The organism is Streptomyces sp. NPDC029296, assembly GCF_055569255.1.
In genome coordinates, this window is sequence record NZ_JBVHXT010000025.1 from 1 (window position 1) to 57,501 (window position 57,501).

Here is a 57,501-nt window from a genome sequence, read left to right on the forward strand (position 1 = left end):
CGCATCGAGACCGGTCCTGCGGATCGTCTCGACCAGCAGCACCGTGCCGGCCTGCGAGACGACTCCGCGACCGCTGCCCTCGACGCGGACACGCGGATAGGACCCGATACGCTTCTTCACCTGGGAAGTGCCTCCGACGGTGGCGGGAACAAGGACCTCAGCAATCCTCATTCTCGCTGGTCAGAGGCACTTTCCGCTTTCCTGATCACCAGTCGGACAGCCCACCTCGTGAAAGCGCGAGGTTAGTCAGACGTGCGGACGGTCGAAACGGTCCGGGCTTCGGGAAATCGACTACCCGTCGTACGCGCGCGGGTGATGATGCTGGAAACGGGCGATCAGGGCGGTGGCCACGCGGGTACGGTGATGTCGCCTGCCTGGATGGACTTGGGGGGACTCATGACGTTCGAGGAAGAATGGGCCGAACTGCGCGCGGCGGCGGCCGAGCGGACGGCCATGCGGCTCAACAGCGTGCCGGCCGACGGTGGCGGAGGCGGTGGTGGAAGCGATCTGGTGGTCAGTCGGGACGACCTCGGCGCCATCGGCAATGACGCGTACGACCTGCTGGGCCGGCTGTCGAAGGAGGGCGACATCGCCCGTGCCTCCACGTTCGACGCGGCGACGGCGCTGACCAACGGGAACTTCGCGAGCGGTTCGGCCGTGCTGAAGGTGCACGACCTCTGGCAGACACATCTGAAGACGCTGCTGGACGCCTGCGCGCAGATCTCGAATCACCTCGATTACAGCAAGGCGCAGCACGCCAAGGACGAGGCGAAGGTCGAGGGAGACCTGAAGCGGATATCCGTGCTCACGGAATACATGAAGTAGGGCTCGGGGAGCGCGCGACATGCTGAAGTACGAGGACATCATCGACGCCCCGGTGGCGAAGCTGAAGGCCGCCGCCGACGACTGGTCGCAGATGGCGGGAAAGCTGGACAAGCTCGCCACGGACGCCGCCGACGGAATGAAGGCGAAGGCGGACAGAGCGGCCTGGGAGGGCGTCAACGCAGGGGTCACCAGAGCGTTCATCGGCAAGACGGTCAAGGAGTTCGCGGATGCCGTGGCCGAGGCCAGGGGTGTGCAGCGGATCCTGGAAGAGGGTTACGCGGCGATCAAGAAGGCCAAGGACGACCTGATCGACATCCGGGACCACGAGGGGCCCGCGGCCGGTATCCGCGTGGACGGCACCGGCAAGGTCACGGCGCGGAATCCGTTGTCCGAGAACCGCGCGGCGCAACACGACCCGGACTACAGCGGGCTTCTGCGGGAGGAGAGGCGGAACATCGAGTCGTGGCAGAAGAGGATCGACCTCATCGTCGACAACTGCAACGACACCGACCTCGCCCTCAAGAACACCCTCGAGGCCAACGTCACCGACCGCAAGGACTTCAGCGCTCCGACGTACACGAAGCTGGACCAGGAGGAGGCCGCCCGCGCCGCCGCTCTGGCGGCCAAGGGCCGGGACATCACACACGCCGAACTCCAGCAGCTCAACGAACTGCTGAAGGACAACAGCTCGTCGCCGGAGTTCTCCAAGGACTTCTACGAGAAGCTCGGCCCCGAGAAAACGCTCGCGTTCTTCGGGCAGCTCTCCACGGACACGTACGAGTACGGCAAGGTCGACGCGGAGCGCCTCAAGGACGTCCAGGAACTCCAGAAGAACCTCGGCCTCAACCTGGCCACCGCCTCCCACGACAGGGAATTCACCGACAAGTGGGGACCGGAACTCCGCAAGTTGGGTACCGAGCGCGTCCCGCTGTCCAAGCACGACTACGGTGGGCCGTTCGGATACCAGCTGCTCGGCGGGATCATGCGGTACGGGAACTACGACGCGAAGTTCCTCAACCCGATCGCCGAACACGTCGCGCAACTCCACCAGAAGAACCCGTACATGTTCGCCGAGACCAAGGTGGTCAACAGCCCGTTCAAGAACCCGTACAACCCCTCCGGCGTCAACGGGGCCGGCTACGACCCGGCCACCGCCATGCTGGAAGCACTCGGCAACAGTCCGGAGGCGGCGAAGAAGTTCTTCACCGATCCCCCGACCGCGTACAACGAGGACGGCACGGTCCACCACGGTGCCACGGCCGACCTCGGGAAGAACAAGGACGGCGAGGCGATCGACAACTACTTCGACTTCTTCGGCAACGAGGAATGGGAGTCCTTCCCCGACGTCAACTCGCTCGACCCGAAGGAGAACAAGGCGTCGCTCGACCAGATGCCCGACGCCCTCGGCCATGCCCTGGAGGCGGCGACCCTCGGCTACCCGGCCGGACACCCGGACGCCGGTGTGGTGCGGGACGCGGACAACGCCGCGGTCATGCAGAAGGTCATGGAGAAATACGGCGACGACCCGGCTCTGCTCAAGGAGCACCACGAGGCGATGGCCGACAGCCTGGGCGTCATGGGTGCCGGCTACATCGACGACATCAACTGGGCGTTGGCCAAGAACGATCCGGACAGCGTGTTCGCACCGGGCAAGAACCCGGAGGGGCACGTCAACTTCGCGGACACCGTGGACGGAAACGGGCGCAGCGTCGTCCGGGGCTTCCTCAGCACCCTGGGGCAGCACCCGGACGCCTACGCGACGGTCTCGACCGCGGAGCAGGTCTACACCCGCAGCGTGCTGGAAGGAGCGGTGGGCCCGGACGGGAAGATCGACGACGAGGTCGCTGCCAGGGCCAGGGCGACCGTGCGCGTGGGCGCCGAGGTCCAGGGCATGCTCGACCAGTCCCGGGCCGACCAGGTGGAGGCGACGAACCTCAAGATCCACGAGGACTACGAGAAGGCCGTCGCCAAGCGGGCGGGCTGGGTCGAGTTCGGGGCCACGGCCGGCGTGGCGGCGGGCGTCGCCTTCCTGCCGGCGACCGCGGCCGTGGGCACGGCCGCGGTGCTCATCCCGCTGGCGACCGATACCGCCAGTGGCGCTGCCGAACAGGTCATCGGCCAGATGATCGGCAACTTTTCCGACAACTCGGTGGATGAGCACAAGGAGAAGGTGGAGGACCTCATCGACGAGGAGAAGGACAAGATCTACTCCGCCGGTGAGAGCATGGCCGAGGCTCCGATGAGGGAGTTTTTACAGCATTACGGTATAGGCAAGGACAGCGTGTTCAGGCAGGACCTGTCCGAATCGATGCTGATCGGCTACGGGGTCGGCAACGATCGGGAGAACCAGCAGGGCAACGACCCGGAGACCGGCTGAAGCCGGCGGACGGCCGAGGACACGTAAGGATGCGAACAGTGATCAGTCGTAGGGTACGTGGGGGATCCCTTGCCGCGGCCATGGCCGGCTCGTTGATTCTCGGGGCCACCGGTTGTGGAGGGGGCGGGGACGAGGACGGATTGCCGAAGGACTACAAAGTCGTCGCGGGGACACAGCTCTGCGGTGGCGGTGCCGTGTCCGGCGGCGCGGCCAAGGCACTGAAGGTGATCACGGGGTCGTCGCGGTTCGAGGCGTCGGCGAAGGAGTACACGGTTGCGCAGGCCGCGGCGGACCTTGGTGCCGGGTTCTCGGATCACGGGGACCTCTGCCGTGTCTTCGCGCCCATCGGCACGCCGAGTTTTCAGCTCAGAGTCACCTGGGAGCTGGAATACGGTGCCCCGAAGGGGACCCCCGCCCCGAAGTTCACCGTGTTGAAGATGGGGGAGCGGACCGTGGCGGCGGCGGACAAGGCGTACGTCTATTTCGCATGTCGGAGCGCCAGGTTGTCCGAATCGTCGAGTGCGACCCATCTCTTCATCGGCGTGGAACGCTGGGGCATGCCCAAGCCGCCCGAGGGTGACATCAAGGCGTTGAAGGACGCCTACGCGACCGTGGCCCACTCCTTCGCGCTGGCCATGGCCAAGGAGTTGCGCTGCGAGAAGAACGGCGGGCTTCCGGCGAAGCCCGTGCTGGAGCCCGCGTAGGCGCCGGCGTACGCGGATACGAGCGTGATCGGGGTCCCTTCCCGCCCGGGGGAGGGGCCCTCCGCTTGTTGATCGCGCGGCCGTCCGACGCGGGGCGAGTGGCCGAATGTTTCGGTGGTGCAGGCGACCGTGCGAGAGGTATTGACGTTGTTCCCCGGTTCCCTATCCTTCAGTTGGCCGATATTGCGGCTGACGTTCGGTATTTCGAACCAATAGGGGCTGGTGCATGTCATGGACTTGCCAATCCAGCTTTCGTCGCCGCGTGTCGGCAACCGGAACCGCTTACTCAAAGTTGAGGAAGTCCCCATGCACAGAGGAAGTTTCAGCCGCAGGCATACGTCTGCGGTGCTCGCCGCGGTGGTCGCGGCGCTGGCCGCGTTGGCGGCGATGCTCGTGGCCACTCCGGCTCAGGCGGCTGCCAGCGGCGCCCTGCGCGGTGTGGGTTCGAACCGGTGTCTCGACGTGGTGGGTGCCGGGCAGACCGACGGCACGGCCCTGCAGCTCTACGACTGCTGGAGCGGCGGGACCAACCAGCAGTGGACGCTGACGGACGGCAATCAGCTGACCGTGTACGGCAACAAGTGCCTGGATGTTCCGGGTCACGCCACCACGTCAGGCACCCGGGTGCAGATCTGGAGCTGCAACAGCGGTGCGAACCAGCAGTGGCGGGTGAAGTCCGACGGCACGGTCGTCGGCGCGGAGTCCGGGCTGTGCCTGGAGGCCGCCGGCGCCGGTACGGCCAACGGCACGGCGGTGCAGATCGGTACGTGCAACGGCGGCAGCAACCAGAAGTGGACCGGTCTGACCGGGACGCCGCCCACGGACGGCTCGTGTGCTCTTCCGTCGACGTACCGGTGGTCCTCCACGGGTGCCCTGGCGCAGCCGGCGAACGGCTGGGCCGCGGTGAAGGACTTCACCAACGTGACGTACAACGGCAAGCACCTGGTCTACGCGTCGAGCGTGTCGGGATCGTCGTACGGCTCGATGATGTTCAGCCCCTTCACGAACTGGTCGGACATGGCGTCGGCCGGCCAGACCGGGATGAGCCAGTCCGCGGTCGCGCCCACGCTGTTCTACTTCGCGCCCAAGAACATCTGGGTGCTGGCGTACCAGTGGGGTGCCTGGCCCTTCATCTACCGCACCTCCAGCGACCCGACCAACCCCAACGGCTGGTCCGCTCCGCAGCCGCTGTTCACCGGGAGCCTTCCCGACTCCGGCACCGGTCCGATCGACCAGACCCTGATCGCCGACGGCCAGAACATGTACCTGTTCTTCGCCGGTGACAACGGCAAGATCTACCGGGCGAGCATGCCGATCGGCAATTTCCCGGGCAACTTCGGCTCGTCGTACACGACGGTGATGAGCGACACCACGAAGAACCTGTTCGAGGCGCCGCAGGTCTACAAGGTCAAGGGCCAGAACCAGTACCTCATGATCGTCGAGGCCCGGGGCGCGAACGAGCAGCGCTACTTCCGCTCCTTCACGGCCTCCAGCCTGAGCGGGTCGTGGACCCCGCAGGCCGCGAGTGAGAGCAACCCCTTCGCGGGCAAGGCCAACAGCGGTGCCTCCTGGACCAACGACATCAGCCACGGTGACCTGGTCCGCGACAACCCCGACCAGACCATGACCATCGACCCCTGCAACCTGCAGCTCCTCTACCAGGGCAAGTCCCCGAGCGCGAGCGGTCCCTACGACCAGCTGCCGTGGCGCCCGGGCGTCCTCACCCTGCAGCGCTGACCCTCTCGGCGTTGACACGACGGTGCCTGGCGAAGGCGGCGGCGGTCGCTGTCGCCAAGGTGCCGGTCGCGGCGGTCCAGAACGCCAGCTTGGCGTTCGGACCGTTGACCGTTCGCAGTTCCCCGTCCGCGTGGAGGCAGAACGAGTCGGGCGGGAGATACCGCGAGACGGGCATGGTGTGCGTGCCGTGGCAGGGCGACGTGTCGGGGAACAGGCGTGGCTGCGCACGCTGCGAGAGGACCCATCCGGTGCACACGGTCAGCCATCCGGCCACCAAGAACACGATCAGCAGCCGGCCGGGGACCCTCGCTCGCCGCCCCAGCACCCACAGCAGGGAGGTGGGCAGGACGAACACGGCACACGCCGCGCCCAGCAGGATCAGGGCCTTCACGTAGTGATCCGGGCGCGGCTGCTGCGATCGTCGTTCTCCGGGGTGCGCTCGCGGTCCTTCCGCTTGGGGGCGGCGAGTTCCGTCTCCTGGTGGTTGTAGATGCCGATGGGCTTCGGCGCCAGCTTCTGCTTGTTCTCGGTCACCTTCGCGCGGGTGCGCACCACGGCGTAGAGGGCGGAGTCCGTGGCCGCTCCCGTCTTGTACTGCTCGTACTGCTCGGGCGTGAGGTACTTGGCCTTGAAGACCTGGAGCACCGCCTCCGCGCCGAGCCCGCCCTTCACCACGACCTCCTGGGACGCCTTGGCGAAGTTCTCCGCGCTGCCGCCGCTGTCGCCGAAGACGGCCGCGAGCTGCTCGGGGTCGGTCGTGTCGTAGACCCTGCCCTCCACGACCCTGGCTCCCTCGGGCAGCTTCACCTTGGCGATGCGTGACTCGTTCTCCGCGGCCCACGCCGCGGCCGTCTTGAGGCTGCGGGTGAAGGACACCCAGGACGACTTGACCTTCGCCCTGCTGCCGGCGCGGATGTGATCCGCGGCGGACTTGGTGACATCGTGGCCGACCGGCGGGCGCAGGCCGTTGCGCAGGGGCAGTTCCTCGGGGCGGAGCGTGCGGTAGAAGACGTTCGGGTCCTCGCTCTCCGACTCGCCCTCGGATTCCGGGTGGACGTCGCGGTAGCGGGGCATGATGGCGCGCAGCGCCTGCTCGGACAGGCTGTCCCGCTCGTCGGGGTGCGCGGCGCGCAGGCGGTCCAGCTCCTTGGTCTTCTTGGCCCGCAGCAACTGGGTCGCGAGCACGACGCGCTGCTCGGGGGAGAGGCCGCCGGTCTCCACGGACTGCTTGGAGCGCGGGTCGGTCACCGCCACCCGCTGCACCACGGGGGCGAGGGCCCGGACCACCGCGGCGTTGCCGGCGGTGCGCTGGAGGTGGAGCAGCGTCCCGGAGGCCGGCGCCTGCGTGCCCGGACGCGGTGCGTGCGCGGGCGCCCGCCCCACCTCGTCCTGCGCACTCCGTCGCGCTCGATGTCCCTGGGCGTACATACACCGCTCCTTTGCCGGGTCAGCTCCCGCGCAGCGTATCGCGCCTCCTCGCCGCGGCCGGGGGCACGTCGCGGTGCCGTCGCCGTCATGTCACGAACGTCTCTTGAGCGCGTGCGAGAGGCAACGGGGGCAACCCACCGGCCATCAAAGAGGGCAGAAAGCCACACGGGTGAACAGTCGCCCGGATCGCTCGCCAACAGAGGACGGACCCAGCATGCGCACTCGGAAGATCCCGGCACTGACCATCACCGCCGTGGCCCTCGGCCTGGCACTGACGGCGTGCAGCGACGACGGCGCCGCCGACACGTCCCCTTCCGCTTCCGCGAGCAGTTCGTCGGCCACGGCCACGGCCACGAGCGCCCCGCAGCCCGGCACGGCGAAGGGCGAGCCGTCGGGCGCGCCCGGCACGTCGTCGGGCGCGCCCGCCAAGTCCGCCCCCGCGGCGGGCACAGCGTCGGGCGCGCCCACCAAGGCCGCCATGAAGTGCACGGACCGGATCGACTACGCGGGCGACCCGCGTTCCAACGCCGAGATCAACTCCATCGGCGCGGAGACGGGGACATGTCCGCCGGTGCAGAAGCCGGCGTCCGACGACAAGAAGTGCACCGACCAGCTCGACTACGCGGGCGACGTGCGTTCCAACGCCGAGATCAACTCCATCGGCGCGGAAACGGGCACGTGCCCGCCGGTCAAGCGGAAGTAGCGCACCCCTTCGGCTACCTCTTACGGCGGCACGCCAGCCACAGCACGAGTGCCGTGCCGCCGGCGAGCAGCAGTGTGCGGTTGTTGCGGGTCCAGCGGGCGGTTCCGGCGGTGGTGCGGCGCACCGGCTCGGGTGCCTTCTCCTGCCACAGCCGGCCCGCCTGGGCGGCCTTGTCACGGGTCTGGCCGGCCACGCGGCTCGCCTTGTCCTTGAGGAGCGGCTGTGCCTGGTGTGCGAGGTCGCCGGCCTTGTCCTTCAGCCGCGCGGCCTTCACGGCGGCTTGTTCCTTCACGTCGGCGGCCTTCACGGCGGCCTGTTCCCTGACGTCGGCGGCCTTCGCCGCGGCCTGTTCCTTCACCTCCGCGGCCTTCTCCTGGGCGCGGGCCTTGACGTCGGTCTTCGCCGCGAGTGCCTCGACCGTCTCGCCCAGCTCGTGGCGGGTCTGCTCGACCTGCTCGCGCAGTTCCTCGGGGCTCGCGGCGGTGGGCTCGTCGTGGGGCGGCTGGGTCATCGGTGCGCACTCTCCTTGATCTCGGCCACGTCGGCCTTCACGTTCTCGATCGTCTGCTGCGGTGCGGGCGGCGCGGCCTCGGCGATCTGCTTCTTTCCGGTCAACGCCATCACCCCGGCGATCACGCCGAGCACGGCGGTGACGATCAGGGCCGCGGCCCACACCGGCAGCGCCACGGCCAGAGCCGCGATCACGGTGGCGACCAGGGCCTGGAGCATCAGGAACCCGACCAGCCCGGCGCCGCCGAACAGTCCGCCGCCCTTGCCGTAGCGCTTGCCTTTTTCCTTCATTTCCGCCTGCGCCAGGCGCAGCTCGCCCCGCACCAGATCGGTCAGCTGCTGCGAGGCCCGCTGGACCAGCTCACCCACCGGTTCGGCCCCGTGCGCCCGATGGCCTGCCTCGTAGTGGGGCTGCGTACTGGACACGGTGATCACCTTCCCGATGTGCTGTGCATGGCATGCGGTACTTCCGTCTCGCAGACGCGGGTACCCAGGTCCCGGCGGTTCACCGGCCCGGCATCGGTGGCCGGCCCGGGAGGGCCGCGTCCAGCTCGGCCCACACCGTCTTGCCGGACGGCGGGTACGGCGCGGTGTCCCAGCGGTCGGCGAGCGCGGCGACGAGGAGCAGACCGCGGCCCGACTCCGCCTCCTCGGGCGGGACCGCCGCAGCGGGTGCGGGGAGCCGGTCGCCCCTCGCGTCACTGACCGCGATGCGGAGGGTCCCGGCGGTGACATCGAGGACGAGCGCGAGCCGGAAGCTCCGCCCTCGCACCCGGCCGTGCAGGGCCGCGTTCGCGGCGAGTTCGGCGACGATGTGCTCCGCGCGGTCGATGACGGTCGGTGACACTCCCCAGGCGTGCAGCTCTCCGATGGCGAGCAGCCTGGCCAGGCGGGCGCCCCGGCGAGTGGAGGACAGCAGCTGGGAGAACGATTGTGCGGCAGCGCTGGGGAGTTGGGGGGTTGTGGGGTTCATGGGGCCAACCGTGGCGGGCGCACGCGGCGTTGATCCAGAGGCGTACCTCGTACGCTCTGTCAGCGTACGGGCACATTCGGTAGACAGTACGCAATCTCTGCCGTCACTCTGGGTGCCGTCGAGTGCGGGGGCTCAGCACGGTAGGTACGCACCTGGAGGTGGCCGCGGATGACAGACGGCGGCGCGAGTGAGAACGATGACGACCTGACGGTCTGCGAAGCGGAGCGGGAGCCCGATCCCTCCGACAGTCTGCGGACGTTCGGGGCGGTCGTCCAGGCCCTGCGCGAGCACGCGGGGTTGAGCAGGGCCGAGTTCGGGCGGCTGGTCCGGTTCTCCAAACACACCGTGGAGTCGGTGGAGTTGGGAAGGCGAATGCCCGACGAGTCCTTCGTGGAGCGGGCGGAGGAGGTGTTGGGGAACACGGGGGCGCTCCGCCGGGCCGCGAAGTTCCTGACGCGGGGGGAGGCGGGGCTCGCCGCTTGGTTCCGGCGCTGGGCCAAGCTGGAGAAGGTCGCGGTGAGTCTGTGCACGTACGAGTGCCGGTTGGTGCCGGGCCTTTTGCAGTCGGAGGGGTACGCGAGGGCGCTGTTCGAGAATCGGATTCCCCTGCTGACCGACGATCAACTGGAGGCACAGGTCGCGGCGCGCTTGGACCGCCAGAGAATGCTGCACGAGCGGCCGACCGTGCCGTTTCACTTCATCGTAGAGGAGCACGTCTTCCGGCGGAGGTTGGGCGGTGTCGACGTGCTGCGCGGCCAACTGGACCACGTGCTGGACTACACGGCGCCCCGTAACGTGACGCTGCAGATCATGCCATCCGATTCCGAGTGCCACTCTTGCATGGACGGTCCTCTGCGGTTGCTGGAGACCTCTCAGGGGCGGCGTATGGCGTACTCGGAGGGTCAGGAGAACGGCCGATTGATCGCCGACTCGAAAGGCGTGAGGCTTCTCTACCAGCGCTATGACACACTGCGGTCGCAGGCCCTGAACCCCACACTCTCACGGGGTCTGTTGGAGCGACTGCGAGGAGAGCTATGAGCACGACCGAACTCGCCTGGTTCAAGTCCAGCTATAGCGGCAGCTCGGGTGATGACTGCGTCGAGGTCGCCGTCACCGCGCAGGCCGTGCACGTGCGCGACTCCAAGGACGTCACGCGTCCGGACTTCTCCGTCGGCCGGGAGGGCTGGACTCGGTTCGTGCGGTACGCGGTCGGAGAACTATGAGCACGACCGAACTCGCCTGGTTCAAGTCCAGCTACAGCGGCACCCAGGGTGACAGCTGCGTTGAAGTCGCCGTCACCGCGCAGGCCGTGCACGTGCGCGACTCCAAGGACGTCACGCGTCCGGACTTCGCCGTCGGTCAGGACGGCTGGACGCGGTTCGTGCGGTTCGCGGCCGGAAGCTGAGGCGCACGGGAGGCGTGCCGTCCGGACGGCACGCCTGCACCGCTCACTTCAGGTGCGTGGCGAGCGGGAGGTTCTGGCGGCGGACGTCGGCCGCTACCAGGCCCGCGATCCGCTGGGCGCCGTACGTCTCGAAGTGGGTGTGGTCGTCGCAGAAGAAGGCGCCCAGGGGGCCCGAGCCGTAGTCGCCGTTGTTCGGGCAGAAGCGCAGGCTGTTGTAGAGCGAGACGCTGAGCGACTGTAGGTCGACGACCGGCGCCCCGGTGGCGGTACCTGCCGAGAACGTCTCCGTCACATAGCCGCGGTTCTTCGTCGCCGTACTGCCAGAGCAGGTGATCGCGGCGACCGGGGTGAGCAGCACCGGGTGCGCGCCCCGGGCCAGGGCGGCTCGCGCCATCATGGTCATCAACTGCTGGTAGCGGGCCGTGCCGACGTGCCGGGGACAGGTGCGGGAGGAGTCGTTGATGCCGAACTGGAGGAAGAGGTAGTCGCCCGCCTTCATTCCGGTGGTCGCGTCCAGCATCGACTGCCAACGCGGTGCGTATGTCGTGGAGTTGAGGACGCACTCGCCGTCGGAGCCCATGGTGCCGCTCACGTTCGACTCGTACAGCCAGGTCTGGACGGAGCGGCCGGCCACGGCCTGGTTCCTGACGGTCACCTCGCCGTCGAACAGGGCGCCGAACTGGCTGCCCCAGCCGACCGGGCAACGGCCGCTGGGATGGGCCATGGTGGAGTCGCCGGCCAGCCAGACCGTGATCGGTGAGGCCGCGGCCGTGGTGCGGGGGGCGCTCGCACACTCAGGCCCGGCGCTGTCGGTCGCCGAGGCGAAGCCGGTGCCCAGGCTCGACAGCGCCAGCATCAGAACGGTCGTGATGAGGATCCGTAATTTCTTCATCGGGGTTCTCCTGGAGGCCGGTCGGCACGGAGGTCGCTGAAAGTGCCGTGTCCCTCGGTCACGCCTGGGTGAAGCCGTCCATGACGGCCGTGGGCCGCCGCGGGGGCGCGACCCGAAAGGGCTGTGTGAACGCTCCCGGAAGGTGGGGGGCGGGGGCGGGTGAGCGGGGTGCGGGCCGGTGTACGGGAGTCCGGGTGCCGCGCTGCGGACCGGCGGGGATCGCCCCGCGAGAATCCCCGGCGTCTCACGCAGTTTCCCGACGGCCCTCCTGACTGTCAATCAGGAGGCGGGAGAAAGGCACGGATCCCAACATTGCCGAACACGAACCCTGACAGAATCCTTGACCGGGCATCGGGGGCCTCCCTAACCTCACACGCCGTGGGAGCGTTCCCATCGCCACCCCTCGGAGGTCAGCGTGACCGACGCACACCCGCTCGCCCGCACTCCACGGCGGCCCCGCGGCCCGGGGCACCGGCTGACCGTCGGCCTGTCCGCCGCCGCACTGGCCGTCACCGCGCTCGCCGGACTGCCGCAGACCGCGCACGCGGCGACCGCCCGGCAGGTGGAACGCCTCGACCGGGGCCTGACCAGCGTCCACACCAGCAGCGGCAACCTGGTGTCCTGGCGCTGGCTCGCCACCGATCCGAACGACGTGGCGTTCAACGTCTACCGCGGCGGCACCAAGCTCAACTCCTCGCCCGTGACCGCCTCGACGAACTACTTCGACTCCGGCGCCCCCGACTCGGCCGACTACACGGTGCGCGCGGTGGTGGGCGGCACCGAGCAGCCCGCCTCGGAGCACGCGCTCCAGTTCCGGCCCGGCTATCTCGACGTACCGATCTCCCCCCCGGCCGGCGGCACCACCCCGGACGGAGTGGCGTACACCTACGAGGCCAACGACGCCAGTGCCGGTGACCTCGACGGCGACGGCCGGCTCGACCTGGTCCTGAAGTGGCAGCCGACCAACGCCAAGGACAACTCGCAGTCCGGCTACACCGGCAACACCTACGTCGACGGCATACGTCTGGACGGCACCCGCCTGTGGCGCGTCGACCTGGGCCGCAACATCCGCTCCGGCGCCCACTACACGCAGTTCCAGGTGTACGACTACGACGGTGACGGCAAGGCCGAGGTGGCGATGAAGACCGCCGACGGCACCCGGGACGGCACCGGCGCGGTCATCGGCGACGCCTCGGCCGACCACCGCAACTCCAGCGGCTACGTCCTGTCCGGCCCCGAGTACCTGACCATGTTCGACGGGCAGACCGGCAAGGCGATGCAGAGCGTCGACTACGTCCCGGCCCGCGGCACGGTCTCCTCCTGGGGCGACTCCTACGGCAACCGCGTCGACCGCTTCCTCGCCGGCACCGCCTACCTGGACGGCGCCCGCCCCTCCCTGATCATGGCGCGCGGCTATTACACCCGTACCGTCATCGCCGCCTGGGACTGGCGGGGCGGCCGGTTCACCCGCCGCTGGACCTTCGACACCAACTCCTCCACCAACTCCGGCAAGGGGTACGACGGTCAGGGCAACCACGCCCTGTCCGTTGCGGACGTGGACGGCGACGGCAAGGACGAGATCGTCTACGGCGCGATGACCGTGGACGACGACGGCGCCGGCCTGTGGACCACCCGGACGGGTCACGGCGACGCGGCGCACCTCGGCGACCTCGATCCCTCCCGGCCGGGCCTGGAGTACTTCAAGGTGGACGAGGAGTCGGGCAAGCCGGGCTCCTGGATGGCCGACGCGCGCACCGGGCAGATCCTCTGGCAGACCGCCTCGGGCTCCGACAACGGGCGGGGCGTCGCCGGTGACATCTACGCCGGCAGTCCGGGCGCCGAGGCGTGGTCGGCCTCCGACACCACCCTGCGCTCCGCGACCGGCGCCTCCCTGGGCCGGGAACCGTCCAGCGTCAACTTCCTGTCGTGGTGGGACGGCGACACCGTCCGCGAACTGCTCGACGGCACCCACATCGACAAGTACGGCACCTCCGGCGACACCCGCCTGCTGACCGGCTCCGGGGTCTCCTCGAACAACGGCACCAAGTCCACTCCCGCGCTGTCCGGGGACCTCCTCGGCGACTGGCGCGAGGAGGTCGTCTGGCGGACCGCCGACAACCGGGCCCTGCGGATCTACTCGACGCCGCACCAGACCGGCACCAGGATCACCACCCTGCTCCACGACACCCAGTACCGTACGGCCCTGGCCTGGCAGAACACCGCCTACAACCAGCCGCCGCACCCGAGCTTCTTCCTCGGCGCCAACATGCCCACCGCGCCCCGGCCCACCGTTTACACGCCCTGAGCGACGAGCGCGGGCGGGCCCGTCGGGGGGACACGGGCCCGCCCGCGGCGCGGCGGGGGTCAGCCGGTGGCGGGGGCGGCGGCGTACTCCTCGTCGGTGACGGGGTCAGCCGGTGCACGACGGCGTGATCGGTGTCGCTCTCGTTGAGGACGAGGTGCACCATCAGGCGGTTCGGCGCGGCGCCGTGCCAGTGCTCCTCGCCGGCCTCGAACAGGACGCGGTCGCCGGGCCGGATGACCTCGACGGGACCGCCGCGCCGCTGGCACAGGCCGACGCCCTCGGTGACGAAGACGGTCTGGCCGAGCGGGTGGCGGTGCCAGTGGGTGCGTGCGCCGGGCATGAAGTGCACCAGGTTGGCGCTGAGCCGGGACGGGGCGGGCGCGGCGGCGACGGTGTCGATGTGGACGTCGCCGGTGAACCACTCGGCGGGGCCCTTGACGGTGTCGATCGAGCTACGGGTGATCTGCAAGACGGGGTCTTTCCGGGCGGTGACGGTCGGTGTGGGGTGACGGTCCGCGGCGGGATGGTCCCGGGGCCGGGGCCGGCCGGGGCCTGTCAGGGCTTGAGGAGGGCCTTGACGGCGCGGCGCTCGTCCATGGCCCGGTAGCCCTCGGCGACCTGCTCCAGGGGGAGGGTCAGGTCGAAGACCTTGCCGGGGTCGATGCGGCCGCTCAGGACGAGGTCGATCAGGTCGGGCAGGTAGCGGCGCACGGGGGCGGGGCCGCCGCGCAGGCCGACGTGGGAGAAGAACAGCTCCTGGCCGTCGATCGCCACCTCGTGGGGGACGCCGACGAAGCCGACGTTACCGCCGGGGCGGGCCGAGCGCAGGGCCTGCCGCATGGCCTCGGCGGTGCCGACGCACTCCAGGACCGCGTCGGCGCCGATGCCGCCGGTGAGGTCCTTGACACGGGCGACGCCCTCCTCGCCACGCTCGGTGACGATGTCGGTGGCGCCGAACTCCCGGGCGAGCCGCTGCCGGGGCTCGTGGCGGCTCATGGCGATGATCCGGTCCGCGCCCAGCTCCTTGGCGGCGATGACTCCGCACAGGCCGACCGCGCCGTCACCGACCACCACGGCGGTCGAGCCGTGCCGGACCTCGGCGGCCAGCGCGGCGTACCAGCCGGTACCCATCACGTCGGACACGGCCAGCAGGCCGGGCCAGAACTCCTCGTCCGGCACGTCCCGGGTGGCGACCAGGGTGCCGTCGGCGTGCGGGATGCGGACGTACTCGGCCTGGCAGGTGCTCATGAACTCGCGGTGCAGGCAGTTGGACTGCCAGCCGTTGCGGCAGTTGGCGCAGGTGTTGTCCGAGGTGGCGAACGACCCGACGACGAACTGGCCCGGCTCGACGGAGGCGACCTCGCTGCCGACCTCCTCGACGAAGCCGACGTACTCGTGGCCCATCGGGTGCGGCTCGCCGAGCGGCTCCAGGCCCCGGTACGGCCACAGGTCGGAGCCGCACACACAGGTGACGGCCGTGCGGATCACCGCGTCCGTCGGCTTCAGGATCCTCGGTGCGTCGAGGTTCTCGAGGCGTATGTCGCGGGGGGCGTGGATCACTGTTCCGCGCATGGGGTGAAGTCCTCACGTGCTGGTGGGGCGGGTCGCCGAGGCGGCGCGGGGACGCCGCCGGGGCCGGCCCGTGTGCTTTTTGCCCGGCGTGCTGTTCGCCCGGCCGGGCGCGCGACGCCGACGCCGGTGTCCTCGGCGGGCTGTCCGGCGGGGCACACCCGGGGGCGCCGCGGGGCGCGTGCCGGCATGTGCCACGTCTTCCAGGTAACCGGCTTTTTGGCCGGGCAGCGAGTTGCTGTTCGCCGACACGGCGGTGGCCATCCTGCGCACCGAGGCGGGGCGGGATCCGTACGACAAGGATCTGCACGATCTCGTGGGCGAGCTGTCGGCCCGCAGCGAGGAGTTCCGCACCCGCTGGGGCGCCCACGACGTCCGCCGGCACGGCACGGGGTCAAGCGGTTCCACCATCCCGCCGTCGGCCCGCTCACCTTCGCCTTCGAGGGGCTGGAGACGGCCGCCGAACCCGGCTCACCCGCCGAGGAGGACCTGCGCCTACTGGCCCCCTTGGCGGCGACGGAGGAGACGGCCGGGACCGTGTTCCGCTCCGCCGGGTGAGGCGGGGGTGGTGGCTGGGGTGGGGTCGGCGTGGGCGTTCGCGGGGACGGCTGACGCGGGGGTCCGGGTGTGTGTCCGTACGGTCGGCTGAGGCGAGGGGCCGGCGTGGGCGTTCGCAGGGTCGGCTGACGCGGAGGCCGACGCGTGTCCATACGGCCGGCTGAGGCGTGGGCGGGCGTGGGCATCCGTTACGGGCGGCCGGTGGTCTGTGCCGCTGCCGTGTTCCTCGGCTCCGGTGGTGATCGTGCGCGTGTCCTCCGGCTGTTCCCGGCGGGAAGCGGGCAGCCGCCGTCGGCAGCGGGGGTTCGGTCTTCGTCCCGTGTCCGCCGCGCGGTGTGGCGGACGCCCGCCGGTGTGGCGTGGGGGTGTCCGCCGGGTGGGGGTGGCCTACATGTTGATCAGGAGACCTGTCAGCGCGGTGACCTGTGATGATGGGGGTGAGTTGGCCGCTGACCAGCGCGAATGGTCTTTCAGTTGTCTCGTGCTCGTGCCGGTTGATGAACCCGGGAATCCCAGAAGAATCCCAGGCATGCGCGGGGGCCATGTCGCGCAGAGGGGAGTGGTTGGGGTCGGTGCTGGGACCACCCCCGCATGCGCGGGGATCACAGATTCGGTCCACCTCAGGATGGATGCTCTCGGGGACCACCCCCGCACAAGGCGAGGACGCGCGCACAGCCTGCTCGGCGTCATCGTGGGCCAGCATGTGCAGGAGGCACTGTATCCGTCATGGTCCGGCTGTCGCTGGCGCTCCCTTCCTGCCGCACGCGGGCGCACGGGCAGCGAAGCGATCGATGCCGGCTCCGCCTCCCTGTCTGACCCACCTCATCGCGGGTCAGACAGAGTGCAGCGGTACCGGAACCTCACATGTTGATCATGTGGCCGGCCAGGCCGTGAATGGCCTCCTTGACCGCCTCGCCGAGCGTCGGGTGCGCGTGCACGTTGCGGGCGACCTCGTGGACCGTGAGGTCCCACTGCTGGGCGAGCGTCAGCTCGGGCAGGAGTTCGGTGACCTCGGGGCCGATGAGGTGGGCGCCGAGCAGCTCACCGTGCGTGCCGTCACTGATGATCTTCACGAAGCCGACGGGGTGCCCCAGGCCGTGCGCCTTGCCGTTGGCGGTGAACGGGAACTTGGCCACCTGGACGTCGTAACCCCGCTCGCGCGCCTGGGCCTCCGTCCAGCCGAAGCTGGCCACCTGCGGCTGGCAGTAGGTGGCGCGCGGAATCATGGTGTAGTCCAGCTCCATGGTCTCCGCGTCGGCGATGGTCTCCGCCGCCACGACGCCCATGGACTCGGCGGCGTGCGCCAGCATCAGCTTGGCGGTGACGTCACCGATCGCGAAGATGTGCGGCACGCTGGTGCGGCACCGCCCGTCGACGTCGATGGCGCCGCGCTCGGTGAGGCGTACCCCGGTGTTCTCCAGGCCGTAGCCCTGGACGTTCGGCGCGAAGCCGATGGCCTGGAGCACCTTGTCGGTCTCCAGGGTCCGGCGCTCGCCGTTCTTGTCGACGGTCACCCGGACCCGTGGGCCGGAGTCGTCGATGCTCACCACGGCGGTGCCGGTGAGCACCTCGATGCCGAGCTTGCGGTAGTGCCTCGCCAGCTCCTTGGAGATCTCCTCGTCCTCCAGCGGGACCATGCGGTCGAGGAACTCCACGATGGTGACGTCCACGCCGTAGCTGCGCAGCACGTAGGCGAATTCCACACCGATGGCGCCGGCGCCCGCGATGACGATGCTGTCCGGCAGCGTCTCGCTGAGGATCTGGCTCTCGTAGGTGACCACGCGGTCCGACAGGGAGGTGCCGGGCAGCAGCCGGGGAGTGGCGCCGGCGGCGATGATGCAGTGGCCGAAAGTCACCGTCTCCGTGTGCCCGTCCGAGTGGGTCACCGTCAGGGTGTGGTCGTCGGCGAAGACGCCCCGCCCCTCGAACTGGGTGATGGCGTTCTTCTTCATCAGGTAGTGAACGCCCTTGACCCGGCCGTCGGCGACCTTGCGGCTGCGCTCGTGGGCCACCCGGTAGTCCGCGGACACATGGTCGCCCACGGTGATTCCGTACGCCTTGGCCTCGTTCGTGACGAACTGCACCATCTCGGCGTTGCGCAGCAGTGCCTTCGAGGGGATGCAGCCGACGTTGAGGCAGACACCTCCCCAGTACCGCTCCTCCACCACCGCGGTGGACAGGCCGAGTTGCGCGCTGCGGACCGCGGCGGTGTAGCCGCCCGGGCCCGCTCCTAGAACAACGACATCGAAATGTTGGCTCACAAGGAGTTGATCCTTGTCCGGCTGCGGCTTCACGCGCAACCCACTCGAATCGGCCCCGGTGGACGCCCAGTTGGTGTGGTGAGGCTACCAACAGCCGATCGGTTCGCCGGGAGTGATCTTCGACACTCTTGTTCTGGAGGCGGCCCGTCCGGTGGCGTGATAGGTATTGATCGGCCGTGGCGAAATGCCAACGCAGCGTGGCTGAAAGCTGCGAACGGCTGCAGAGCAACGTGTCTAAGGGGGATAGGCGACGTGCCTGACGGTGCGGAGATCAGTTGTGCCCGGGTGTTCCCGGGGGGCGGGCCAGGCGGAGACGCCTCCGCTCTCCGCGCGGCCACCCCGAATCACCCGACGGCACCGGCCGAGCAGGCCGGCCCGGCCGTCCGAACCGTGCCCTCCGCCCTCCGCCCGTCGTTAACCCGCACCGGCACGCCCGGCACGCCCGGCACGCCCGGCACGCCCGGCCCGGCCGCACACCGGACCGCCGCGGGCGACACCCGGACCGGCCTCACGGAGGGCCGCCCGCACCCGTTCCACCCGGAGGGCCGCGACCTCTCCACCCCGACCCACCGCCCCGTCGGCCGACGCGGCACCGCCCTCCCGTCCGACCGCCGTCACCCGCAGACCGACGGCAGCGCCCCCGGACCCTCCGTGCCGCCCCTCCCGGCCACCGGCGACCTCGTCGCCGCACCGCGCCCGGCACACGTGAGCCTCAACCGACCCCGGGCCGGACAACCGTACGACCGCGACCGGGAACTGACGCTCCATCGGCACCGCTCCGCCGGTGCCTGCTCGCTCCTCACCCGCGAGGCGCGGCCCGACGCGGCCGCACACCCGATCCGCGGACTTCGCACCCGGACCGCACGTCCGGGCGAAGCACCTCTGGCGCGGACCAGGACGTCCCCGCACCCGCACGACTGACCCGTCCCGGGGTCCACGGAACGGTTCCGTGGCTCCCGCCTGCCCACCTCACCCCACCCTTCACCACACATCACCGCCCGCGGGCCGGCCACCGTGCCGCCGCGTGCCCGGACACGGCCACCGCGGCCCGGATCGCCGCCCGCCGTGCCCGTGCGGCGGCGCACGCCCGCGCGCCCACGCCTTCACACACCGACGACGAAGACGGAACAGGGGAACCATCACCATGGCACCAGGCACCTCACCGCGCGACACCCTGTCCTCGCTCGTGCACGGCGACTCCTACCGCGAGGCGCTGCCGCGACTGACCGAGATCTTCGCGCCGGAGCTGTTCGCCAGACCGTCCGGCCTGGCCGACCAGGACCGCCACACGCTCACCTACCAGCGGCTGCGGCACATCAACGACCAACTCAACACCAGGACACCGCTGTTGACCCAGCGCGACCTGCTCTTCCCGCTGCTGGAATGGGTCGCCCTCGCCGACCCCTCCCTCTTCTACGCCTTCTTCCTGCACCACTGCACGACGGTCGGCGCCCTGCTGGAGTTCGGCGCGGGCCGCGACGACCTCGACGACATCGTGGCCCAGCTCGCGTCCACCGAAACGGTGGGCGCCCTGCTGATGACCGAACTCGGCCACGGCAACAGCAACGCCGCCGTGCGCACCGAGGCCGTCTACGACCCGGACACCCGCGAGTTCGTCCTCACCACCCCCGGCCCGGAGGCCGTCAAGTACCCGCCGAGCGTGGCGTGTCCGGGTCTCGCCCGGCTCGGCATCGTCACCGCCAAGCTCGTCGTCGGCGGTGAGGACCGCGGACTGTTCTGCTTCGTCGTCCCCCTCCGGGACACCACCGGACCCTGCCCGGGCGTGGTGATCGAACCGCAGGACTCGGCCCCCATCCTGCCCCTCGACTGGGCGACCGTCTCCTTCCACGGCGTACGCGTCCCCTTCCGCAACTGGCTGCGCGACTCCGCCTCGATCGACGAGGACGGCACCTTCACCGACACCCTCAGCACCCCCGCGCTGCGCTCCCGGCAGGCCTCCCGGCTGATCCGCTACGTCTGGGAGGTGGCCGCCGTCGGCCTCGCCGCCGTCACCCGGGCCTCGGCCGCCGTCGCCGTACGGCACGCCCACGCCCGCCACACCAACGGAACCTTCGCCGGATTCGCCGACCCCATGCCGGTCATCCGCTACCGCAACCAGCAGCGCACCCTGTTCGGTGCCCTGTCCGCCGCCTATGTGTCCGCCATGGCCGCGAAGTCCTTCTCCGGGCCCGAGCCGGTCGGCCGCAGCGCCGGAGAGATCCGCACCCTGTTCACGTTGAAGGCGGAGATCGACCGGATCGCCGAGCGCGTCACCGCCGACACCCGCGCCGCCTCCGGCGTCCTCGGCTTCAGCCCGAGCAACCGCTTCCTGGACTACCAGGGCCTCGCCCACGCCTTCAACGCCGCCGGACTGAGCACCCAGGTCCTCCACCTCAACGCCGCCTGGACCATGGCCCTCGGCTTCGACTACGAGCCGCCCGCCGACGAGTCCGCCACGACCGAGGGCCTCGACCTGCGCGACCCGGCGCGGTGGCGGGCGCTGGCCGGCACCCGGGAACGGCGCCTGCACGCACGCCTGGTCGCCGAACTCGGCGCCGCCCGGGCCGCCGGACTCGGCGAGTTCGACGTCTGGAACGACCGCTTCGACCTGGCCGAGCAGCTCGCCGAGGCACACGCCCTGCGCCTGCTGGTCGACCTGGTCCGCACCGAGACCGACGCCCTGCCGAACGCCGACGCCCGGCGCACGGCCCTCGACCTGTGCTCCCTGCACCTGCTGGGCGAGATCTCCGCGCAGGGCGGCTGGTACCTCGCCGAGGGCCTGATCACCGCCGAGGAGGCCGGGGCCCTGCCCGGTCTGCTCGACAGGATCTGCGCCGACGTCGCCCCGCACGCCCTGGAACTGGCCGACGCCCTGGACGTGCCCTACGACCTCGTCGGCGCGCCCATCGCGCACGCCGACTACGCGACCGCGTTCACCAAGACCACGTTCACGCCCGCGTCCGACGCCGCCACGGTCTTCGAGACCCCGTCCGACGAGGCCGCGCCCGACGCCGCCGCGTCACCCGAGTCCGCGCTCGCCGACCCCGCGTAGCCGGGACGGAACCGCCCGTTCACCCGTCCTGGACCGCCCTGCCCCGAAGGTTTGCAGCATCATGCGAGATTCCTCCCAGGCCCGCGCCCGGCTCACGTCCGACACCTCCGCCGACACCGCCACCGACGCGTCGGCCGGCACCGTCACCGGCACGTCGGCCGGCACCTCCGGCGGCACCGGGGCCGCCTCCCCGGACGCTTCGCCGACCGAGGCCATCGCCGTCGTCGGCATGGCCTGCCGGCTGCCCCGGGCGTCGGGCCCCGACGCGTTCGCCCGGCTCCTGCGCGACGGCGTCGACGCCGTCCGGGAAGTCCCCGCCGACCGCTGGGACGCGGCGGAGCACACCGGCGAGACGACGGACACGCCCGGCGCGGGCACCCGGTGGGGCGGCTTCCTCGACGACGTGGACCGGTTCGACGCGGCCTTCTTCGGCATCTCCCCGCGCGAGGCCACCGCGATGGACCCGCAGCAGCGGATCACGCTGGAACTCGGCTGGGAGGCGCTGGAGGACGCCGGGATCCTCCCGGAGTCGCTGCGCGGCACCGACACGGGCGTCTTCGTCGGCGCGATCTGGGACGACTACGCCACGCTCGCCCGCCGCCGGGGCACCACAGGCATCACCCCGCACACCCTCACCGGCCTCCAGCGCGGCATCATCGCCAACCGCCTGTCCTACGTCCTCGGCCTGCGCGGACCCAGCATGACCGTGGACAGCGGCCAGTCCTCCTCCCTCACCGCCGTCCACCTGGCCTGCGAGAGCCTGCGCGGCGGCGAGACCCGCGTCGCCCTCGCCGGCGGCGTCAATCTCGACCTGGTCCCCGAAAGCGCCCTGACCGTCGCCGAGTTCGGCGCCCTCTCGCCCGACGGCCGCTGCTTCACCTTCGACAGCCGCGCGGGCGGCATCGTGCGCGGCGAGGGCGGCGGCCTCGTCGTCCTCAAGCGGCTGTCCGACGCGCTCGCCGACGGCGACCGCGTCCACTGCCTGATCCGGGGCAGCGCCGTCAACAACGACGGCGGCGGCGACAGCCTCGCCAGCCCCAGCCGCGAGGCCCAGGCCGACCTGCTGCGCCGCGCCTACCGCAACGCCGGAGTGCGCCCGGCGGACGTCCGGTACGTCGAACTGCACGGCACCGGCACCCGGGTCGGCGACCCGATCGAGGCCGCCGCCCTCGGCGAGGTGCTCGGCGCCGGACGGCCGGCCGACGCCCCGCTGCTCGTCGGCTCGGTCAAGACCAACATCGGGCACCTGGAAGGCGCCGCCGGCATCGCCGGTCTCCTCAAGACCGCGCTCGCCCTCAAGCACCGGGAACTCCCCCCGAGCCTCCACTTCCGCACCCCCCACCCGGACATCCCGCTGGCCGAGCTGCGGCTGGAGGTCCGCACGGAGAACGGCCCCTGGCCGGGGGGCGACGGCCCGCTGATCGCCGGCGTCAGCTCCTTCGGGGTCGGCGGCACCAACTGCCATGTGGTGCTGGAGGACTGGCGGCAGGACGCGGAGGCAGACGGTGCCGGCGACGCACCGTCCCCGGACCGGGCCGCCCCCTCCGCCGGGACCGAGTCCGCCGGGACCGAGTCCGCCGGGACCGAGTCCGCCGGGACCGAGTCCGCCGGGACCGAGTCCGCCGGGACCGACTCCGCCGGGACCGAGTCCGCAGAAGCCGGTTCCGCCCCCGTACCGTGGCCGATCTCCGCCAAGACCGAGGCGGCCCTGCGCGGGCAGGCCCGGGCGCTGCTCGACCGGCTGGACGACACCGTGTCCCCGGCGCACATCGGCCACTCCCTGGCCACCACCCGTACCGCCTTCCCGCACCGGGCCGTCCTCCTCGGCACCACCACCGAGGACTTCCGCGTCCGCCTGACCGACCTGGCCGCCGGCCGCCCCGCCACCGGACTCGTCCAGGGCGTCGCCCCCCGCGCGACGGGCCGACCCGTCTTCGTCTTCCCCGGCCAGGGATCCCAGTGGGCCGGCATGGCCGTCGGCCTCATGGACACCTCGCCGGTCTTCGCCGAACACATCCGGCGCTGCGAACAGGCGCTCGCCCCGCACGTCCCCTGGTCGCTCACGCACGTGCTGCGCGGCGCCAGCGAGACCGACCCCGAGCTGTCCCTCGACCGCCTCGACGTCGTCCACCCGGTCCTGTTCGCGGTGATGGTCTCCCTCGCCGCGCTGTGGCGCTCCCACGGCGTCGAACCCGGAGCCGTCGTCGGCCACTCGCAGGGCGAGATCGCCGCCGCGCACGTGGCCGGCGCGTTCTCCCTGGAGGAGGCGGCCCGCGTGGTCGCCCTGCGCAGTAAGGCGTTCGCGCTGCTGGCCGGGACCGGCGGCATGGCCTCGGTCGCGCTGCCCGCCGCCGAGGTGGCGGACCTCCTCACCCCGTGGGCCGACCAGCTGTCCATCGCCGCGATCAACGGCCCCCGCGCGGTCACCGTCTCCGGTGACGTGCCCGCCCTGCACGAGCTGATCGCCCAGTGCGAGAACCGGGACATCCGCGTCCGCCTGCTGCCCATCGACTGCGCCGGCCACTCCGCGCACGTCGAGCGGATCCGCGAACCCCTGCTGGACCTGCTCGGCACCGTGACCCCCAAGTCCGCCGAGGTGCCGTTCTACTCGACCGTCGAGGGCCGCTGGCTGGACACCGCCGGGCTCGACGCCCGGTACTGGTACCGCAACTCCCGGCGCACCGTCGGCTTCGAACCCGCCGTACGGGCCCTCGCCGAAGCCGGACACGAGACGTTCATCGAGGTCAGCCCGCACCCCATCCTCGCCGCCGGCATCCAGGAGACCGTGGAGGACGCCTCCTCCACCAAGGCACTCGTCGTCGGCTCCCTGCGGCGCGGCGAGGGCGGCCCCGAGCGGATGCTCACCGCCCTGGCCGAGGCGTCCGTGCACGGTGTCGCCGTCGACTGGTCCACGGCCTACGCCGGCACCGGCGCCCGCCGCGTCGACCTGCCCACCTACGCGTTCCAGCGCCGCCGGTTCTGGCTGGACGCACCGGCCGCCACCCGCACCGCGCCGACCACCCCCGGCACACCGGCGCCCGTCCCCGAGGCGGACGACGACACCGCCGTCGAAGAGACACCGCTGCGCGAGCGGTGGGCCGCGCTCGGCGAGAAGGCGAGCCACGACGCGGCCCTCGACCTGGTCCGCACCCACCTCGGCATTGTGCTCGGCACCGACGGAACCGACGAGATCGACATCGAGGCATCCTTCCGCGAGCTGGGCTTCGACTCGATGATGGCCGTCGAGCTGCGGAACCGGCTGAACACGGCGACGGGGCTGCGGCTGCCGAGCACGGTCGTCTTCGACCACCCGTCGGCCGCCGCCCTCGCCCGCTTCCTGCGCGCCGAACTGCTCGGGCTGTCCCCGGCCGACCCGCAGACCGCCCCGCCGGTCCCCACGGGCGACGCCGACGCCGACACCGAGCCGGTGGCGATCGTGGGGATGGGGTGCAGGTTCCCGGGTGGTGTGGGTTCGCCGGAGGAGTTGTGGCGGCTGGTGGTGTCCGGTGCGGACGCCGTGTCGTCGTGGCCGACGGACCGGGGCTGGGACGTGGAGGGGTTGTACGACCCGGATCCGGACGCGGTGGGCAAGTCGTATGCGCGGTCGGGCGGGTTCCTGTACGACGCGGCCGAGTTCGACGCCGGGTTCTTCGGTATCTCGCCGCGTGAGGCGCTGGCGATGGATCCGCAGCAGCGGTTGCTGCTGGAGACGTCGTGGGAGGCGTTCGAGCGGGCGGGCATCGACCCGGCGTCGCTGCGCGGCAGCCGCACCGGCGTCTACGTCGGCGCCATGGTCCAGGAGTACGGCCCCCGCCTCGCCGACGCCACCCCCGAGAGCGAGGGCTACCTCCTCACCGGCACGCACGGCAGCGTCACCGCCGGCCGGTTGTCGTACACGTTCGGTCTGGAGGGGCCGGCGGTGACGGTCGATACGGCGTGTTCGTCGTCGTTGGTGGCGCTGCACCTGGCGGTGCAGGCGTTGCGGCGGGGTGAGTGCTCGATGGCGCTGGCGGGCGGTGCCACGGTGATGTCGTCGCCCGGCCTGTTCGTGGAGTTCAGCAGGCAGCGGGGGCTGGCTGCGGACGGCCGGTGCAAGGCGTTCGCGGAGGGTGCGGACGGTACCGGCTGGGCCGAGGGTGTGGGTGTGCTGGTGGTGGAGCGGTTGTCGGACGCGCTGCGGCTGGGTCATCCGGTGCTGGCCGTGGTCCGGGGGAGTGCCGTCAACCAGGACGGTGCGAGCAATGGGCTGACGGCGCCGAACGGGTTGTCGCAGCAGCGGGTGATCCGGCAGGCGTTGGCGGATGCCCGGCTGAGCCCGGCGGACGTGGACGTGGTCGAGGCGCACGGAACCGGGACGCGGCTGGGCGACCCCATCGAGGCCCAGGCGCTCATCGCCTCCTACGGGCAGGAACGGCCGGATGAACACCCGCTGTTCCTGGGGTCGTTGAAGTCGAACATCGGGCATGCTCAGGCGGCCGCGGGTGTGGGTGGGGTCATCAAGATGGTGATGGCGCTGCGGCACGGTGTGCTGCCGAAGACCTTGCATGTGGACGCGCCGTCGTCGCATGTGGACTGGTCGGCGGGTGCGGTGGAGCTGCTGACCGAGGAGCGGGACTGGCCCGCGCTCGACCGGCCGCGCCGGGCCGCCGTCTCGTCCTTCGGCATGAGCGGGACCAACGCCCATGTGATCGTGGAGCAGGGTCCCGAGCCGGAGGCCACCGTCTCCGTCGAGTCTCAGGGGCTGCTTCCCTGGGTGCTGTCGGGCAAGTCGGAGGGGGCGTTGCGGGCGCAGGCGGAGGTTCTGCGTGCGTATCTGGCCGGGCGTGCTGATGTGGATCTGGCTGGTGTTGCGGCTGGGTTGGTGGGGTCGCGGTCGGTGTTCGAGCACCGGGGTGTGGTGGTCGGGCAGGACCGGGATGAGGTGTTGGCGGGTCTGGGGGCGTTGGCGTCGGGGGGTGTGGCGCCGGGTGTGGTGACGGGGGTCGGTGTCGCCGGTCGGCGTGTGGTGTTCGTCTTCCCTGGTCAGGGGTCGCAGTGGAGTGGTATGGCGGCTGGGTTGTGGGGGTCGTCGGGGGTGTTCGCGGGGGCGATGGAGCGGTGTGAGGCTGCGTTGGCTCCGTTCGTGGACTGGTCGTTGTCGGCGGTGGTGCGGGGGGAGGAGGGTGCGCCGGGGCTGGACCGGGTGGATGTGGTGCAGCCGGTGTTGTTCGCGGTGATGGTGTCGTTGGCGGAGTTGTGGCACTCGTGTGGTGTGGAGCCGGCCGCTGTGGTGGGGCATTCGCAGGGTGAGATCGCGGCTGCGGCGGTGTCGGGTGCGCTGTCGCTGGAGGACGCGGCGCGGGTGGTGGCGTTGCGGAGTAAGGCGTTGGGTGTGCTGGCGGGGCGGGGCGGGATGGTGTCCGTGGCGCTTCCCGTCGAGCGGGTCCGGGGTCTGCTGGGTGCGGGGTTGTCGGTGGCGGCCGTCAACGGGCCGGCTTCGACGGTGGTCTCCGGTGACGTGGAGGCGCTGGAAGCGTTGCTGGCCCAGTGTGAGGCGGATGGTGTGCGGGCCCGCCGTATTCCTGTCGACTACGCCTCGCACTCCGCTCATGTCGAGCGGATCCGCGAGGAGTTGCTGGAACTGCTGGAGCCGGTGCGGCCCCGCGCGGGTCAAGTGCCGTTCTACTCCTCCGTCACCGGACAGGTGCTGGAGGGCTCGGAGCTGGACGGGGAGTACTGGTACACGAATCTGCGGCAGACGGTCGACTTCCATGGTGCGACGAAGACTCTGCTCGCGGATGGGTTCGACGTGTTCGTGGAGTCGAGTGCGCATCCGGTGCTGACGGCGTCGGTGGAGGAGAGTGTCGAGGAGGCGGATGCCGAGGCGGTCGTGCTCGGCACGCTGCGCCGTAATGAGGACGAGCAGCGGCGGTTCGCACTCGCCCTGGCGGAGGCGTTCGTCGCCGGGCTGGACATCGACTGGGGCTTCGAGGGTCGCGCGCCGGACTTCCATGACCTGCCGACATATGCCTTCCAGCGGGAGCGGTACTGGCTCGACGGGTCGGCCGGTGCTGGGACCCCGGATGTCGGGGACCCGGAGGAGAACCGGTTCTGGGCGGCCGTGGACCGGGAGGACCGGGCGGAACTCGCCGAACTGCTCGGCGTGGACGAGGCCGCCCGGCTGGACGAGGTCATGGGGCTGCTCGGTCCCTGGCGCCGGGACAACCGGGAGCGCACCGAGACCGACGCCTGGCACTACCGCGTGGACTGGCGGCCGGTGCCCGAGACACGGTCGGTGTCGCTCGGCGGCGTCTGGCTGCTGGCCGTACCCGGCGGTGCCTCGGCCCCTCCGTGGGCGGAACCGGTCGAAGAGGCCCTGTCGGCGGCCGGCGCCCGGGTCGTACGGCTGACCGTGGAGGCGGACGACGACCGGGAGCGGCTGGCCCGGCGGGTCACCGAAACGCTCGGCGGGCTCGGCGGCGTCACGCCGGCCGGAGTCCTCGCCCTCCCGGACCCGGCCGACCCGGCGGATGCGGCGGGCCCGGATGTCCGGACGCTCACGGCCGCCCCGGCCCGCGCGCTGCTGCTGATCCAGGCGCTCGGCGACGCCGCCGTGTCCGCGCCCCTGTGGTGCCTGACCAGCGGAGCCGTCCAGGTGCCCGGCGCCGGGACGGCGGTACGGCCCGACCAGGCACAGGTGTGGGGCCTCGGCCTGGTGGCCGCGCTGGAGCACTCCGAGCGCTGGGGCGGCCTGGCCGACCTGCCCGAGACCCCCGACCCGAGGGTGCTGCGCGCGCTGTGCGGCGTACTCGCCGGGAAGCGGGGCGAGGACCAGCTCGCGCTGCGTCCGTCCGGGGTGTTCGCCCGGCGGCTGGTACGGGTCGCCCGCAAGACACCGCACGGCCGCCCGGCCTGGCAGCCGCGCGGAACCGTCCTGATCACCGGCGGCACCGGTGGTGTCGGCCGCCGCTTCGCCCGTCGGCTCGCGGCCGACGGCGCCGCGCACCTGGTCCTCACCAGCCGCCGGGGCCGCTCCGCGCCCGGCGCCGAGGAACTGGAGGCCGAGCTGACGGCCCTGGGCGTACGGGTCACCCTCGCGGCCTGCGATGTCGCGGACCGGGACGCGCTCGCCGCGCTCGTCGCCCGGGTCACCGCCGACGGCGAGCCCGTGCGCGCGGTCGTCCACGCGGCCGGTACGACCGAGACCGCGCCGCTCGCCGAAACGGACCTGGACCTGCTGGCCCGGCTCACCTCCGCGAAGGTGCTGGGCGCCCACCACCTGGACGACCTCTTCCGCGACACCGACCTGGACGCGTTCGTCCTCTTCTCCTCCGGCGCCGGCATCTGGGGCGGCGGCGGACAGGGCGCGTACGCGGCGGCCAACGCCTACCTCGACGCGCTCGTCCTGCGGCGCCGGGCCCGCGGACGGACCGCCCTGTCGGTGGCCTGGGGTCTGTGGGGCGGCGGCGGAATGGCCGCCGGCGAGGTCGGCGACCGGATCCTCAGCCGGGGCGTGCGGGTCATGGACCCGGACCGGGCGGTCGCCGCGCTCGCCCCCGCCACGGCGGGCACGGACCCGACCCGGATCGTCGCCGACATCGACTGGGAGGTCTTCGCACCCCAGTTCACCGCCGTAAGGCCCGCCCCGCTGCTCTCCGACCTGCCCGAGGTGCGGGAGGCGCTGGCCGGGCCGGACGGCACGGAGGCGGGACCGGCCGCCGGCACCGCCTCCTCGACGCTGCTCGACGGGCTGAGCGAGGCGGAGCAGTACCTCGCCGTGCTGGACCTGGTCCGCGCCCAGGCCGCCGCGGCGCTCGGCCACAGCGCGCCGGACGCCGTCGAGGCCGACCGCGCCTTCCGGGAGCTGGGCTTCGACTCGATGATGGCCGTCGAGCTGCGGAACCGGCTGAACACGGCGACGGGGCTGCGGCTGCCGAGCACGGTCGTCTTCGACCATCCGTCGGCCGCCGCCCTCGCCCGGTTCGTGCGCGCCCGGCTGCTGGGGCTGTCCGGGGACCCGGCCGAGGTGGAACCCTCGCCGCCGATGCTCCCGGGTGATGCCGGCTCCGACGCCGAACCGGTGGCGATCGTGGGCATCGGCTGCCGCTACCCCGGCGGCGTCGGCTCCCCGGAGGACCTGTGGCGGCTGGTCGTCACGGGAACGGACGCGGTGTCGGGCTTCCCCGACGACCGCGGCTGGGACCTGGAGGGGCTGTACGACCCGGACCCGGACGCGGTGGGCAAGTCGTACACCCGGTCCGGTGGCTTCCTGTACGACGCGGCCGAGTTCGACGCCGGGTTCTTCGGTATCTCGCCGCGTGAGGCGCTGGCGATGGATCCGCAGCAGCGGTTGCTGCTGGAGACGTCGTGGGAGGCGTTCGAGCGGGCGGGCATCGACCCGGCGTCGCTGCGCGGCAGCCGCACCGGCGTCTACGTCGGCGCCATGGTCCAGGACTACGGCCACCGCCTGCACCAGGGCACGGCCGAGACGGAGGGCCACATTCTGACCGGCACCACGGGAAGCGTGGTCTCGGGCCGGCTGTCGTACACGTTCGGCCTGGAGGGGCCGGCCGTCACCGTCGACACCGGATGCTCCTCCTCCCTGGTCACCCTGCACCTCGCGGTGCGTGCGCTGCGCAGCGGTGAATGCTCCCTGGCCCTGGCCGGCGGAGTGACGGTCATGCCGACCCCCGGCCCCTTCATCGAGTTCAGCAGGCAGCGGGGGCTGGCTGCGGACGGCCGGTGCAAGGCGTTCGCGGAGGGTGCGGACGGCACGGGCTGGGCCGAGGGTGTGGGTGTGCTGGTGGTGGAGCGGTTGTCGGACGCGCTGCGGCTGGGTCATCCGGTGCTGGCCGTGGTGCGGGGCAGCGCGGTCAATCAGGACGGTGCGAGCAATGGGCTGACGGCGCCGAACGGGTTGTCGCAGCAGCGGGTGATCCGGCAGGCGCTGGCGGATGCCCGGCTGAGCCCGGCGGACGTGGACGTGGTCGAGGCGCACGGGACGGGGACGCGGTTGGGCGACCCCATCGAGGCCCAGGCGCTGCTGGCCACCTACGGTCAGGAACGGTCCGGCGACATGCCCCTGTTCCTGGGCTCGTTCAAATCGAACGTCGGCCACACGCAGGCGGCTGCGGGTGTGGGTGGGGTCATCAAGATGGTGATGGCGCTGCGGCACGGTGTGCTGCCGAAGACCCTGCATGTGGACGCGCCGTCGTCGCATGTGGACTGGTCGGCGGGCGCGGTGGAGCTGCTGACCGAGGAGCGGGACTGGCCCGCGCTCGACCGGCCGCGCCGGGCCGGTGTGTCCGCGTTCGGCGTCGGTGGGACCAACGCACACGTCGTCATCGAACAGCCGCCCGTGACCACGCCTGACGACTCCGGGTCCGAGGACGGTGCACCCGGTGTGGTGCCCTGGGTGGTGTCGGGCAAGTCGATGGGGGCGTTGCGGGCGCAGGCGGAGGTTCTGCGTGCGTTCGTGGCCGGGCGTGCTGATGTGGATCTGGCTGGTGTTGCGGCTGGGTTGGTGGGGTCGCGGTCGGTGTTCGAGCACCGGGGTGTGGTGGTCGGGCAGGACCGGGATGAGGTGTTGGCGGGTCTGGAGGCGTTGGCGTCGGGGGGTGTGGCGCCGGGTGTGGTGACGGGGGTCGGTGTCGCCGGTCGGCGTGTGGTGTTCGTCTTCCCTGGTCAGGGGTCGCAGTGGAGTGGTATGGCGGCTGGGTTGTGGGGGTCGTCGCGGGTGTTCGCGGGGGCGATGGAGCGGTGTGAGGCCGCGTTGGCTCCGTTCGTGGACTGGTCGTTGTCGGCGGTGGTGCGGGGGGAGGAGGGTGCGCCGGGGCTGGACCGGGTGGATGTGGTGCAGCCGGTGTTGTTCGCGGTGATGGTGTCGTTGGCGCAGTTGTGGCGCTCGTGTGGTGTGGAGCCGGCGGCTGTGGTGGGGCATTCGCAGGGTGAGATCGCGGCTGCGGCGGTGTCGGGTGCGCTGTCGTTGGAGGACGCGGCGCGGGTGGTGGCGTTGCGGAGTAAGGCGTTGGGTGTGCTGGCGGGGCGGGGCGGGATGGTGTCCGTGGCGCTTCCCGTCCATGAGGTTCAGGGTTTGCTGGGTGAGGGATTGTCGGTGGCCGCCGTCAACGGGCCCGCCTCGACGGTGGTCTCCGGTGACGTGGACGCGCTGGAAGTGCTGTTGGCGCGCTGTGAGGCCGATGGTGTGCGGGCCCGTCGTATCCCGGTCGACTATGCCTCGCACTCCGCTCATGTCGAGCGGATCCGTGAGGAGTTGCTGACACTGCTGGAGCCGGTGCGGCCTCAGGTGGGTCAAGTGCCGTTCTACTCCTCGGTCACCGGTCAGGTGGTGGACGGCTCCGAGCTGGATGCCGGGTACTGGTACACGAATCTGCGGCAGACGGTCGACTTCCATGGTGCGACGAAGGCTCTTCTCGCGGATGGGTTCGACGTGTTCGTGGAGTCGAGTGCGCATCCGGTGCTGACGGGGTCGGTGGAGGAGAGTGTCGAGGAGGCGGATGCCGAGGCGGTCGTGCTGGGCACCCTGCGTCGCAACGAGGACGAGCAGCGGCGGTTCGCCCTCGCCCTGGCGGAGGCGTTCGTCGCCGGGCTGGACATCGACTGGGGCTTCGAGGGTCGCGCGCCGGACTTCCTTGACCTGCCGACGTATGCCTTCCAGCGGGAGCGGTACTGGCTTGAGCCGGTCCCGTCCGGTTCGGGTGATCCGGCTGGTCTGGGTCTGGAGGGGCTTGGGCACGGTTTGCTGGGTGTGTTGGTGCCGGTGCCGGATTCCGATGGTGTGGTGCTGACGGGGTCGGTGTCGTTGCGGTCGCGGCCGTGGCTGGCCGAGCACGCGGTGTTCGGTACGGCGTTGCTTCCGGGCACGGCCTTCGTGGAGATGGCCCTCCGCGCCGGGGCCGAAGCCGGCACCCCCGTGGTGCGGGACCTGGTGCTGGAGGCACCGCTGCTGGTGCCGGACCAGGGTGAGGTACGGCTCCACGTGAGCGTGGGCGGTGCGGACGAGGACGGTTGCCGAACACTGGTGGTGCGCTCCCGTACCGACGGGGAGTGGACCGTGCACGCCCGGGGTCTCCTGGCTCCCCAGGCCGTGGACGAGCCCGTCCTCCCGCCTGTGGCGTGGCCGCCGGTGGGCGTGGAACGGGTGGATGTCTCGGCGTTGTACGAGGAGTTCGGTGCCGCCGGGTATGACTATGGGCCTCTTTTCCGGGGTGTGCGTGCTGTGTGGCGCGGGGCCGGGGAGGTGTTCGCGGAGGTCGAGTTGCCGTCCGGTGGCGGTGAGGGCTTCGCGTTGCATCCGGCGTTGCTGGACGCGGCCTTGCACGCGCTGGTGCTGATCGATCCGGATGCGGATGGTGTCGGCGAGCCGAGGCTGCCGTTCTCGTGGGCGGGGGTGTCGCTGGTGTCCTCCGGTGCGAGGGCGCTGCGGGTCCGGATCGCCGGGGCGGGTGAGGGCGCGGTGTCCCTGTCGGCGACCGATACGGCGGGACGGCCGGTGGTGTCCGTGGACTCCCTGGCGCTGCGCGCCGTCGGCCCCGAGCAGCTGCGGGCCGGGCAAGAGGGCCTGTACCGGGTGGAGTGGCAGCCGGTTGTGGCCGCGCCCACGACCGGTGGTGACCACCTGGTCCTGGGCGCCGACCTGGACCTGGCCGCTCTCGGTGACTCCGTGCCCGGCATCGTCGTGGCCCCCGTCGTGACGGGTGAGGTCTCGGAGGAGGATCGCCTGGCCGGGGAGGCGCGAGCGGTCACCGGGCGGGTGCTCGGACTGGTGCAGCGGTTCCTGGGCGAGGAGCGGTGGTCGTCGTCGCGGCTGGTGGTCGTCACCCGGGGTGCGGTGGCGGTGCGGCCGGGCGAGGATGTGCCGGACCTGGCGGCCGCCCCGGTGTGGGGGCTGGTGCGCTCGGCGCAGCGGGAGCATCCCGACCGGCTGTGGCTGGTCGACGGCGCCGACGAGGCGAAGGCCGCGTCTCTCGCCGTAGGAGACGAACCTCAGTTGGCGGTGCGGGACGGCGCGTTGTTCGCGCCGAGGCTGGTGCGGCACCGTGCTTCCGCGGCGGACGCGGGCGCGGGCCTGGGCGGGACGGTGTTGCTCACGGGTGGTACCGGCACCGTGGGTGCCCTGGTGGCCCGGCATCTGGTCGTCGCGCACGGTGTGCGGCATCTGCTGCTGACCAGCCGGCGTGGTGAACAGGCGCCGGGTGTCGCTGAGTTGGTGTCCGAGCTGGCCGGGTTGGGTGCCGGGGTGACGGTCGTCGCCTGTGATGTGGCGGACGCCGACGCGCTGGCCGGTGTGCTGGCGGGGATCCCGGAGGACCGGCCGCTGTCGGCGGTGGTCCACGCGGCGGGTGTGCTGGAGGACGCCGTGGTCACCGGGCTGACGCCCGGTCATCTGGACCGGGTGCTGCGGCCGAAGGTCGACGCCGCGCTCAACCTGCACCGGCTCACCCGCGACCACCCCCTCAAGGCGTTCATCCTCTTCTCGGGAGCGGCGGCCACCTTCGGGAGCGCCGGACAGGCGCACTACGCGGCGGCCAACATGTTCCTGGAGGCGCTGGCGGCACACCGCGCGGCGGCCGGGCTGCCCGGAACGGCCCTCGGCTGGGGCTTCTGGGCCGAGCGCAGCGAGATGACGGAACACCTCGACACGGTCGCGATGCGCCGCATCTCCGGGATCGGCCTCGCCGAGATGACCTCGGAGCAGGGGCTCGGACTCTTCGACGCGGCGGTCGCCGCCGGGCAGGCGTTCGTCCTGCCCGCCCTGCTCAACGAGGCGAGCCTGCGGGAGCAGGCCGCCGCCGGCAGCCTGCCGGCCCTCCTGCGGGAACTGGTCCGCAGGCCCGTACGGCAGGCCGCCACCCCGGCGGACACCGGTCCGGTCACGGACGCCGGCACGCTGGCCGAGCGGCTGGCGGTGGCCCCCGAGGCGGAGCGGACGGAGCAACTGCGCGCCCTGGTCTGCGCCCAGGCCGCCGGGGTCCTCGGCCACGCGTCGGCGACCGCCGTCCAGGCCCACCAGACCTTCAAGGAGCTGGGGTTCGACTCCTTGGGCGCGGTGGAACTGCGCAACCGCCTGATGAGGGCCACGGGTCTGCGCCTGTCGGCCACGCTGGCCTTCGACTACCCGACACCGGCCGCGCTCGCCGACCACCTGTGGGACGCGCTGCGGCCGGACGAGGAGACATTGGCCGACCGGGTGCTGGGCGACCTCGACGAACTGGAGTCCGCGCTCGCCACGCTGGCCCCCGACGAACAGGCCCGCGACCGCGTCCTGAGCCGGATGCAGCAACTCGTCGCCAAGCACCTCGATGCCGATCCCGCCGCCGACGGCGAACCGTCGGGCGCGGAACGGTTCGACGCGGCCAGCGACGACGAACTGTTCGACTTCCTCGACAAAGGCATCTGACACCGGGGCCGGCCGACGGACCGCCAGGACTTTCACGCAAGGGGGAGAAAGTGAACACCGAGGACAAACTGCGCTCGTACCTCAAGCAGGCTGCCGCCGATCTGCACGACACCCGTGAGCGCCTGCGCAAGGCGCAGGATGACGCCCACGAGCCGGTGGCGATCGTGGGGATGGGGTGCAGGTTCCCGGGTGGTGTGGGTTCGCCGGAGGAGTTGTGGCGGCTGGTGGTGTCCGGTGCGGACGCCGTGTCGTCGTGGCCGACGGACCGGGGCTGGGACGTGGAGGGGTTGTACGACCCGGATCCGGACGCGGTGGGCAAGTCGTACGCGCGGTCGGGCGGGTTCCTGTACGACGCGGCCGAGTTCGACGCCGACTTCTTCGGTATCTCACCCCGTGAGGCGCTGGCGATGGATCCGCAGCAGCGGTTGCTGTTGGAGACGTCGTGGGAGGCGTTCGAGCGGGCGGGCATCGACCCGGCATCCCTGCGCGGCAGCCGCACCGGCGTCTACATGGGCCTGATGTACCAGGACTACGGGTCCCGGATCGGCAAGGCCCCCGAGGAACTGGAGGGCTACCTCCTCAACGGCAGCGCGGGAAGCATCGCCGCCGGCCGGTTGTCGTACACGTTCGGTCTGGAGGGGCCGGCGGTGACGGTGGACACGGCGTGTTCGTCGTCGTTGGTGGCGCTGCACCTGGCGGTGCAGGCGTTGCGGCGGGGTGAGTGCTCGATGGCGCTGGCGGGCGGTGCCACGGTGATGTCGTCGCCCGGCCTGTTCGTGGAGTTCAGCCGACAGCGCGGTATGTCCCCCGACGGGCGGTGCAAGGCGTTCGCGGAGGGTGCGGACGGTACCGGCTGGGCCGAGGGCGTGGGCGTCCTCGTCGTGGAGCGGTTGTCGGACGCGCTGCGGCTGGGGCATCCGGTGCTGGCCGTGGTGCGGGGGAGTGCCGTCAACCAGGACGGTGCCAGCAACGGGCTGACCGCGCCGAACGGTCCTTCGCAGCAGCGGGTGATCCGGCAGGCGCTCGCCGACGCCCGGCTCACGGCCGCCGATGTGGACGCCGTGGAGGCGCACGGGACGGGGACGCGGCTGGGTGATCCGATCGAGGCGCAGGCGCTGCTGGCGACCTACGGTCAGGAGCGGACCGCCGAACAGCCGCTGTTCCTGGGGTCGTTGAAGTCGAACATCGGGCATGCTCAGGCGGCCGCGGGTGTGGGTGGGGTCATCAAGATGGTGATGGCGCTGCGGCACGGTGTGCTGCCGAAGACCCTGCACGTGGACGCGCCGTCGTCACACGTGGACTGGTCGGCGGGCGCGGTGGAGCTGCTGACCGAGGAGCGGGACTGGCCTGCGGTCGAGCGGCCGCGCCGGGCCGGTGTGTCCGCGTTCGGGGCCAGTGGCACGAACGCCCATGTGATCGTGGAGCAGGGTCCCGAGCCGGAGGCCACCGTCTCCGTCGAGTCCCGGGGGCTGCTTCCCTGGGTGGTGTCGGGGAAGTCGGAGGGGGCGTTGCGGGCGCAGGCGGAGGTTCTGCGTGCGTATGTGGCCGGGCGTGCTGATGTGGATCTGGCTGGTGTTGCGGCTGGGTTGGTGGGGTCGCGGTCGGTGTTCGAGCACCGGGGTGTGGTGGTCGGGCAGGACCGGGACGAGGTGTTGGCGGGTCTGGAGGCGTTGGCGTCGGGGGGTGTGGCGCCGGGTGTGGTGACGGGGGTCGGTGTCGCCGGTCGGCGTGTGGTGTTCGTGTTCCCTGGTCAGGGGTCGCAGTGGGTGGGGATGGCGGCTGGGTTGTGGGGGTCGTCGGGGGTGTTCGCGGGGGCGATGGAGCGGTGTGAGGCCGCGTTGGCTCCGTTCGTGGACTGGTCGTTGTCGGCGGTGGTGCGGGGGGAGGAGGGTGCGCCGGGGCTGGACCGGGTGGATGTGGTGCAGCCGGTGTTGTTCGCGGTGATGGTGTCGTTGGCGGAGTTGTGGCGCTCGTGTGGTGTGGAGCCGGCGGCTGTGGTGGGGCATTCGCAGGGTGAGATCGCCGCTGCGGCGGTGTCGGGTGCCCTGTCGTTGGAGGATGCGGCGCGGGTGGTGGCGTTGCGCAGTAAGGCGTTGGGTGTGCTGGCGGGGCGGGGCGGGATGGTGTCCGTGGCGCTTCCCGTCGAGCGGGTTCGGGGTTTGCTTCGTGAGGGGTTGTCGGTGGCGGCCGTCAACGGGCCGGCTTCGACGGTGGTCTCCGGTGACGTGGAGGCGCTGGACACGTTGCTGGCCCAGTGTGAGGCGGATGGTGTGCGGGCCCGCCGTATCCCTGTCGACTACGCCTCCCACTCCGCTCATGTCGAGCGGATCCGCGAAGAGTTGCTGGAACTGCTGGAGCCGGTGCGGCCTCAGGCAGGGCGGGTGCCGTTGTACTCGTCGGTGACGGGCCAGGTCGTCGACAGCTCGGAGCTGGATGCCGGGTATTGGTACACGAATCTGCGGCAGACGGTCGACTTCCATGGTGCGACGAAGGTTCTTCTCGCGGATGGGTTCGACGTGTTCGTGGAGGTGAGTGCGCATCCGGTGCTGACGGCGTCGGTGGAGGAGAGCGTCGAGGAGGCGGATGCCGAGGCGGTCGTGCTGGGCACCCTGCGTCGCAACGAGGACGAGCAGCGGCGGTTCGCCCTCGCCCTGGCGGAGGCCTTCGTTGCCGGGCTGGACATCGACTGGGGTCTTGAGGGCCGGATGTCGGACTTCCTGGAGTTGCCGACGTATGCCTTCCAGCGGGAGCGGTACTGGCTTGAGCCGGTCCCGTCCGGTTCGGGTGATCCGGCTGGTCTGGGTCTGGAGGGGCTTGGGCACGGTTTGCTGGGTGTGGTGGTGCCGGTGCCGGATTCCGATGGTGTGGTGCTGACGGGGTCGGTGTCGTTGCGGTCGCGGCCGTGGCTGGCCGAGCACGCGGTGTTCGGTACGGCGTTGCTTCCGGGCACGGCCTTCGTGGAGATGGCCCTCCGCGCCGGGGCCGAGGTCGGTGCCGGGGCCGTGGAGGAACTGGTGCTGGAGGCACCGTTGCTGCTCGCGGACGAGGAGGACGTCCGTCTGCACGTGAGCGTGGCCGGCGCGGACGACTCCGGACGCCGTGCGGTCGTCGTCCGCTCCCGCTCCGGGGACGAGGAATGGACCGTCCACGCGCGCGGAGTCGTCGCACCCCCCGCCCCCGGCGAGCAGGCGGCTCCCGTCGTCTGGCCGCCGGTGGGCGCCGAGCCGGTGGATGTCTCGGCGTTGTACGAGGAGTTCGGTGCCGCCGGGTATGACTATGGGCCTCTTTTCCGGGGTGTGCGTGCTGTGTGGCGCGGGGCCGGGGAGGTGTTCGCGGAGGTCGAGTTGCCGTCTGATGGCGGTGAGGGCTTCGCGTTGCATCCGGCGTTGCTGGACGCGGCCTTGCATGCGCTGGTGATGATCGATCCGGATGCGGATGGTGTCGGCGAGCCGAGGCTGCCGTTCTCGTGGGCGGGGGTGTCGCTGGTGTCCTCCGGTGCGAGGGCGCTGCGCGTGCGGATCGCCGGGGCGGGCGAGGGCGTGGTCTCCGTGTCGGCGACCGACACGGCGGGACGGCCGGTGGTGTCCGTGGACTCCCTGGCGCTGCGCGCCGTCAGCCCCGAGCAGCTGCGGGCCGGACAGGAGCACCTCTACCGCCTGGAGTGGCAGCCGGTCCCGGTCGCGCACACCACCGCCGACGGCTACCTCGTCCTCGACCCCGACCTGGACCTCCCGACCCTCGGCGAGCCGGCGCCCGGCATCGTCGTGGCCCCCGTCGTGACGGGTGAGGACGGCGTGGCCGGGGAGGCGCGGACGATCACCGCTCGAGTCCTGGCGCTGGTGCAGCGCTTCCTGAGCGAAGAGGCTTGGGCTTCCTCGCGGCTGGTGGTCGTCACCCGGGGTGCGGTGGCGGTGCGGCCGGGCGAGGATGTGCCGGACCTGGCGGCCGCCCCGGTGTGGGGGCTGGTGCGCTCGGCGCAGCGGGAGCACCCCGACCGGCTGTGGCTGGTCGACGGCGCCGAGCCGGACTCGGTGCCCACGCTGCCGCTGGAGCAGGAGCCCCAATTGGCGGTGCGGGACGGCGCGCTGTTCGCGCCGAGGCTGGTGCGGCACCGTGCTTCCGCGGCGGACGCGGGCGCAGATCTGGGCGGGACGGTGTTGCTCACGGGCGGTACCGGCACCGTGGGTGCCCTGGTGGCCCGGCATCTGGTCGTCGCGCACGGTGTGCGGCATCTGCTGCTGACCAGCCGGCGTGGTGAACAGGCGCCGGGTGTCGCTGAGTTGGTGTCCGAGCTGGCCGGGTTGGGTGCCGGGGTGACGGTCGTCGCCTGTGATGTGGCGGACGCCGACGCGCTGGCCGGTGTGCTGGCGGGGATCCCGGAGGACCGGCCGCTGTCGGCGGTGGTCCACGCGGCGGGTGTGCTGGAGGACGCGGTGGTCACCGGGCTGACGCCCGGTCATCTGGACCGGGTGCTGCGGCCGAAGGTCGACGCCGCGCTCAACCTGCACCGGCTCACCCGCGACCACCCCCTCAAGGCGTTCGTGCTGTTCTCCTCCGCGGCCGGTGTGCTCGGGAGCCCCGGGCAGGGCAACTACGCGGCGGCCAACGTGTTCCTGGACGCCCTCGCCGCGCACCGTGCCGCGGCCGGGCTGCCCGCGCTGTCCCTGCCGTGGGGGCTGTGGAGCGAGCGCAGCGAACTGACGGCGTCGGTCACCGAGGCGGGCGGGTCCGGGGTGCTGGGCCTGTCCTCCGAGGAGGCGCTGAGGCTCCTCGACGCGGCGTGGGGTTCCGCCGAACCCGTGCTGGTGCCGGTCCGCCTCGACCACGCGGCGCTCCGCCGCCAGGACGCGCTGCCGCCGGTGCTGCGGCACGAGGTGCGCCGCCCCGGGAACGCCGGGCGGACCGCCGTACGGGCCGCGACCACGCCCACGTCCGCCCGGGAACGGCTGCTCGGGCTGCCGGAGGAGGAGCGCGGGGCGGCCCTGCTGGACCTGGTGCGCACCCACGCCGCCGCCGTGCTGGGGCACACCGCGACCGGTTCGGTGACGGCGGAACGCGCCTTCAAGGAGCTGGGCTTCGACTCGCTCACCGCCGTCCAGTTGCGCAACCGGCTGAGCGCGGCGACCGGGGTGAAGCTCCCGCCGACCGTCGTGTTCGACCACCCGACCCCGGCCGACCTGGCCGACCACCTCCACGGCGAGCTGTTCGGCGCCGGTGAGGAGTCGCGCACCGACTCCGTCGGCGTCCTGGCGGAGCTGGACCGGCTGGAGGGCGCCCTGCTGTCCTCCGCCGCCCGGCTCGCGGACCCGGAGCAGGTGTCGTCCCGGTTGCGCGCCCTCGCCGCGAAGCTCGCGGGCGCGGGCGGCGGCGGTGCGGACATCGACCAGGAAATCGCCTCGGCCACAGCCGATGAGCTGCTCGGCCTCATCGACAAGGAATTCGGCTCCGTGTGACCCGGACCCGTCCCAGGCGATGAGCGGCACCTTCCACGTGATCTTCGAAAGGCATTGGGCAAGGCGATGGCAGAGCAGGAAAAACTCCTTGAGTACCTGAAGCGGATGACGGCCGACCTCCGGCAGGCGAACCAGAGGCTCGGCGACGTCGACGCCAAGGCGCACGAGCCGGTGGCCATCGTCGGGATCGGCTGCCGGTTCCCCGGCGGGGTGCGGTCTCCGGAGGAGCTGTGGGAGCTGGTGGCGGGCGGCTCGGACGCGATCTCCGGGTTCCCCGCCGACCGGGGCTGGGACCTGGACGGTCTCTACGACCCCGACCCGGAGGCGCGCGGGAAGGTCTACGCCCGCCAGGGCGGCTTCCTGCACGACGCGGCCGAGTTCGACGCGGCCTTCTTCGGGATCTCGCCGCGTGAGGCGCTGGCGATGGATCCGCAGCAGCGGTTGCTGCTGGAGACGTCGTGGGAGGCGTTCGAGCGGGCGGGCATCGACCCGGTGTCGCTGCGCGGCAGCCGGACCGGCGTCTACATGGGCCTGATGTACCACGACTACGCCGTCCACGCCGCCGGGGTGCCGGAGGACCTGGAAGGGCACCTCGGCACCGGTACGGCGGGCAGCATCGCGGCCGGACGCATCGCGTACACCTTCGGCCTGGAGGGCCCCACCCTCACGGTGGACACGGCGTGTTCGTCGTCGCTGGTCACCCTGCACCTGGCGGTGCAGGCGCTGCGGCGGGGCGAGTGCTCGATGGCGCTGGCGGGCGGGGTGACGGTGATGTCGTCGCCGGCCGCGTTCCTGGACTTCAGCCGGCAGCGGGGGCTGTCCCCGGACGGGCGGTGCAAGGCGTTCGCCGAGGACGCGGACGGCACCGGCTTCGGCGAGGGCGTGGGCGTCCTCGTCGTGGAGCGGTTGTCGGACGCTCTGCGGCTGGGTCATCCGGTGCTGGCCGTGGTGCGGGGGAGTGCCGTCAACCAGGACGGTGCCAGCAACGGGCTGACCGCGCCGAACGGTCCTTCGCAGCAGCGGGTGATCCGGCAGGCGCTCGCCGACGCCCGGCTCACCGCCGCCGATGTGGACGCCGTGGAGGCGCACGGGACGGGGACGCGGCTGGGTGATCCGATCGAGGCGCAGGCGCTGCTGGCGACCTACGGTCAGGAGCGGCCCGCCGAACAGCCGCTGTTCCTGGGGTCGTTGAAGTCGAATATCGGGCATGCTCAGGCGGCTGCGGGTGTGGGTGGGGTCATCAAGATGGTGATGGCGCTGCGGCACGGTGTGCTGCCGAAGACCTTGCACGTGGACGCGCCGTCGTCGCATGTGGACTGGTCGGCGGGCGCGGTGGAGCTGCTGACCGAGGCACGGGAGTGGCCCGAGGTCGACCGGCCGCGCCGGGCCGCCGTGTCCTCCTTCGGGCTGAGCGGCACCAACGCCCACGTCATCCTCGAAGAGGTCACCGCGCCGCAGCCGGAAGCGGTCTCCCGCCCGCCGCACGGGTCGCTGCCCTGGGTGCTGTCGGCCAAGTCCGAGACGGCGCTGCGCGCGCAGGCCGAGCGGCTGCGCGCGTTCGTCGCCGAGCGGCCCGGACTCGACCTGGTCGACACCGCCTACTCGCTGCTGCGCCGCCGCGCCGGCTTCGACCACCGGGCCGTCGTCCTGGCCGGGGACCGCGCCGGACTGCTGGCCGGCCTCGCCGCGCTGGCCGCCGGCGAAGCCTCCCCGCACGTGGTCCGGGGCGCGCGCGACGACGGCAAACTGGCCTTCCTGTTCACCTTCCAGGGCAGCCAGCGCCTCGGCATGGGCCGCGAGTTGTACGGCGCCTTCCCGGCCTACGCCGCGGCCTTCGACGAGGTGTGCGCCGCCCTCGACCCACGTCTCGGACGGCCGCTGAAGGACATCGTCTTCGCGGCCGAGGACACCCCCGAGGCCGCGCTGCTGGCCCAGGCCGAGTACGGCCACCCGGCGGTGTTCGCCCTGGAGGTCGCCCTCTACCGGCTCCTCGAACACTGGGGCATCCGGCCCGACGTCGTCTTCGGCGGCTCCAACGGCGACTCGGCCCTCCTGCACGTCACCGGGGCGCTGTCCCTGGAGGACGCGGCGGCCTTCGTCACCACCCGCGGCCGACTGCTCCAGCAGACACCGCCCGGCGGCACCATGGTCGCGATCGAGGCGTCCGAGGAAGAGGTCCGCGCCTCCCTGGAGGGCCGCACCGGCACCGTCGACATCGCCCTGGTCAACGGACCCCGCCAGGTCGTCGTCTCCGGTGACGAGGAACTCGTCGCGCGGATCGGCGAGGAATGGCGGGCCGCCGGCCGGCGCACCCACCGGATGTCCTTCGGCCGGGCGTTCCACTCCGCGCACATGGAACCGGTCCTCGAACCGTTCGTCGCCGCCGTCCGGGACCTGGACCTCCACCGGCCGCGCATCCCCGTCGTCAACTGCCTCGACGGCCGGCTCGCCGACCCCGACGAACTGTGCGCCCCGGAATACTGGGGCCGCCACGTCCGGGGCGCCGTACGGTTCCTGGACGGCATGCGCACCCTGGAGGCCGAGGGCGTGCGCACCTACCTGGAACTCGGCCCGGTCGCGATGCAGTCCCTGATGGGCCGCGAATGCCTCGCCGAGGACAGCGACGCCGTGCTGCTGCCCACCCTCGCCGAGGGCCGCCCCGAGCCCGACACCCTGCTGACCGCCCTCGCCCACCTGTACGCGCGCGGCGCCGACATCGACGCCGACGCCTTCTTCGGGCACCTCGCCCCGCGCCGCACCGACCTGCCCACCTACGCCTTCGACCACGCCCACTACTGGCTCGCCGACTCCCCGGCCACCGGCCCCGCCCGCCCCGCCGAACTGGGCCTGGGCGCCGCCGGCCACCCCCTGCTGGGCGCGGCGGTGTCGGTGGCCGGCGCCGACGAACTGCTGCTCACCGGGCGGCTGTCGGTGCGCACCCACCCGTGGCTCGCGGACCACGCGGTGGCCGGTACGGTGCTGCTGCCCGGCACCGCCCTCGCCGACCTGGCGCTCCACGCGGCCGACCTGTCCGGCTGCCGCGCGATCGGGCAGCTGACCCTGGAGTCGCCGCTCGTCCTGCCCGGTCACGGCGCCGTGCAGATCCAGCTGGCCGTCGCGGCCGCCGACGGGACGGGCCGCCGGGAACTGACCGTCTTCGCCCGGCCCGACGACGTACCCGACCGGCCCTGGACCCGGCACGCCACCGCCACCCTGACCCCCGGCGAACCCGGCGAACCCGGCTTCGACCTCGCCGTCTGGCCGCCGCGGGACGCACGGCCGCTGCCCGTGGACACGCTGTACGACGACCTCGCCGCCGCCGGACTCGACTACGGCCCGGCCTTCCGGGGCGTCCGCGCGGCCTGGCGGCGCGGCCCCGAGATCTACGCCGAGGTCGCCCTCACCGGTGAACCGGCCGAGGGCTACGGCCTCCACCCCGCCCTCCTGGACAGCGCGCTGCACGCCTGGAGCCTCGCCGCACCGGCCGGCCGGGACCGGCCGCGGCTGCCGTTCCACTGGTCCGGCGTACGGCTCCACGCGACCGGCGCCGACACGCTCCGGGTGCGGCTGGCCCCGGCCGGCCAGGACGCGATGAGCCTCGCGGTCGCCGACCCGACCGGAGCGCCGGTGGTGTCCGTCGACGCGCTGACGGTACGCCCCGTCACCGCCGACGCGCTGCGCACCTCGCCGGCCGCGGACGCCTTGTACCGGCTCGACTGGCTGCCCGCGGACCCGGCGCAGCCGCTGGCCCCCGGCCGCTGGGCCGGCGTCGGCCCCGCCGCGGACGACCACTACCCGGACCTGGCGGCCCTCGCCGCCGCGCTCGACGACGGGACGGCCCTGCCGGACGCCGTGGTCGTCCACGAGCGTCCCGGACCGGACGACCTGCACGACGCCGTCCACCGCACGCTGCGGCTGCTGCGCGACTGGCTGGCCGACGACCGCTTCGCCGCCGCCCGCCTGGTCCTCGTCACCAGCGGCGCGACGGGGGAGCAGGTCACCCACCCGGCCGCCGCCGCGCTGCACGGCCTGGTCCGCTCCGCGCAGACCGAGCACCCCGGCCGGTTCGTCCTGGTCGACACCGACCGGCCCGAAGCCCCGCCGACGGAGGCCGTACTCGGCACCGAGCCGCAGTTCCTCGTCCGCGCCGGCACCTGGTCGGTGGCCCGGCTGGTACGGGCGGAGACCACCGGCGGGGCCCCGGCCGCCGAGCAGTCCACCCCCGCCTTCCGGCCGGGCGGGACCGTGCTGATCACCGGCGGCACCGGCACCCTCGGCGCCGCCCTGGCGCGGCATCTGGTGACGGCGCACGGGGTGCGGCACCTGCTGCTCACCAGCCGGCGGGGCCCGGCCGCCGAGGGCGCCGGGGCACTGGCGGCCGACCTGGGCGCGCTGGGCGCCACCGTGTCGGTCGTCGCCTGCGACGTGGCCGACCGGACCGCCCTCGCCGCGACCCTCGCCGCCATCCCCGCCGCACACCCGCTGACCGGCGTCGTGCACACGGCCGGGGTCGTCGCCGACGGGCTGCTGGAATCCCTCACCCCGGAGCAGGCCGACGCGGTGCTGCGGCCCAAGGCCGACGCCGCACTCCACCTCCACGCACTCACCCGGGACACGGACCTCGACCAGTTCGTGCTGTTCTCCTCCGCCGCCGGGGTGTTCGGCGGCGCGGGACAGGGCGCGTACGCGGCGGCCAACGCCTTCCTGGACGGCCTGGCCGCCCACCGCCGCGCGGCCGGCCTGCCCGCGCTGTCGCTGGCCTGGGGCCTGTGGGGCGAGCGCAGCGGCATCACCGGCCACCTCGCCGGGACGGACCTCGCGCGCATCGAACGGGCCGGGTTCGTCCCGCTCACCGTCGAGGACGGACTCGCGCTCTTCGACGCCTGCCTCACCGCCGGCCGGGCGGCCCTGCTCCCGATGCGCCTGGACACCGCGCCCCGCCCCGGCCGGGAGGTGCCGCCGCTGCTCGGCGGGCTGATCCGCACCGCCCGCCGCGCCGCCCGGGCCGCCACCGCGCCCGCCACGACGCTGCGCGACCGGCTGCTGGCGCTGCCCGCCGCCGAACGCGACGGCCTGCTCCTCGACCTGGTCCGCACCCACGCCGCGACCGTCCTCGGCCACACGGCACCCGACGCCATCGGCGCCCGGCACACCTTCCGCGACCTCGGCGTCGACTCGCTCAGCGCCGTCGAACTGCGCAACGCGCTCAGCCCCCTCACCGGGCTGGCCCTGCCCCCCACCCTCGTCTTCGACTACCCGACCCCGGCCGCGCTGGCGGAGTACCTGCGCCGGGAACTCCTGGCCGAGCACGCCGACACCGGCACCACCCGGCCCGCTGCCGGCTCCGGTGCGGAGGACGAGCCGGTGGCCATCGTCGGGATCGGCTGCCGGTTCCCCGGCGGGGTGCGGTCCCCGGAGGAGCTGTGGGAGCTGGTGGCGGGCGGCTCGGACGCGATCTCCGGGTTCCCCGCCGACCGGGGCTGGGACCTGGACGGTCTCTACGACCCCGACCCGGGCGTACGCGGCAAGGTCTACACCCGCGAAGGCGGCTTCCTGCATGACGCGGCCGAGTTCGACGCGGCCTTCTTCGGGATCTCGCCGCGTGAGGCGCTGGCGATGGACCCGCAGCAGCGGCTGCTGCTGGAGACGTCCTGGGAGGCCGTCGAGCGGGCGGGTATCGACCCGGTGTCGCTGCGCGGCAGCCGGACCGGCGTCTACATGGGCCTGATGAACCGCGACTACCTCACCCGGCTGCGCGCCATCCCCGAGGAACTGGAGGCGTTCCGCGGCACCGGCACGGCGGGCAGTGTGGCGGCCGGCCGGCTGTCGTACACCTTCGGCCTGGAGGGCCCGGCCGTCACGGTCGATACGGCGTGTTCGTCGTCGCTGGTCACCCTGCACCTGGCGGTGCAGGCGCTGCGGCGGGGCGAGTGCTCGATGGCGCTGGCGGGCGGGGTGACGGTGATGTCGTCGCCGGCCGCGTTCCTGGACTTCAGCCGGCAGCGGGGGCTGTCCCCGGACGGGCGGTGCAAGGCGTTCGCCGAGGGCGCGGACGGCACCGGCTGGGCCGAGGGCGCCGGTGTGCTGGTGGTGGAGCGGTTGTCGGACGCGCTGCGGCTGGGTCATCCGGTGCTGGCCGTGGTGCGGGGGAGTGCCGTCAACCAGGACGGTGCCAGCAACGGGCTGACCGCGCCGAACGGTCCTTCGCAGCAGCGGGTGATCCGGCAGGCGCTCGCCGACGCCCGGCTCACCGCTGCCGATGTGGACGCCGTGGAGGCGCACGGGACGGGGACGCGGCTGGGTGATCCGATCGAGGCGCAGGCGCTGCTGGCGACCTACGGTCAGGAGCGGCCCGCCGAACAGCCGCTGTTCCTGGGGTCGTTGAAGTCGAATATCGGGCATGCTCAGGCGGCTGCGGGTGTGGGTGGGGTCATCAAGATGGTGATGGCGCTGCGGCACGGTGTGCTGCCGAAGACCCTGCACGTGGACGCGCCGTCGTCGCACGTGGACTGGTCGGCGGGCGCGGTGGAGCTGCTGACCGAGGCACGGGAGTGGCCCGAGGTCGACCGGCCGCGCCGGGCCGCCGTGTCCTCCTTCGGACTGAGCGGCACCAACGCCCACGTCATCCTCGAACAGGCCCCCGAACCCGAAGAGGCCACGCGGACGGACCTCGCCCCGGTCCCCTGGGTGGTCTCCGGCAAGACCCAGGCGGCGCTGCGTGCGCAGGCCGAGCGGCTGCACGCCTTCGTCACCGCACGCCCCGGACTCGACCTGGCCGCGACCGGGCACGCCCTGCTGACCACCCGGACCACGTTCGGACACCGCGCCGTGGTACTCGCCCAGGACCGCGCCGAACTCCTGCGCGGACTGGCCGCCGTGGCCGCCGGCGAACCCGCCGCCGAGGTCGCCGAGGGCCGGCGCGACTCCGGCCGGCTCGCCGTCCTCTTCACCGGCCAGGGCAGCCAACGCCTCGGCATGGGAAGGGGGTTGTACGACACCTACCCCGTCTACGCCACGGCCTTCGACGAGGTGTGCGCCGCCCTCGACCCGCATCTCGGCCGGCCCCTGAAGGACGTCGTCTTCGCCGGCGCGGACAGCCCCGAGGCCGGCCTGATCCATCAGACCGGGTTCACCCAGCCCGCCGTGTTCGCCCTGGAGGTCGCCCTCTACCGGCTCCTCGCACACTGGGGCGTCCGGCCCGACGCCGTGGCCGGGCACTCCATCGGCGAACTGGCCGCCGCACACGTCACCGGCGTCCTCTCGCTGCCGGACGCCGCCGCCCTGGTCGCGGCACGCGGACGGCTGATGCAGGACCTGCCGGCGGGCGGCGCCATGATCGCCGTACAGGCCACCGAGTCCGAAGTCCTCCCCCTCGTCGCCGAGACGGCGGACCGGGTCGGCGTCGCCGCCGTCAACGGGCCCGCCGCCGTCGTCCTGTCCGGCGCCGAGGACGCCGTACTGGACATCGCCGGGCGGCTGCGCGAGCGGGGCCGCAAGACCAAGCGGCTGGAGGTCAGCCACGCCTTCCACTCACCGCTCATGGACCCCATGCTCGATGCCTTCGCCGAGGTGGCGCGGAGCGTGCGGTACGCCGGGGCCGGCACGCCGTTCGTCTCCACCGTGACCGGCGGACCGGTGCCGGCGGAGGAACCGGGCGGCCCCGAGTACTGGGTGCGGCACGTACGGCAGCCCGTGCGCTTCCACGACGCCGTGTCCGCCCTGGCGGCCGACGGGGTGACCACCTTCCTGGAGGTCGGCCCGGACGGGGTGCTGTCCGCGATGGGCCCCAACTGCCTGCCGGAGAACGCCGGTTCCGTCACCTTCGTGCCGACTCTGCGCGGTGGCGCCGACGAGGCGCGGAGCCTCGCCAAGGCCGTGATCCGGCTGCACGCGCACGGCACCGCCGTGGACTGGGCGGCGTTCAGCGGCACCCCGGTGGACTGGTCGACGGCGTTCGACGGCCCCCGCCCGCCCCGCGCCGAGCTGCCCACCTACGCCTTCCAGCGGCAGCGGTACTGGCTCGACGCGCCGCCCGCCGGCCCGGAGGACCTGGGCGCGGCCGGGCTCGGCGCGGCGGACCACCCGCTGCTGGGCGCCGCCGTCGAACTGCCGGGCTCCGGCGGGATGGTGTTCACCGGCCGCCTCGGCGCCGGCACCCACCCCTGGCTCGCCGGGCACACCCTCGGCGGAACGCCGGTGCTGCCCGCCTCGGCCGTGCTGGAGACGGTCCTGCGCGCCGGGGACGAGACCGGCTGCGGCGCGATCGGGGACCTCGCCCTGGACGCCCCGCTCGTCCTTCCGGTGCGGGGAGCGGTCCAACTGCGCCTGTCGGTCGGCCCGTTCACCGACGGCCACCGCACCGTCGAACTGCACACGCGGCCCGACAGCGCGTCCGGTCCCGGCGGCTGGACCCGCAACGCCCACGGCACCCTGCGCCCCGCCGGACCGGCGCCGGCCGACGCCCCGGCCACGGGCCCCGCCCCGGAAGGTCCCGCCGCCAAGAGCCCGACCACGGACACCGCCCCCGCCCCCTGGCCCCCCACCGGGGCCGAACCGGTCGCGGCCGACGAGCTGTACGGGCTGCTCACGGCGGCCGGGCTCGCGCACGGGCCGGCGTTCCGGACCGTACGGGCCCTGTGGCGCCGGGACGCGGAGCTGTTCGCCGAGGTCGCCCTCGGGGCGGACGAGGCGCGGGACGCGGAGCGGTACGGCATCCACCCCGTCCTGCTGGACGGCGCGCTGCACCCGCTGGGCCTGGTGGGTCCGGCCGGGCCGCTGCCCGTCGCCTGGTCCGGCGTGACCCTGCACGCCACCGGGGCCACGAGCGCCCGGGTCCGGATCACCCCGGTCGCGCCGGACGCCGTCTCGGTGCTGCTCACCGACCCGGCCGGCCACCCGGTCGCCTCCGCCGACCGGGTGGCCCTGGGCCCCGTACCGGCCGGCCTGCCCCGCCCGGCGGCGGACCGTACCGCCCCCGCGTCCCCGCCGGCCCGGCGCGCGGTCACGGCCGCGCCCGCCGCCGCGCCCGGGGCCAGGGAGCGGCTGCTCGCGCTGGCACCGGACGAGCGGGCCCGCGCCCTGCTGGACATCGTCCGCCGGGGCACCGCCGTGGTCTTCGGGCACGCCGGTCCCGACGACGTGGACCCGGCGCAGTCCTTCAAGGACATCGGCATCGACTCGCTCACCGCCGTGGAACTGCGCGACCAGGTGACGGCGGCCACCGGCCTCCAGGTGCCGCCGACCGTGCTGTTCGACTGCCCCACCCCCGCCGCGCTCGCCGAGCGGCTGGCGGAGGAGGCCGCGGCCGAACTGTCCGGTGTCCGCGCACTCCACCGCGAACTGGACCGGCTGGAGGAACTGCTGGCCGCGTTGCCCGGCGCGGGCCCCGAACACGAGGAGATCCACGCCCGGCTGCGGGCCCTCACCGGCGCCCCGGAGCGACCGGTGGACCGCCCGGCGGCGACCGACCTGGAGTCGGCCACCGCCGAGGAGATCTTCGACCTGCTGGACGCCGAACTGGAGTCGCCGTGAGCACGCAAACCGTGACCAACGAGGCGAAGTACCTCGACTACCTCAAGCGCGCGACGGCCGACCTGCGCGAGGCCCGGCGGCAGGTGCGCGAGCTGACCGAGAGCCGGCACGAACCGGTGGCGATCATCGGCATGAGCTGCCGCTACCCGGGCGGGGTCGAGGACCCGGACGGGCTGTGGGAACTGGTCTCCGAGGGCCGGGACGCCATCACCGGCTTCCCGGACAACCGGGGCTGGCCGGACCACGCCGCGGGCCGGGGCGGATTCCTGCACCACGCCGACGAGTTCGACGCCGACTTCTTCGGCATCTCCCCGCGCGAGGCGCTGGCCATGGACCCCCAGCAGCGGCTGCTGATGGAGGCGGCCTGGGAGGTGTTCGAGGCGGCCGGGCTGGACCCGGCGGCCGTCCGGGGCGAACCGGTCGGCGTCTTCACCGGACTGAACCTGCACGACTACGCCACCCGGGCCGAGGCCATCCCCGCCGAGGCGATGGGCTACCTCAGCACCGGCAACTCCGGCAGCGTCGCCTCCGGGCGGATCGCCTACTTCCTCGGTCTGGAGGGACCGGCCCTCACCGTCGACACCGCCTGCTCCTCCTCCCTGGTGGCGCTGCACCTGGCCGCGCAGGCACTGCGGCGCGGGGAGTGCGCGATGGCCCTGGCGGGCGGCGCCACCGTGATGAGCTCGCCCGGCGCGTTCGCGGACTTCGGCGCCCAGGGCGGGCTGGCCCCCGACGGCCGCTGCAAGTCCTTCGCCGCCGCGGCCGACGGCACCGCCTGGGGCGAGGGCGTGGGCCTGCTGTTGCTGGAACGGCTGTCCGACGCCCGGCGGCTCGGGCACCCGGTGCTGGCCGTGGTGCGGGGCAGCGCGGTCAACCAGGACGGCGCCAGCAACGGCCTGACCGCGCCCAACGGCCGGGCCCAGCGCCGGGTGATCCGGCAGGCCCTGGCCGACGCCCGGCTGAAGCCCGGGGACGTCGACGCCGTCGAGGCGCACGGCACCGGCACCCGGCTCGGCGACCCCATCGAGGCGCAGGCCCTGCTCGCCACCTACGGCCAGCACCGGCCGGCCGGGCGGCCGCTGCGGCTCGGCTCGCTGAAGTCGAACATCGGGCACACCATGGCGGCGGCCGGCGTCGGCGGTGTGATCAAGATGGTGCAGGCCATGCGCCACGGCACCCTGCCCCGCACCCTGCACGTCGACGAGCCGTCCCCGCGGATCGACTGGTCGGCCGGGTCCGTCGAGCTGCTGACCGAGGCCCGGCCGTGGCCCCGCGCGGACCACCCGCGCCGCGCCGCCGTCTCCTCCTTCGGCATGAGCGGCACCAACGCCCACGTCATCCTGGAACAGCACGAGGAACCCACCGAGCCCCCGGCACCGCCCGGCGAACCCGCGCCCGGCACGACGACCACCGCGACGACCACCGCGACGACCACCGAGACGGTCACCGCGGCGGCCCCGGCCGGAGCCGCCCCCGGGGAGACCCGGGCCGACGAGGTCGCCCCCGGGGCAGTCCCGGCCCGTGCCGCCGCTGCCGGCGTGGCCTCGGCCGACGCCGTCGCCGGGGCACCCCGAACCGGTGCCGCCACCGCCGCGACGTCGGCCACGGGAAACCCGGAGGCGGCCGCCGGGGAGGCGGACCCGGCCGGAGCGGCCCCCGCCGACGCACCCCCCGCCACCCCCCTCCCCTTCCTCCTCTCCGCCCGTACCCCCGGAGCCCTGCGGGCGCAGGCCGGCCGGCTGCGGGCGCATCTGGCCGAGCGCCCGGAGCTGTCCGTCGCCGACGTGGCCTGGTCGTTGGCCACCGGGCGGGCCGCGCTGGACCACCGCGCGGTCGTGGTCGCCGACGGCCGGGACGAGCTGCTGGCCCGGCTCGGCGCCCTGGCGGACGGGCAGGACGCCCCGGGGACGGTGCGCGGCACCACCGCCGCCCGCGCGGCCGGCCGTACCGCCTTCGTCTTCCCGGGCCAGGGCTCCCAGTGGCCGGGCATGACCACCGGGCTCGCCGCCGCCTCCCCGGTGTTCCGGGACCGCCTGCGGGCCTGCGAGGAGGCGCTCGCCCCGCACGTGGACTGGTCGCTGACCGCCGTGCTGCGCGGCGAGCCGGACGCGCCCTCGCTGGACCGGGTGGACGTGGTCCAGCCCGCCCTGTTCGCCGTGATGGTGTCGCTGGCCGCCCTGTGGCGGTCCTACGGCGTCGAGCCGGACGCCGTCGCCGGGCACTCGCAGGGCGAGATCGCGGCGGCCTGTGTCGCCGGCGCCCTGTCGCTGGAGGACGCCGCACTGGTGGTCGCGCTGCGCAGCCGGGTACTGACCCGGCTGGCCGGAGGCGGCGGCATGATGTCGGTCGCGCTCCCCGCCGCGCAGGTGACGGCCCGGCTCGCCCCGTGGGCGGACCGGCTCGCCGTCGCCGCCGTCAACGGCCCCGGCGCCACCGTGGTGGCCGGCGAGGCCGCCGCCCTGGACGCGTTCCGCGCGGCCGCCGAGGCGGACGGGGTGCGGGTGCGCCGCATCCCGGTGGACTACGCCTCCCACTCGCCGCAGGTCGAGGCCGTCCGCGAGGACCTGCTCGCCCGGCTGGCCGCCGTCACGCCCAAGCCCGCCGAGGTGCCCTTCTACTCGTCCGTCACCGGCACCCGGCTCACCGGCACCGAACTGGACGCCGGGTACTGGTACCGCAACCTGCGCCGGACCGTGCGGTTCGAGGAGACGGTACGGCTGCTCGTCCAGGACGGCGTCCGGTACCTCGTGGAGGCGAGCCCGCACCCCGTGCTCGCCGGCGGCATGACGGAGACCGCCGAGGCCACCGGGGCCGGGCACGCCGTCACGGTGACCGGCTCCCTGGTGCGCGACGAGGGACACCCCGGCCGCTTCCTGGCCTCGGTGGCCGAACTCCACGTGCGCGGTGGCGCCGTCGACCTCACCGCCGCCCTCCCGGCCGGCCGGCGCGTGGAACTGCCGCGCTACGCCTTCCAGCGGCGCTCGTACTGGCTGGCGTCCACGCCCGCCGTCGCCCTGCCCGCCGCGTCCGTGCCCGCCGCCGCGGCGCAGGACACCGAGACGCTGCCGGCGGTCCTGGCCCGGCTCGCCGACGACGCGGAGCGGACGGCCGCGGTCACCGACCACGTCCGCGCGGCCGCCGCCGCCGTCCTGGGCCACGCCGGCCCGGAGGACGTCGACCCGGACCGGTCCTTCGTGGAACTCGGGTTCGAATCCCTGACCGCGCTCCACCTGCGCAACCGGCTCCGGGACTCCACCGGGCTGCCGCTGCCCGCCACCCTGGTCTTCGACCACCCCACGGCACGCGCGCTGGCCGCCCACCTCGCCGAGCGGCTGGCCGGCACGCCCGGCGCACCGGCCGGCGACCCGCTGACCGGGCTGTTCCGGCAGGCCCACCGCACCGGCAGGCTCACCGAGGGCTTCACGCTGCTGACCGCCGCCGCGGCCCTGCGGCCCGGCTTCGCCCGGCGCGCCGACGCCGACCGCTGGCCCGCCCCGGTCCGGATCACCGCCGGCACCGGAGACCTCGCCGTGCTGTGCTTCCCCTCGCTCAGCGCCGTCTCCGGACCGCAGGAGTACCTGCGGCTCGGCGCGGCCCTCGGCACCACCGGCGAGGTCTGGGCGCTGCCGCACCCCGGCTTCGCCCCCGGCGAACCGCTGCCCCGCACCGCCGGGGCGCTGACCGCCGCGCACGCCGAGACCGCCCTCGAACTCGCCGCGGACCGCCCGCTGGTGCTGCTCGGCCGGTCCTCCGGCGGCTGGATCGCGCACGCCGTCGCCGAACACCTGGCGGCGGCCGGCACCCCGGCCGCCGCCGTCGTCCTGGCCGACACCTTCTCCCGCGCCGCCGACCGCTCCAGCACCCGGCTGATGGTCTCGCAGCTGCTGGAGAACGAGGAGGCCGCCGAACTCCTCGACGACCAGCGGCTGGTGGCGATGGGCGGCTACTTCCGGGCCTTCGCCGACTGGACCCCGCACCCCCTGGACACCCCCGTGCTGCTGCTGCGCGCCACCGCCGAGGTGCCCGGCGCCGAGCAGGGCGCACGCGGGGCCGGCTGGGAGCACGCCCAGCACGTGGTCGACGTACCCGGCGACCACTTCTCGATGCTCGACACCCACCATCGGACAACCGCCGACGCCATCGCGTCCTGGCTGCGCACGGAGGTACGGGGATGACCAACACCCCCACCGCACACGAACTCTGGCTCCGCCCCTACCACCCGGCGCCCCAGGACGGCGACCTGACGCTGGTCTGCTTCCCGCACGCCGGCGGCTCCGCCAGCTACTTCCGCCCCCTCGCGGACGCCCTGGCCGACACCGCCGAGGTACTGCCGGTGCAGTACCCGGGACGGCAGGACCGGCGCGCCGAACCGCCCCTCACCTCGGTCGCCCGGCTCGCCGACGAGATCGTCGCCGTCCTGCGGTCGCTGCCCCGGCGCCGGCTGGTGCTGTTCGGGCACAGCATGGGCGCCTGCGTGGCCTTCGAGGCGGCCCGCCGGATCGAGCGGGACTCCGCCCTGGACCTGCGCGGACTGATCGCCTCCGGCCGCACCGCCCCGCCCACGCTGCGCGACACCAAGGTCCGCTTCATGGACGACGACGCGGTCATCGGCGAGATCCGCCGCCTGAACGGCACCGACGACCGGCTGCTCCTGGACGACGACGTGATCCGGATGATCATGCCGGCCATCCGTGGCGACTACCTGGCGGTGGAGTCGTACCGGTACGAGCCCGGGCCGCCCCTGCGCTGCCCGGTCAGCGTGCTCGTCGGCGACGACGACCCGCAGGTCAGCCTCGCCGAGGCCGAGGAGTGGCGCACGCACACCGCGGGCGACTTCCGGCTGCGCTCCTTCCCCGGCGGCCACTTCTACCTGGCCGAGCAGAAGGACCGGGTGGTCCGGGCGCTCGCCGAGGACCTGGCCCGCTTCCGCTGACCGCCCCCCTCACGGGCCGGCGCCCCCCTCGCCGGCCCCCGCCCCCCGACACAGAAAGAACGATCGATGGCAAACGAAGCGGCTGCCCCGGCACGCCCGCCGTTCGGACTGACCGTCCTCGCCGTGTCCCTGCCGATGTTCATGGTCGCGCTGGACAACCTGGTGGTCACCAACGCCCTCGCGTCCATCCGGCGCGACCTGGACGCCTCGGTGCAGGGCCTGCAGTGGGTCACCAACAGCTACATCCTCGGCTTCGCCGGCCTGCTGCTGGTCGCGGCCGGCCTCGGCGACCGCTACGGGCGCCGCAAGGTGTTCGTCACCGGGCTCACGCTGTTCGTGCTGTTCTCCGTCGGCTGCGCGCTGTCCACCTCCACCGGCGCGCTCATCACGCTGCGCGCCCTGCAGGGCATGAGCGCGGCGGCCGTCCTGCCGCTGTCGCTGACCATGCTGACCGTGGCCGTGCCCCCGGAGAAGCGGGGCGTGGCCATCGGCGTGTGGTCCAGCATCAGCAGCCTCGCCGTCGGCATCGCCCCCCTGATCGGCGGCGCCGTCACCACCGGCATCGGCTGGCACTGGCTGTTCTGGCTGAACGTCCCGATCGGGCTCGTCGCCGTGCCGCTGGTGCTGCGCGTGCACTGCGAGAGCCGGGGCGCCGCCGTCGGACTGGACCCGCTCGGACTGCTGCTCGGCGCGGCCGGCGTGCTCGCCCTCGTCTGGGCCATCGTGGACAGCAGCGACCACGGCTGGACCTCCGGCCGGGTCCTCGGCCTGTACGCCGCCGCGGCCGTCCTGCTGGTGGCGTTCGTGCTGTGGGAGCGCCGCGCCCCCGCACCGCTGCTGCCGCTGCGGATCTACCGCAGCCGCGCCTTCACCCTGACCAACCTCTCGTCCCTGGCGGTGTACTTCGGGCTGTTCGGGTCGATCTTCTTCCTCGCCCAGTACCTCCAGGTGGCCCGCGGCCACTCGCCGTTCGTGGCCGGCCTGTGGACCCTGCCCTGGGCCGTCATGCCGACGATCTGCGCCCCGTACGCGGGCAAGCTCATCCCCAGGGTGGGCCCGGCCCGGCTGATCGCGGCCGGCCTCGCACTGGCCGCCGTGGGCCTGGCCTGGTGCGCGCTGATCTCCGACCCGGCCACCGCGGACTGGCAGATGGTGGTGCCGTACATGCTGTGCGGCATCGGCACCGGACTGATCTTCGCGCCGAGCGCGACCGTCGTGGTCGGCTCCGTCCAGCCGCAGGACATCGGCAAGGCCTCCGGCACCAACGCCACCGTCCGGGAGATCGGCAGCGCCCTCGGCATCGCCGTCCTCACCACCGTGTTCACCGCCCGCGGCGGCACCTACACCTCCGCGCGGGCCTTCACCGACGCGATGATCCCCGGCCTGTGGATCTGCGTCGCGGTCCTGCTGGCCGGCGGCGCGGTCGCGCTGGGCATCCCGGCCCTCAGGCCCCCCGCCGCCGCACCCGCGCCGGCCCGGCAGCCCGCCCTCGACTGAGCCCCGCACCGGCCCCGGCACCCCGCCCGACACACAAGGAGCACACCCCGCATGGTCACCTTCGCCGACCTGTACGCCGACTACGGCGTGAAGACCCCGCACCACCTCTTCGAGCGCCTGCGCGAGGACCGCCCGCTCTTCCAGGTCGAACTGCCCAACGGCGTGCCGCTGTGGCTGGTCACCCGGTACGCCGACTGCCGCGCCGGACTCGGCGACTCCCGGCTGTCCAACCGCATCGGCACCCGGATCGTCGCCCAGGACGTCCTGCCCGCCGAGATCCGCGCCAGCATGGGCACCCACATGCTCCGGGTCGACGGCACCGACCACACCCGGCTGCGGCGCCTGGTCTCCTCGGTGTTCACCGCCAAGCGGATCGAGCACCTCAGGCCGATGATCGAGCAGATGACCGGCGACCTGCTGGACAAGATGGCCGTCCAGGAACAGCCCGACGCCATCCGCGACCTCGCCTACCCGCTGCCCATGCAGGTCATCTGCGAGCTGCTCGGGGTGCCCGTCGCCGACCACGAGCGCTTCCGCACCTGGTCCAACGCCTACCTGGCGGGCGTCGGCACCCAGAACTTCCCCGTCGACGTGGTCACCGAGTTCGTCCACTACGTCCGCGACCTCGTCGCGCAGAAGCGGGCCGAACCGGACGACAAGCTGCTGTCCGCGATGATCGCCGCCCGCGACGACGAGGACCGGCTCGCCGAGCACGAGCTGACCTCGATGTGCTTCCTGCTCATCATCGCCGGCTACGAGACCACCGTGAACCTCCTCGGCAACGGCACCGCCCTGCTGCTGGACCGGCCCGAGCTGGCCGCGCGGCTGCGCGCCGACCACGACGCCATCCCGGCCGCCGTGGAGGAGTTCCTGCGCTTCGAGAGCCCGGTGCCCGGTGCCAGCTTCCGCGTCGCCACCGAGACCCTGGAACTGGGCGGGCAGACCATCGAGGAGGGCGAACTCGTCCTGATCTCGCTGCTGTCCGCCAACCGCGACGAGCAGGTCTTCGACGACTCGATGACCTTCGACGCCGAGCGCGCCCCCAACCAGCACATGGCCTTCGGCTACGGCATGCACTACTGCCTGGGCGCCCCGCTGGCCCGGCTGGAGGCGCACATCGCCTTCCGCCAGCTGCTGGAGCGCTTCCCCCGCATGGAGCGCCAGGACCCGGCCGCCGAACTGCGCTGGCGCCCGGGCCTGGTGATGCGCGGGCTGACCGAACTGCCCGTGAAGCTCAACCAGTAGCCCCCGCCCCCCGGTGGGGGGGGGGGGGGGGGGGCGGCCCCCCCCCCCCCACCCCCCCCCCCCCCCCAAGGAGTGGGGGGGGGAAAGCAAACGTGTGGGCCGCACCCAGCTCCCCGAAAGCAAAAACCACCACCCTCCCCCCCC

The 57,501-nt window shown here is 72.8% G+C and carries 23 protein-coding genes and 5 pseudogenes; 19 read left to right on the forward strand and 9 right to left on the reverse strand.

Annotated elements, in window-relative coordinates; all coding sequences use genetic code 11:
- The first annotated feature begins 396 nt into the window (after positions 1-396).
- From ACZ4W9_RS22150 to ACZ4W9_RS22165, 4 genes are all read left to right on the forward strand, one after another.
- Positions 397-825 carry a hypothetical protein gene (locus ACZ4W9_RS22150; RefSeq protein ID WP_467938549.1) on the forward strand — a complete coding sequence of 143 codons (429 nt, stop codon included), beginning with the start codon at positions 397-399 and terminating at the stop codon, positions 823-825.
- 19 nt (positions 826-844) lie between these two features.
- A complete protein-coding gene (locus ACZ4W9_RS22155) occupies positions 845-3,202 on the forward strand; it encodes a hypothetical protein (protein ID WP_467938384.1) in 2,358 nt (785 codons plus the stop codon).
- Between the two features lie 29 nt (positions 3,203-3,231).
- Positions 3,232-3,906: a hypothetical protein gene (locus ACZ4W9_RS22160; RefSeq protein WP_467938386.1), complete on the forward strand. Its 675-nt coding sequence runs from the start codon at positions 3,232-3,234 to the stop codon at positions 3,904-3,906.
- A 306-nt stretch (positions 3,907-4,212) separates the two neighbouring features.
- On the forward strand, positions 4,213-5,643 hold the full coding sequence (locus ACZ4W9_RS22165; RefSeq protein WP_467938388.1) for a non-reducing end alpha-L-arabinofuranosidase family hydrolase: 1,431 nt from the start codon (positions 4,213-4,215) through the stop codon (positions 5,641-5,643).
- Here the strand turns inward: ACZ4W9_RS22165 and ACZ4W9_RS22170 are convergent.
- Together ACZ4W9_RS22170 and ACZ4W9_RS22175 are read right to left on the reverse strand one after the other, a co-directional pair.
- Positions 5,627-6,034 (reverse strand): hypothetical protein, encoded by a 408-nt coding sequence (locus ACZ4W9_RS22170; protein ID WP_467938390.1) that lies wholly within the window; start codon positions 6,032-6,034, stop codon positions 5,627-5,629. The genes ACZ4W9_RS22165 and ACZ4W9_RS22170 overlap by 17 nt on opposite strands.
- Entirely contained in the window at positions 6,031-7,071 is a 1,041-nt protein-coding gene (locus ACZ4W9_RS22175) for a hypothetical protein (RefSeq protein ID WP_467938392.1), read from the reverse strand. The genes ACZ4W9_RS22170 and ACZ4W9_RS22175 overlap by 4 nt, the downstream gene beginning before the upstream one ends.
- A 214-nt stretch (positions 7,072-7,285) precedes the next feature.
- Between ACZ4W9_RS22175 and ACZ4W9_RS22180 the strand changes: the two genes are divergently transcribed.
- Entirely contained in the window at positions 7,286-7,774 is a 489-nt protein-coding gene (locus tag ACZ4W9_RS22180) for a hypothetical protein (RefSeq protein ID WP_467938394.1), read from the forward strand.
- A 13-nt stretch (positions 7,775-7,787) separates the two neighbouring features.
- On the opposite strand, the gene ACZ4W9_RS22185 is transcribed toward ACZ4W9_RS22180, so the two are convergent.
- From ACZ4W9_RS22185 to ACZ4W9_RS22195, 3 genes are all read right to left on the reverse strand, one after another.
- Entirely contained in the window at positions 7,788-8,285 is a 498-nt protein-coding gene (locus ACZ4W9_RS22185; RefSeq protein WP_467938396.1) for a DUF3618 domain-containing protein, read from the reverse strand.
- Positions 8,282-8,710, reverse strand: a complete 429-nt coding sequence (locus ACZ4W9_RS22190) for a phage holin family protein (RefSeq protein WP_467938398.1) — start codon at positions 8,708-8,710, stop codon at positions 8,282-8,284. Before ACZ4W9_RS22190 ends, ACZ4W9_RS22185 begins: the two co-directional genes overlap by 4 nt.
- A 79-nt stretch (positions 8,711-8,789) precedes the next feature.
- On the reverse strand, positions 8,790-9,257 hold the full coding sequence (locus ACZ4W9_RS22195; RefSeq protein ID WP_467938400.1) for an ATP-binding protein: 468 nt from the start codon (positions 9,255-9,257) through the stop codon (positions 8,790-8,792).
- A gap of 168 nt (positions 9,258-9,425) precedes the next feature.
- Here ACZ4W9_RS22195 and ACZ4W9_RS22200 point away from each other — a divergent pair, with 168 nt between their 5' ends.
- From ACZ4W9_RS22200 to ACZ4W9_RS22210, 3 genes are read left to right on the forward strand one after another with little or no spacing between them, the layout of a single operon-like run.
- Positions 9,426-10,295: a helix-turn-helix domain-containing protein gene (locus ACZ4W9_RS22200; RefSeq protein WP_467938402.1), complete on the forward strand. Its 870-nt coding sequence runs from the start codon at positions 9,426-9,428 to the stop codon at positions 10,293-10,295.
- Positions 10,292-10,480 (forward strand): DUF397 domain-containing protein, encoded by a 189-nt coding sequence (locus tag ACZ4W9_RS22205; protein WP_467938404.1) that lies wholly within the window; start codon positions 10,292-10,294, stop codon positions 10,478-10,480. Before ACZ4W9_RS22200 ends, ACZ4W9_RS22205 begins: the two co-directional genes overlap by 4 nt.
- On the forward strand, positions 10,477-10,662 hold the full coding sequence (locus tag ACZ4W9_RS22210) for a DUF397 domain-containing protein (RefSeq protein WP_467938406.1): 186 nt from the start codon (positions 10,477-10,479) through the stop codon (positions 10,660-10,662). Before ACZ4W9_RS22205 ends, ACZ4W9_RS22210 begins: the two co-directional genes overlap by 4 nt.
- Before the next feature lie 43 nt (positions 10,663-10,705).
- On the opposite strand, the gene ACZ4W9_RS22215 is transcribed toward ACZ4W9_RS22210, so the two are convergent.
- Complete coding sequence (locus ACZ4W9_RS22215; protein ID WP_467938408.1) at positions 10,706-11,554, reverse strand: SGNH/GDSL hydrolase family protein; 849 nt, start codon at positions 11,552-11,554, stop codon at positions 10,706-10,708.
- 487 nt (positions 11,555-12,041) lie between these two features.
- Here ACZ4W9_RS22215 and ACZ4W9_RS22220 point away from each other — a divergent pair, with 487 nt between their 5' ends.
- Positions 12,042-13,859, forward strand: a complete 1,818-nt coding sequence (locus tag ACZ4W9_RS22220) for a rhamnogalacturonan lyase (protein WP_467938551.1) — start codon at positions 12,042-12,044, stop codon at positions 13,857-13,859.
- A 59-nt stretch (positions 13,860-13,918) separates the two neighbouring features.
- On the opposite strand, the pseudogene ACZ4W9_RS22225 reads toward ACZ4W9_RS22220, so the two are convergent.
- Both ACZ4W9_RS22225 and ACZ4W9_RS22230 read right to left on the reverse strand, forming a co-directional pair.
- Positions 13,919-14,328, reverse strand: a pseudogene (locus ACZ4W9_RS22225) ((R)-mandelonitrile lyase).
- Positions 14,329-14,414: 86 nt separating this feature from the next.
- Positions 14,415-15,431: a zinc-dependent alcohol dehydrogenase family protein gene (locus tag ACZ4W9_RS22230; RefSeq protein ID WP_467938410.1), complete on the reverse strand. Its 1,017-nt coding sequence runs from the start codon at positions 15,429-15,431 to the stop codon at positions 14,415-14,417.
- A 214-nt stretch (positions 15,432-15,645) separates the two neighbouring features.
- Here ACZ4W9_RS22230 and ACZ4W9_RS22235 point away from each other — a divergent pair.
- Positions 15,646-15,986: pseudogene (locus ACZ4W9_RS22235) on the forward strand (MmyB family transcriptional regulator); the annotation flags it as partial.
- A gap of 860 nt (positions 15,987-16,846) precedes the next feature.
- On the opposite strand, the gene lpdA reads toward ACZ4W9_RS22235, so the two are convergent.
- Positions 16,847-18,247: a dihydrolipoyl dehydrogenase gene (gene lpdA, locus ACZ4W9_RS22240; RefSeq protein ID WP_467938412.1), complete on the reverse strand. Its 1,401-nt coding sequence runs from the start codon at positions 18,245-18,247 to the stop codon at positions 16,847-16,849.
- Positions 18,248-18,637: 390 nt separating this feature from the next.
- Between lpdA and ACZ4W9_RS22245 the strand changes: the two genes are divergently transcribed.
- The 9 genes and pseudogenes from ACZ4W9_RS22245 (at position 18,638) to ACZ4W9_RS22285 (ending at position 57,357) form a co-directional block, all read left to right on the forward strand.
- The gene (locus tag ACZ4W9_RS22245; protein WP_467938414.1) at positions 18,638-19,168 is read left to right on the forward strand and encodes a hypothetical protein; all 531 of its coding nucleotides are present in this window, start codon (positions 18,638-18,640) and stop codon (positions 19,166-19,168) included.
- Positions 19,169-19,391: 223 nt separating this feature from the next.
- Positions 19,392-21,299 carry an acyl-CoA dehydrogenase gene (locus ACZ4W9_RS22250; RefSeq protein WP_467938416.1) on the forward strand — a complete coding sequence of 636 codons (1,908 nt, stop codon included), beginning with the start codon at positions 19,392-19,394 and terminating at the stop codon, positions 21,297-21,299.
- Between the two features lie 61 nt (positions 21,300-21,360).
- Entirely contained in the window at positions 21,361-34,698 is a 13,338-nt protein-coding gene (locus ACZ4W9_RS22255; protein WP_467938418.1) for a type I polyketide synthase, read from the forward strand.
- A gap of 86 nt (positions 34,699-34,784) precedes the next feature.
- Positions 34,785-40,151: pseudogene (locus tag ACZ4W9_RS22260) on the forward strand (type I polyketide synthase); the annotation flags it as partial.
- A 108-nt stretch (positions 40,152-40,259) separates the two neighbouring features.
- Positions 40,260-49,439: pseudogene (locus ACZ4W9_RS22265) on the forward strand (SDR family NAD(P)-dependent oxidoreductase); the annotation flags it as partial.
- 260 nt (positions 49,440-49,699) lie between these two features.
- Positions 49,700-53,857, forward strand: a pseudogene (locus tag ACZ4W9_RS22270) (type I polyketide synthase); the annotation flags it as partial.
- Positions 53,854-54,615 (forward strand): thioesterase II family protein, encoded by a 762-nt coding sequence (locus ACZ4W9_RS22275; RefSeq protein WP_467938420.1) that lies wholly within the window; start codon positions 53,854-53,856, stop codon positions 54,613-54,615. The pseudogene ACZ4W9_RS22270 and the gene ACZ4W9_RS22275, both read left to right, overlap by 4 nt.
- 66 nt (positions 54,616-54,681) lie before the next feature.
- A complete protein-coding gene (locus tag ACZ4W9_RS22280; RefSeq protein WP_467938422.1) occupies positions 54,682-56,112 on the forward strand; it encodes an MFS transporter in 1,431 nt (476 codons plus the stop codon).
- A gap of 51 nt (positions 56,113-56,163) precedes the next feature.
- Positions 56,164-57,357, forward strand: coding sequence for a cytochrome P450 family protein (locus tag ACZ4W9_RS22285; protein WP_467938424.1), 1,194 nt, complete (start codon positions 56,164-56,166; stop codon positions 57,355-57,357).
- Positions 57,358-57,501 lie beyond the last annotated feature (144 nt).

Bases quoted from the DNA above. Each gene is read 5' to 3' on its own strand.
- ACZ4W9_RS22160 (WP_467938386.1), top strand. From the start codon at position 3,232: ATGCGAACAGTGATCAGTCGTAGGGTACGTGGGGGATCCCTTGCCGCG.
- ACZ4W9_RS22250 (WP_467938416.1), top strand. From the start codon at position 19,392: ATGGCACCAGGCACCTCACCGCGCGACACCCTGTCCTCGCTCGTGCAC.
- ACZ4W9_RS22200 (WP_467938402.1), top strand. From the start codon at position 9,426: ATGACAGACGGCGGCGCGAGTGAGAACGATGACGACCTGACGGTCTGC.
- ACZ4W9_RS22175 (WP_467938392.1), bottom strand. From the start codon at position 7,071: ATGTACGCCCAGGGACATCGAGCGCGACGGAGTGCGCAGGACGAGGTG.
- ACZ4W9_RS22180 (WP_467938394.1), top strand. From the start codon at position 7,286: ATGCGCACTCGGAAGATCCCGGCACTGACCATCACCGCCGTGGCCCTC.
- ACZ4W9_RS22280 (WP_467938422.1), top strand. From the start codon at position 54,682: ATGGCAAACGAAGCGGCTGCCCCGGCACGCCCGCCGTTCGGACTGACC.
- ACZ4W9_RS22230 (WP_467938410.1), bottom strand. From the start codon at position 15,431: ATGCGCGGAACAGTGATCCACGCCCCCCGCGACATACGCCTCGAGAAC.
- ACZ4W9_RS22185 (WP_467938396.1), bottom strand. From the start codon at position 8,285: ATGACCCAGCCGCCCCACGACGAGCCCACCGCCGCGAGCCCCGAGGAA.
- ACZ4W9_RS22205 (WP_467938404.1), top strand. From the start codon at position 10,292: ATGAGCACGACCGAACTCGCCTGGTTCAAGTCCAGCTATAGCGGCAGC.
- ACZ4W9_RS22210 (WP_467938406.1), top strand. From the start codon at position 10,477: ATGAGCACGACCGAACTCGCCTGGTTCAAGTCCAGCTACAGCGGCACC.
- ACZ4W9_RS22215 (WP_467938408.1), bottom strand. From the start codon at position 11,554: ATGAAGAAATTACGGATCCTCATCACGACCGTTCTGATGCTGGCGCTG.
- ACZ4W9_RS22195 (WP_467938400.1), bottom strand. From the start codon at position 9,257: ATGAACCCCACAACCCCCCAACTCCCCAGCGCTGCCGCACAATCGTTC.
- ACZ4W9_RS22155 (WP_467938384.1), top strand. From the start codon at position 845: ATGCTGAAGTACGAGGACATCATCGACGCCCCGGTGGCGAAGCTGAAG.
- ACZ4W9_RS22165 (WP_467938388.1), top strand. From the start codon at position 4,213: ATGCACAGAGGAAGTTTCAGCCGCAGGCATACGTCTGCGGTGCTCGCC.
- ACZ4W9_RS22150 (WP_467938549.1), top strand. From the start codon at position 397: ATGACGTTCGAGGAAGAATGGGCCGAACTGCGCGCGGCGGCGGCCGAG.
- ACZ4W9_RS22275 (WP_467938420.1), top strand. From the start codon at position 53,854: ATGACCAACACCCCCACCGCACACGAACTCTGGCTCCGCCCCTACCAC.
- ACZ4W9_RS22285 (WP_467938424.1), top strand. From the start codon at position 56,164: ATGGTCACCTTCGCCGACCTGTACGCCGACTACGGCGTGAAGACCCCG.
- ACZ4W9_RS22255 (WP_467938418.1), top strand. From the start codon at position 21,361: ATGCGAGATTCCTCCCAGGCCCGCGCCCGGCTCACGTCCGACACCTCC.